We start from the raw sequence: 57,216 nt of genomic DNA, 5'->3' as shown, positions 1-57,216 counted from the left end.
TGAAAATATAAGTCTTTTGCAGCCTTGTTAAAGATACAACACTTTCTCAACTTTGATTACATTGCAGTGGATTTTTTCGGGCCTCTAAATCGTTCTTTTTTCATCCAAACACAAACATATGTAATCAAAATGCTTCTGCAATGTAGCAATTACACTATAATTTCTCTGGCCGGAATTTATGAAATATCAAACCTTAGTAGTTCAGAAGCCAAACACAATCCATTATGATTTAGTGCATTGATTTAAGGAGGCTTTATGAATTCAGTAGTAGATATTGCATGGCTAGAACTCCTGCTTTTCAGTTCAATTCTATTGATTCCACTCGCCATTAACGTTCGCTATAAACTCGGGATTGCGAAAACAACGGCCATCAGTGTGATTCGCATGACCTTACAGCTCGTACTTGTTGGCATGTACTTAGAATATCTATTTCAGCTTAACAGTCTTCTTATTAACACATTATGGCTTGCGGTCATGATCGTGGTCGGTGCAAGCTCAATTATCGACAAAACAAACTTACCCAAATATCCGTTAATGCTTCCTCTAATTACGGCTTTAACGCTAAGTCTTCTGCCACTACTAATGATAACCACCATAGGGTTAATTAGACCTGAGCCCTTTTACAATGCCCAATACATTATCCCCCTTGCAGGCATGCTGCTAGGCAATAGCTTAAGCAGCAATATTGTTGCTCTACAAAACCTCTTCAGTGCTTTTGAACAACGTAAAAGTGAATACGAAGCTGCCATTTCCCTTGGTGCGACACCTAAGTATGCTTCCTTTCCCTTTGTTCAAGAGGCAATAAGAAAGTCTCTTGCACCAATACTCGCCTCCATGGCAACAACGGGCTTAGTCACCCTTCCCGGAATGATGACCGGACAAATTCTTGCTGGATCAAATCCTATGATTGCCATCAAATATCAACTGATCATCATGTTAGCCATTTTCGTCATGCTTTGCGTTTCAGTTGTGATTTGCCTCGAGATGACACTGCATTATGTGCAGACCAAAGAAGGTCGAATAAAAGTGACGTTTATCAACAAAAATTAGCTTCTAAGCTGAACAAGAACTGAACACATAAGTCACTTATTTTATGAAATTTTCTCTGTTGAAAAAGATACTCACGATCTTTGAGACAGGTTATCCACAGAAAATGTGGATAACCATAAGAAGAGAGAGGCAACCAAAATCATAGTGGTTCAATTTGGTGCGTATTTTTTAGACATCAATCCGTCATGAATCGAACATTTACTCGCCATTTTTATGCTCTAGTCTCTATGTTAAGCACATAGGGAGCACTCAGTTATGAATAATATACTTAGCGTAGAAATGAGCTCAAAAGCCTCAGAGAATTCACTATTAGACTGGCGAATACAAGAGCCCGATCAGGTTACTCACCTTTGGATTCCATGAGATGTTGGTGTCAATGAAGAATTGGAGTGACGGAATAAAACAAAGGCAAGCTCATTGGCTTGCCTTTGTTGAAAATTATTTCAGGTATTTGTCTTCATCACGCAGGTAGATCATCCAGTACCACATGCCAACAAAAACACCACCACCGATGATATTACCCAGTGTTACTGGCAACAGGTTATTCAATAGGAAACCTGTCATGTTCAAATCCGCGTAATTCGCAATATCTGCTCCAGTCATTGTCCAGAACGCTTCTGGTGCAAAGTATTTAATACCAATCGCCATCGGAACCTGGAACATGTTCGCAATACAGTGTTCAAAACCTGCTGATACAAACATTGCAACTGGCAGAATCATTACTGCAATCTTGTCGGTTAGCGTACGACCACTGAATGTCATCCAAACGGCAATACAAACCAAAACGTTACACATTATACCCAATGCAACCGCTTGAATAAAACCATGATGCAATTTGTGCTGAGAAATCGCCATTGCATTTAAGCCTACTTGCCCGTTATCGAACATGTATTGCTTGGTTAGCAACATACACACTACAAGTAAAATCGCACCGACCATGTTACCAAAGTAAACAACAAACCAGTTCTTAACCAACGTTTGCCATGAAATTTTGCCACTGGCGCGGGCGACCAGAGTTAAAACTGAACTTGTGAACAGCTCGCCGCCTGTTACAACGACCAGAATAAGACCAAGACTAAAAGCCAGACCACCAATTAGGCGGGTGATGCCCCATGGTAAATCACCGGCTCCTGTTGTTACCGTGGTAAAGAAAATGAAAGCGATACCAATATGGATACCAGCAGAAATAGCCAGCAGAAAAGACTTCATTGGAGCTTTAGTCGCTTTGCCCACCCCCACTTCGGCCGCACGTTCAGCTGCCTGTGGTGGTAATAGAGAATCAAACTGATTGAAGTTCATAAAAGTGTAACATTTCGCAACAATTAACAAGGCGCGGATAATCGCTCCATTTCTAGACTTTTTCAAGGGCTATTTTCATGTTTACGAAAAATGTTGTTGATGTAAGTGCAATAGATAAAACTAAACCATGGGTTATTATCTTAATCATCACCAATATTTAGTTAAAACGTTTACCACCGAATAAAGTTTCTGCTGTCTATGGTGTCGATAGCGCGGTAGTTAACACTTCTCATGCTTTTCTGTTGCTCATCTTTGTTTTTCCGTCTAGCTTGGATAAAAAAGAGCAAAGGAATTACCTATGAAATATTCAGCTGACCACATTACAGAGTTGAACCTACTTCTTCAATTCGACTTAAGCAGTGCAGCAACAGGCATTAAAGTACATAAAGATGCATCTGAAGAAGCGCAGGCGGCTGTCGCACGTCTATACGCTAAACAGTTATGTACGCAACCTGATGGTGGCTACCTTACTGATGAAGGTATCGAAGTCGCGGAACACGCAGACAAAATTATCCGCGTACTCTCGGCATAAACGTTGTCATCTAATCGCTAAAATGCCACCGGATTCGGTGGCATTTTTATTTTCCGCTATCGAATTGTGCGTATATTACGCCATGATCTTTTTCATTTTTCCATATGGTTGGAGCTTGTCATATGCCCAATTAAAGCCTGTTGTATAAAACAAGAAGAAAATCAGGAAGCCTGCTTCCAGCGCCAACGCCTGCAATAGCGTGATTTTCAAGAACCATGCAATCACTGGAATAGTAATGAAGATTAAGCCCCCCTCGAAGCCAATCGTGTGACCAATACGCATCGCCAAGCTTCTTTCTTCACGGTTAGAACCAAACCATTTATCAAAGTACAAATTGTAAATGTAATTCCAAACAACGGTGTATAAACTCAAACCTATACCCACCATCGCCAAATCACTCGATCCTTTCCCTGTAATTAAAGATGTAACCGGAACAATGATCGCCAAAGCAATCAGTTCAAATAATACAGCGTGAAAGATACGTTCGTTACGAGCCATGATGTTTTACCTAAATAGTCCTACTCAATGACGCGTAGCTTATCTACAATTAAGATAAGTAATAGTTAGATACTATCGGTAAAGACGATATGTTTACCATTGAACAACTGCAAGCATTTGTTGCGACCTCTGAAGTAGGCTCTTTTTCTGCAGCGGCACGTAAGCTCGGACGAGCTCAATCTGTCGTGAGCCAACATATTATGAACATGGAACTCGACTGTGGCGTTGATTTATTTGACCGAACAGGGCGCTACCCCAAGCTCACTGCAAAAGGTCATGAACTATTGCCTTACGCATTAGCGACCATTAGCCAACTCGACCGACTGAATAACAAGGCCGCTCAATTGTTTTCACCACAAGCGACTCAGTTCATCCTCGCCGTTGATGAGGGTATCCCGCTCACTAACCTTCCTCAAGCACTCAAAAATTTGGAACAACAATTTCCGTATATCCAAGTTGAATGCTTGACAGGCTCCAGCCCTGACATCATCGAGCTCGTAAAATCTGGCCGTGCAACGACGGGCATCATTCTCAGCGACCTGCAAATGCCACAAAATATTGACTTCTCAAATCTCGGCAATATTGGGTTTGACGTATTTACCTCTACAGAACACCCTTTAGCGACGCAGAAGATTCGCCATATCGACGAGTTAAAGCAGCATAGGCAATTGGTTATTCGTTCAAAAAGTTCTGATACTAGTGGCGTCAATCAGGCGCTGAGCCCCGAAATCTGGTACGCTGATAATTATTACATCTTATTAGAATTGGCAAATAAGGGGTTGGGCTGGTGCTTCCTTCCAAATCATTTGGTATCGCATTCACCCAATACATTAATCAAAATTGGTGAGCAATTCACTAAACTGGCATGGCAAGTCAACATCGATTTGATACAACACCAGAAATGGCACTCCGATCCCCTACACCAACAAGCCAGATTAGAATTACAAACCCTGTTTGAGTCGCAATAAGGGTCAAAAGTAGGAACAACCGATGGCAAATACTTTAATCTTAGGCGCAGGTTGGCTAGGAACGCCAATTGCACAAACATTAGTGGATCAAGGGCATCAAGTTACGGTGACGCGCCGTAGCCAAGCAAAACTGGACGAATTTCCCATTTCTTGCGTCAGCACTGCACTGCTAGATCTCAACGAATCAGATTCGGCACAGCAGCTCTCAGAACTCATCGCGCAATACCAGATCGAGTGCATTGTCGGCACCTTTCCTCCCGGCTTTCGTCAAGGCAATGGGGATGAATACGCTCTACAATGGGAACGCTTGGTTTCGGCAGCAAAAGAAAATGGCGTTGGCAAAGTCTTAATGGTCAGTTCCACCACTGTGTATCCAAATCTTGCCGTCGATATGAAAGAAGAAGACGCGACATTAGCCTTAGCAAAAAACAATGCGCATTTTTCTGACAACGCACGCATCATGCTGCAAGCCGAACAATACGTGATTGATTCCGGTATCGACTATGTCATCGTTCGTTGCAGTGGTCTGATTGGTTCCGATCGCCACCCTTCTCGCTTTGCCATGCGCCTTAAACAAGTCAGCAGCAATGCTCCAGCTAATATGTTGCATCAAGACGACGCAGTGGCAGCAACGGTTTTCGCTCTCAATAACATCGACAATGACGTCGTGAATGCCACGACACCTACTACCGTCAGCAAAGCCGAATTTTACCAAGCGGCAATTTCAAAAAATGATTTAGATATTGCCCTACCGCCAATCACAGACACGCCAGATAAGCGCATTCTCGCAGACAAGCTCATCGAGCTTGGTTACCAATTTCAGTTTAAATCAACATTGGATGCACTATGAAGCTTTATCAACACATCGAAATTTTGTGGGATTACATGCAGCTTAAGCATGACGTAAAACCTGCCGATTGCTTGTTTGTTATGTGTAGCAATGACCTACGCGTTGCTGAGTATGCTGCCAAGCTTTATCAGCAAAACCTTGCGCCATTGATTGTCTTTTCTGGTGGCGAAGGTCGCTTTACCGATGGCTTGTTTGAGAAGAGTGAAGCCGAAACCTTAGCTGAAGTCGCTAAGCTGGCTGGCGTACCAAGTGAAGCGATTTTAGTCGAGACACAATCCAGTAACAGTGGAGAGAACGTCCGCTTCACTGAGCAGCTATTGAAAGAAAAAGGGATTCAATGTGAGTCTCTGATTTTGGTTCAAAAGCCATTTATGGAAAGACGTGCCATCGCAACCTTTGAAAAACAGTGGCAGTCGTCTTACTCACAACTTCAAGTCACTTCCACCGCACATCCTTTCTTTGAGTACATCAATGAAGAGATGCCATTGATGATGGTGCTTGAAGCTTTGATGGAAGATTTTTCTCGCATAAAAACCTACCCAGAAAAAGGTTTTCAAACCGAGCAAGAAATTCCTGATCATGTTGAATACTCTTACCAAGCACTTCGAGAAATGTTTGAGTTTGGGCGAGCGTAATCCTTCGCTCAATCGCCAACAACCAGATAAGAGAAAACCACCGAATTCGGTGGTTTTCTCTTATCTAGATTCGCTTACTTACCAAGCGCTTCTTTGTAGTGCTGGCGACAAACGGATACGTAACGGTCGTTACCACCGATTGCGACTTGATCACCTTCTTTAATAGCAACGCCGTGTTCATCAGTACGGATAACCATGTTCGCTTTGCGGCCGCAGTGACAGATGGTTTTTAGCTCAACCAACTTGTCAGCCCAAGACAGCAGGTACTTACTGCCTTCAAAAAGTTCACCAAGAAAATCGGTACGAAGACCATAGCAAAGTACAGGGATATGCAGTTTATCAACCACTTCTGTTAGCTGGTAAACCTGCTCTTTCGATAAGAACTGACACTCATCAATAAGAATACAGTGACGCTTTTCGACTCCGTGTAACTTAGCAATCTCTTGATACAAGTTAGTATCTGGACGAAACAAATGCGCGTCTGATTGCAAACCGATACGAGAGCTCACTTTTCCTATACCGTAGCGATCGTCTAGTGCAGCAGTAAAAATCACTGGCGTCATACCGCGTTCTTGATAGTTAAAAGAAGATTGAAGAAGAGTTGTCGATTTACCCGCGTTCATTGCCGAGTAATAGAAATACATCTGAGCCACAGAGCACTACCTTCGTTAAAGTTTAGAATTTATAAAAGCTTGTAAAGAAAAGGGCTGAATCATCAGCCCCTTTTTAAGATTGAATCGTTATTTACGACGCCACGTTGTGCCTTCCGCCCCGTCTTCTAGAACGATGCCCATTTCAGTCAGTTTATCACGCGCCATGTCTGCGTTTGCCCAATCTTTTGATGCACGAGAATCGTTACGTAGTTTGATTAGCGCTTCGATTTCAGCCACTTCATCGTCGTTACCTGCGTCGCCTTTTAGGAACGCTTCTGGATCTTGATGAAGAATACCGATCACTTCAGCCAATTCACGCATCAGCGCACCTAGTTCGCTTGCTTTCTCTACGTTTTCTGTCTTCAGACGGTTTACTTCACGTGCCATGTCGAACAGTACTGAGTACGCTTCTGGCGTATTGAAGTCGTCGTTCATCGCGGCAGTAAAACGAGTCACGTATTCTTCACCACCCGCTGGTGCTGCGTTTAAATCGAGACCACGTAGAGACGTGTACAGACGCTCCAGAGCAGCGCGAGCTTGATGTAGGTTATCTTCGCTGTAATTCAGCTGGCTACGGTAGTGACCAGACATTAGGAAGTAGCGAACTGTCTCAGCATCGTAGTGACCAAGAACGTCACGGATAGTGAAGAAGTTACCTAGAGACTTAGACATTTTCTCACGGTCTACCATCACCATGCCGCTGTGCATCCATGTGTTCACGTATTGCGTGTCGTGTGCACAGCATGATTGCGCAATTTCGTTCTCGTGGTGTGGGAACTGAAGATCTGAGCCGCCGCCGTGAATATCGAAGTGGTTACCTAGAATTGAAGAGTTCATTGCAGAACACTCAATATGCCAACCTGGACGACCTGCTCCCCATGGCGATTCCCACGTTGGTTCACCTGGCTTAGACATCTTCCAAAGTACGAAATCTAGAGGGCTGCGTTTTGCTGTTTCGATATCAACACGTGCACCCGCTTGAAGTTGCTCTAGGTCTTGCTTAGAAAGCTTACCGTACTCATCAAATTTGCCTACTTCAAACATTACATCGCCGTTATCTGCAACGTAGGCAAAACCGCGTTCAATTAGCTTCTCAACCAACTCGATGATTTCAGCGATAAACTGAGTAGCACGAGGCTCAACGTCAGGACGCTTCATGTTTAGCGCATCAAAGTCAGCGTGCATTTCGCCAATCAGACGCTCAGTCAGTGAATCGCAAGACTCTCCGTTTTCTGCTGCACGCTTGATGATTTTGTCATCAATGTCGGTAATGTTACGTACAAACGTTAGATCATAACCTAGGTAACGTAGGTAGCGAGAAACGACGTCAAAAGAAACAAACGTACGACCGTGACCGATATGACAGAGATCGTAGATGGTAACTCCACACACATACATGCCAACTTTGCCAGCTGTAATTGGTTTGAATTCCTCTTTCTGTCTTGTGAGTGTGTTATATATCTTTAACATGATCTCTATCTATGATTGTGAATGAATGACAATTAAGCCGAGTATATCAACTCCAACCTTATTAGGTAATAGCAATTCACGGATAAAACGATAATCGGCTAAACTTCAAGCACAAAACGTTTATTTTCATGATCCTGAGTTTTGCATGCGTTATAACTTAGGCTAGAATCCCAACTTCAATACAACACAGTAAAGGAAAATAGCATGATCACCCTTCACACTAATTTTGGTGACATCAAGATTCAACTAAACGACGAGAAAGCGCCAGAGACAAGCGCAAACTTCCTTCAGTACTGCCGCGACGGTTTCTACGACAACACTCTTTTCCACCGTGTTATTGACGGCTTCATGATCCAAGGTGGTGGTATGGAGTCTGGTCTACGTGAAAAAACTTCTCGTGCACCAATCAAGAACGAAGCAAACAATGGCCTAAGCAATAAAGTGGGTACACTTGCTATGGCACGTACTATGGAACCGCACTCCGCGAGCTCTCAGTTCTTCATCAACGTGAACAACAACACTTTCCTAGACTTCCGCAGTGAAAGCCTAGACGGTTGGGGTTACTGTGTATTCGGTGAAGTTGTTGAAGGCATGGACATCGTAAACAAGATCAAAGGCGTTAGCACTGGCTCTTACGGCATGCACCAAGACGTACCACTAGAAGATGTGGTAATCACTGGTACAACAATCGAAGAGTAATTCGCTCGGATTCGAACTAACAAATAAGTTTGTGGGGAGGCATCGCCTCCCCTTATTTTTATGACGACATTATTTATATCAGATCTACACCTCACGCCTGCTCGTCCGGACATTACGGAGTGCTTCGTCACGTTTATGAGATCGGAAGCGATCCATGCTGACGCACTGTATGTATTAGGCGATTTATTCGAATTTTGGGTTGGCGACGATGATAGAACGTCTTTTGCCGACCAAATCCGCTCTGAATTCAAAGCATTAACCCGTTCTGGTGTTTCCGTTTTTTTCATCCAAGGCAATCGTGATTTTCTGTTAGGCAAACGTTTTTGTGAAGAAACGGGTATCACCTTGTTAAGTGACGTTTGTACGATTGATCTCTATGGACGAAAGGTGGTAATCCTTCATGGGGATACGCTTTGTATCGACGACGTAAAATATCAAGAGTTTCGTAAAACCGTTCATAAGCCATGGCTACAATGGCTGTTTAATCGTATTCCTTGGTTCGTTAAGAAAAGAATTGTCGCTAAGGTTCAATCAGACATTCGAGACGACAAAAAAACCAAGTCTCTCGACATCATGGACGTTAACCAAGACGAAGTGGAGCGCGTTATGTCTCAAAACGGCGTCAACCTGATGATTCACGGTCATACTCACCGCCCGAATAGACATTATTTTGACAAAAATGGTGTTGAATATACGAGAATTGTTTTGGGTGACTGGTACACGCAGGGCTCTGTACTAAAAGCCCATGCCAATGAATTTGACCTTCAAACGCGACCTTTTAAGAAAGATTCAAACTAGAGCAAGTGTACAATTAACAGAATACCGTATAGGGCATAGATATTTTGCCAAAAATCGTTATTATCATATAACTTAGTTAAGTCAGAACATATCACCGCATTGAAGTATTCATACGTAGCTCGCCAACCGATACTGGATAGAGAAAAGCGTACCATCGGGTATGAGCTTCTCTTCCGTGATGGTCCGAAAAATACCTTTCCAGAAGTAGAACCTGAGCTAGCGACTAGTCGACTTCTTTCTGACCATTTCCTAACCACGCACTATAGTACTCTGGGTGATAAGCTCGGCTTTGTAAACTTCCCTTATCAAAGCTTGGTTAACCTAGTCCCTACTCTGTTTCCTAATGAATCCCTCGTGGTTGAAGTGTTGGAAGATTGCGAGCCAACAGATGAGTTACTTCATGCAATCAAACATCTACATGCTTCTGGCTATCGCGTTGCGTTAGATGACTTTGTTCCGACTAAAGCTTGGAAGCGTTTTTTACCTTATGTTGCGATCATCAAGTTCGATATTCGCTTAGTCCCTATCGAGAAGGCAGCGATTTACATTCAATCACTTGGCCACTTTGACATCAAGTTTTTAGCCGAGAAGGTTGAAACCTATGAAGAGTTTGAACAAGCGATGGACGCTGGCTTTAACTTCTTCCAAGGTTACTTCTTCAGTAAGCCTGAGATGATTCAGAAGAAGCGCCTTAGCCCGGCGTTTTTGACGGTTATTCAGCTGTGTAAAGAGATTGCAGACAAACCCATCAATTTTAATGAAGTCGAACGCCTGTTTTCTATCGATGTGACCTTGTCTTATAAGCTAATGACTTATGTAAACTCGGGTTACACGCTCACCACTAAGATTAAGTCTTTCCGTCAGGCGCTGGTTTATCTTGGTGAAGAACGTTTAAGACGCTTTATTTCTCTTGTCGCGATAGCTTCAGTGCACGAAGACAAACCGGACTTTTTGTACTCTTTGGCGATTCAGCGCGCGCGTATGTGTGAAATTTTGCTCAGCCAGATGAGCACTAAGCACGACCCAGGCCAAGCGTTTTTAACGGGAATGTTCTCACTATTAGATTCACTATTAGACCAACCGCTTTGCGATGTGATAAGTGACATTCCGGTTGATGAGGAAATCAAGCAAGCGCTCACAAGTCGCAAAGGCGTATTAGGCTATCTGCTCTCGATGATCATCGCCTATGAGAAAGCCGATTGGGAAACAACGGTAAAGTACTGTAGTGCTCTCAAACTGACTGAGCCGCAATTAGCCAAAGCGTTTAGCCAGTCCACTGCGTGGTCTCAAGAACTGCTTTCTCAACCAACTTAAGACGCTATAATAGCCCCTCAAATACCCGCCAACCTCACTTTTGTGAGGTTGCTTATTTTTACTGTTTAATTAAACGAGTTTCCCTTTATGGCTTCTTCTTGTCCTTGCGGCTCAAACCGCACCTACAAACAGTGTTGTGAAATTGCTCACAGCCACCACGCCGATGTCACGACACCAGAGCAATTAATGCGCTCACGTTACAGCGCGCATGTGTTAGGTTTGGTGGATTATGTCGTGAACACGTATCACCCAAGCTGCAACGCAGAAGAACAGCGTGAAGGCATTGCCCAGTCTATCGACAGCAACTGGTGCAAGCTTGAAGTGATAAAAACAGAAACCGGCAGTAATGAAAATGAAGGGTTTGTTGAGTTCAACGCTTATTTTAATGAAGACGGCAAACGCTACTGCATGACAGAGCGCTCACGCTTTGTGAAAGAAGACGGGCTTTGGTACTACATTGATGGCACATTCCCAAAAGAAGAGCCGGAACAAGATCCGCGTCTGAGCCAACCAGTGAGCAGCTTAAAAGTAGGTCGTAACGATCCATGTATCTGCGGAAGCGGTAAGAAATTTAAGAAGTGTTGTGGGTGATCGAAAGGTCCTAGATTCAAAAGACAGGCCCTAGGATCCTAGGGCCTAAAACCTCGTATTACGCGCAAACGTTGTCTTTGAGTTATAAGGAAAATACTTGTCATTCTGAACAGTGAGGAACGAACGTGATTCAGAATCTACTGTCCGAGTTTGACATCTCTAAGGCAATATACCGCAACTAAATAGCCCACTAATAGTTAGTAGATTCGGGATGCTCGCTTGAGCTCGTCCGGAATGACGCTATTAGGTTTGGTTAATGTGCTCCTGTAAGCGAAGCGCTCCGTATTCTGTATTCCAATAACTTTCTCAGAAACTAACAAAACAACCTGCACTCACCATATAGGCCCTAGGTGCTAGGACCTTTTTTCTCTTTATTTGTGACGCTCTTTCAGTTTGTTCACTACGTCATTCATCGACAAGCCTTGGTCTTGAAGCAGAACCATTAAGTGGTAAATCAAGTCAGCAGATTCACACACTAGCTCCGCCTTATCGCCCGACGTCGCCGCAAGCGCGACTTCAACGCCTTCTTCGCCCACTTTTTGCGAAATACGCTTGGTGCCACGGGCATAAAGACTGGCAGTATAAGAGGAATCTGGGTCGGCGCTCTTGCGGGCAGCCAGTAGCTGCTCAAGTTGATGAAGCCACACCATTTGTGACTCCTCTTGAGGGGCCACATCCCAGCAAGTAGTGTTGCCCAAGTGACACGTAGGACCAATGGGATTCACTTTCACCAGTAGCGTATCGTTGTCGCAATCGAGCTGCAAGTTCACCAATTGCAGTACATTGCCTGAGGTCTCACCTTTGGTCCAAAGACGCTCTTTGGTGCGAGAGAAAAACGTCACTTGACCTGTTTCGCCCGTTTTTACCAGCGCATCTTGGTTCATGTAACCCATCATCAGCACCTGGCTTGATTGGAAATCTTGTATGATGGCAGGTACTAGGCCATCCACCTTTTCCCAGTTGATTCGCTCAGCTAGCGAACTTACTTCGGCGGCTTTCACATTCATAGTCGTACCTCAATGCCTTGTTGTTTCAAATACTGCTTCAGTTCACCAATATTGATGACTTGTTTGTGGAATACCGATGCGGCAAGCGCACCATCCACGTTTGCTTTTTGGTATGCTTCTGCAAAGTGATCCATCGCACCTGCACCACCCGAGGCAATCAACGGTACGTTACATACCTCACGCACCATATTCAGTTGTTCAATGTCGTAACCGTTACGCACACCATCTTGATTCATCATATTCAATACGATTTCACCAGCACCGCGCTTTTGCACTTCTTGCACCCAGTCACGCGTTTCCCATTGGGTCGCTTTGGTGCGTTCTTCATCACCAGTAAACTGGTAAACCTGATACTTGCCCGTCTCTTTGTCGTAGTATGAATCGATACCAACGACGATACACTGCACACCAAACTTGTCGGCAAGGTCAGTAATCAGCTGTGGGTTCGCCAATGCTGGTGAGTTGATAGACACCTTGTCTGCACCAAACTCAAGAATACGAGCTGCGTCTTCCGCTGATTTAATACCACCAGCAACACAGAACGGAATATCAATCACCTCTGCAACGCGAGCAACCCAACTTTTATCGACGACACGACCATCGCTTGAGGCGGTAATATCGTAGAAAACCAGTTCGTCAGCGCCTTCTTCCGCATAACGCTGTGCTAGAGGAACAATGTCGCCGATGATTTCGTGGTTACGGAATTGAACGCCCTTCACCACTTGCCCATCACGAACATCAAGACATGGAATTATTCGCTTTGCCAACATGCAAATGCCTCCTCTGCTGTGAACTGACCATCTAACAGCGCACGACCGACAATCACACCTTCTACACCGCTGCCTTTTAGCGCTTCGATATCTGCTAACGAGCCGATGCCACCTGAAGATTGGAATTGCACCTGTGGGTATTGTTTACATAGGTCGACGTAAAGCTCAACGTTTGAACCTTCTAGCGTACCGTCACGAGAAATGTCCGTGCAAAGCACGTGCTGTAGACCTACCGTTAGGTAATCATTGATCAGTGCTTCGATAGTCACGCCTGAATCTTCTTGCCAGCCTGAAATCGCCACTTTGCGTGTGCCGCCTTGGTCGATGTTGATGTCTAGCGCTAGAACGATTTTATCCGCACCATACTTTTCAATCCAACCTTTCACAAGTTCTGGCTGTTTGACTGCTGTAGAGCCCACAACTACGCGCTGTGCGCCTGCTTCAAGTAGATCCACAACGTCTTGCTCTGTTCGCACACCGCCACCGATTTGAATGTTCGCCGGTGTGCTCGCCAGTAGTTTTGTAATCAAATCAAGTTGACGCGCCGTTGTATCTTTCGCACCCGTCAGATCCACCAAGTGCAGCCAGTTCGCACCGGCTTGGTGGTACAAGTTGAACTGCTCTGCTGGGTCGACTTTGTATTCGGTTACTTGACCATAATCACCTTGATAAAGGCGAACCACCTGTCCTTCAATTAAATCAAGAGCTGGAATAATCACACTAAATTCCTTTTATAATTCTAAGAAGTTTTGAATAAGCTTCGCACCCGCTTTGGAAGAACGCTCAGGGTGGAATTGCACACCATAATAGTTGCCACTTTGTACTGCTGCGGTGAACGGATTGCCGTATTCACATTCTGCAATGGTGTAATCACCAACTGGCATAGCAAAGCTGTGTACAAAGTAGAAGTACTCACCTTCTTCGATACCATTGAACAGCGGATTACCTGCTTTTGCAGAGACGGTGTTCCACCCCATATGCGGCAGCGGTAAATCACCAGTTTGAAGTAGCTTCACTTCGCTATCGCAAAGTCCAAGGCACTCAACCGACTCGTCCGCATTCTGCCCTTTCTCTTGAGAAACTTTACCCAACAGTTGCATGCCTAAGCAGATGCCTAGCAGCGGCATTTCTACTTGTTTCACCAAGCTGATAAGTTCGCGCTCTTCTAAGTTCTTCATCGCTTCACTGGCGGTTCCCACTCCCGGTAGAAATAGCTTGTCAGCCGACAATACGATTTGCGGATCTTTAGAAATGGTTACGTCATAGCCTAAGCGTTCAATGGCAAACTTCACCGAAGAAACATTGGCACAGCCAGTATCGATAATGACAACTTTCTGTTCTATCACTGTTTTTCTCCTTGCTAACGTTAGCCTTACAGCACGCCTTTGCTGCTTGGTAGCTCGCTACCTTCTACTTTGATCGCTTGACGTAGAGTTCGGCCAAACGCTTTAAATAGGCTCTCAATGATGTGATGATCATTATCGCCAGCCGAAGAAAGGTGCAGCGTACACGCTAGGGTGTCAGTCAAAGAGCGGAAGAAGTGCACAACCATCTCTGTTGATAGACCACCGACCTGCTCACGACTAAACTGTGCATCGAACTTGAGATAAGGGCGACCAGACAGGTCTAGTGCACATTGTGCCAAACACTCATCCATCGGCAGGCTAAAGCCAAAGCGGCCAATACCGCGCTTGTCACCCAGAGCCTCTTTCAACGCTTGACCCAGCGCAAGAGCGGTATCTTCTACCGTGTGGTGATCATCAATGTGTAGGTCACCTTCCACTTTGCACACCATTTGGAATCCGCCGTGCGTGGCAATTTGATCCAGCATGTGGTCGAAGAAGCCAAGGCCGGTAGAGATATCGTTTCCACCTTGCTGATCAAGATTAACCGCAACTTTGATGTCCGTTTCTTTCGTGGTACGAATCACTTCAGCAACGCGCGCTTTAACCGTCAGATCTTTAAGGATCTGCTTCCAGCCCATGGTTTCTGGGTTGTATTGAATACCGCGAATCGCCATATTTTCTGCAAGTTGAAGATCGGTTTGTCGATCGCCAATCACGACTGAGTTTTGGAAATCAACTTTGCCACCTTGAAGGTACTCTTTCACCATACCCAATTTAGGTTTACGGCAAGCGCAGTTCTCTTCTTCAAAGTGAGGGCAAATCAGAATGTCATCAAACTTCACACCTTGAGATTCGAAGATCTCCATCATCATAGTGTGTGGCGCATCAAAGTCTTCTTGTGGGTAGCTATCTGTCCCCAAACCATCTTGGTTCGTTACCATCACTAGACGGTAACCCGCAGCTTGCAACGACAACAGGCTCGGGATAACAAATGGCTCTAGTTTTAGTTTGTCTAGGCGGTCGACTTGAAAATCAATCGGCGGCTCAACAATCAAGGTGCCGTCACGGTCGATAAATAGGATTTTTTGTTGTTTGCTCACTCGAACTTCCTTATTACTATTCTTTTGCGCCTCACTGTTTAGCGAGAGCGATTCATTCTGTCGCTACTTATGAGTAGTAGTTTCTAATAAATCCGAGTGTTTTTTCGCACTCGTCACGGTTACCTACGCTGATACGCACACAGTTTTCGATGGGCGAATTACGCAAGATAATTCCGGTGTCCCAAGCGGCTTTGAAAAGATCATCGCCATTTGGGAATTTCACCAATAGGTAGTTACCCCAGCCTTCAAACACTTCCAAATCTGGAAACATCGATAAACCAACATGCAAGTAAGCACGGTTTGCGTTGAGGTCAAGAACTTGGAATTTCGTTCGGGCTAAGCCCGCTTCTGACAATGCTTGAATCGCAATTTCAGCTACGGGAACTGGTACCGGGTATGGCGCGATAACTTTAAGAAGTACATTGATCAACTCTTCGTTCGCAAGCGTAAATCCACAACGTAAGCCAGCAAGCGCAAACGCTTTCGACAGAGTACGCAGAATCGCTAAGTTCGGGTATTGCGCGAGCAAATCCACCGTTGACGCTTCTGGGCAAAAATCGATGTACGCTTCGTCCATCACCACGATTGCACGATCTTTTGTCATCTCAAGCAGAGACACAATATCTTCACGTTTCACGAGGTTACCCGTTGGGTTGTTTGGCGAACAGACGAAAACCAGTTTGACCTTATCTAGGTTGGCTTCAATACCGACTAGATCCAGTTGCCAATCTGACGTTAGCGGTACGGTTTTACGCTCTACACCAATGGTTTCAGCACTAATTGCATACATGCCGTAAGTCGGTGGGCAGTATAAAATCGCATCTTCCCCTGGCTCACAGAATGCACGAACTAAGAGTTCAATGCCCTCATCCGCACCACGAGAAGTTAGCGTCTGCTCTGGTTTCACACCCGCATACGCTGCGTAAGCGGAAATCAATTCTTTAGGTTGGCATTCGCAGTAACGATTAAGACGAGCAAAATCTGTTTTGTACTCATTGTTGAAAGGTGATTCGTTCGCATTGAGCCATACGTCACCCGTTCCACCAATTCGGCGAGCCGATAAATAAGGCGTTAGCTGTTGGACTTGTTTACGCGCTAGTTTTTCCATCTTATTGTCCTCTTACTTACTTGCCTTATTTACTACGCGGGTTAATTTTTCAGTACGGATAGTCACCGCACGCTTGTGCGCATCAAGACCTTCCGCCTCAGCCATGGTTACCACCGTTGGCGCAAGGTTCTTTAGACCATCAGCAGACAGTTCTTGAACCGTCATACGTTTAGAGAAATCCGCCAAACCTAAGCTTGAGTAGGTACGCGTGTAACCATAAGTAGGAAGCACGTGGTTAGTACCTGACGCGTAATCACCTGCTGATTCAGGAGACCAATCGCCTAGGAAGATTGAACCTGCGTTATCTAATAGAGGTAGAAGCTCGCGAGGGGTCTTGGTCTGAACAATCAAGTGCTCAGGGCCGTAGTAATTTGAGATTGCAACAGCTTGAGTCAGAGACTCCGCAATGATGATTAGGCTGGAAGCCAGCGCCTGCTGTGCGATATCGGCACGAGAGAGTGCTTTAAGTTGGCGTTGAACCGCATCCGTCACTTGATCTGCAATCACTGGTGAAGGCGTCACAAGTACCACTTGGGAATCAGGACCGTGCTCCGCTTGGCTCAGCAGATCCGCGGCAATGAAGTCTGGGTCGGCCGTTTCATCCGCAATCACAAGCACTTCTGATGGACCTGCAGGCATATCAATCGCTGCGCCGCGGAAATCATTACTCACCTGACGTTTTGCTTCTGTCACGTAGGCGTTACCCGGACCAAAGATCTTATCAACTTTCGATACCGTCTCTGTGCCGTAAGCCATCGCCGCCACCGCTTGACCGCCACCGACGTTATACACTTCATCGATGCCACACAGTTTCGCTACATAAAGGATCTCGTCGGCAATTGGTGGTGGAGAGCAAAGCACCACTTTTCGACAACCTGCTATGTTTGCAGGAACACCCAGCATCAAAACCGTCGATGGTAATGGTGCGCTACCGCCAGGAATGTACAAACCCACTTTTTGAATTGGGCGCGTGACCTGCTCACAAAGTACACCTGGTTGAGTTTCTACTTTGATAGGCTGTGGCTTCTGTGCTTTGTGAAACTTCGAGATATTTTCATAGGCTTGCTCAAGCGCATTCTTCATTTTTTCAGGAAGACGCGCTGAAGCTTTATCAATGTCTTGAGCCGATAAACGAATAGACTCCGGCTTAACGCGGTCAAACTTCTCAGTCAACTCTACTAATGCAGCATCACCTTCATTACGAACTTTCGCGATGATTTCAGAAACTGCGGCAGTAATATTTGCGCCCTCTGTAATTGCTGGACGCTCCAGAATCGAATCCTGCTGTGTTTCGCTCAGCGATTGCCATACAACTGTTCTCATCACGATTACTCCATCATTTTTTCAATTGGTAGTACTAGGATTGAGCTCGCACCCAATTCTTTGAGCTGTTCCATCGTTTCCCAGAACAAGTTTTCAGTACTGACCAAGTGAACCGCCACTTTTTGCTTGTCTGCAGAGAGTGGTAAAACAGTCGGATCTTCGGCTCCTGGTAACAGTGTCTTAATTTGGTCTAATTTATCAGCGGGAGCGTGTAGCATGATGTACTTCGACTCCTTCGCTTGCTGTACGCCTTGCATACGAGTCAGTAATTTTTCGATCAGTGCCACTTTATCTGCATCGAATTCGCCAGTACGTTGAATCAGTGTCGCTTTTGATTTGAAGATAATTTCAGCTTCTTTTAAACCGTTTGCTTCAAGCGTTGCACCGGTCGACACTAAATCTGCAATCGCGTCTGCTAGGCCAGCGCGAGGAGCAACTTCCACAGAACCGGTCAACATACATGTTGAGAACGATACACCAACTTCATCCATGTAAGCTTTTAGCAATTGTGGGTAAGTCGTTGCGATACGTTTCCCTGCTAAATCTTGCGGGCCGTTGTATTCCTCATCTTTGTCGATAGCGATAGACAAACGGCAGCCACCAAAATCAAGACGACGAAGTTGCACAAACTCGCTAGGCTCGCCTAATGCTTTACGGTCCAGACGAACTTCTTCAAGTTCATTTTCACCAATGAAGCCTAGGTCAACCACACCATCCATAATTAAACCAGGGATGTCATCATCGCGTACCAAAAGCAAATCAATTGGCATATTTTCTGAATGAACGACCAATCGCTCACCCATGACATTGAATTTAACACCACATTTTTTCAATAGAGCTTGGCTCTCTTTACTAAGGCGGCCTTTTTTCTGAATGGCAATTCTTAAGCGTTGTGTTTGCATTGCTTTATCCCTGTGCAAATTCGATATTTAAAATATTTTATAAATCAGCAAACTAAAAAACCCTCGGGAGAGTTGGGTCTCCCGAGGGTTTGAAATCTGTATGTACTTTGATTTTAACCTCCGGGAGTTTCCTGCCTCCCGGGTATGCGTGCATCTCCCGAAAGACTAGGCTGGGTGATGATGATGATGAATATTCATTGCAAAATTACGCATACTTATTTAAGGCTCGATTGAGTTGCTTCGTTAATGACCACACTAACTAAGCTTGTTAATTTTTTCAATACTGAATTCAAACTTTTCTCAAATAATTTGCTAAACCACTAATTTTACGACCATTGGAGCGACATATTAACCCAGACTCTAAACAACTGAGCGCATTTGCAACGAGAGCATGTTAAAAAAAAACAAATCCATTAATTGATTCTAGAACAACCGGTTAGCGCCCAAGCGTATGTTAACTTGATAAATTCTCAAATATGATACAGCTACTCACTTTTGAGACAACCATTTCGCAACTACGCTTTGATTAGAACCAAAAAAGTGGCTAATCATGAAACTACATAAGAGTCGAACCAAAATAATTACGCAAAACATTGATGCCAATCCATTCACCTTGATTGGAAATAGTGCCTGTATCAACGAGCTAAGTAATATATTAAGGAAGTATGCGCAGTGTGATGCAGAGGTTCTTATCCAAGGTGAGACCGGTGTGGGTAAAGGGCTGTGCGCGAGAATCATCCACCAACTATCAAGTCGACGCTCATCACCTTTTGTGGAGGTAAACTGTGGGTGATACCCAGCGGTCTTATCGCCTCGGAGCTATTTGGGCACGAGAAAGGGGCATTTACAGGTGCCATATCAGAACATGTTGGGTATATTCAAAAGGCGCACAAGGGAACGCTATTTTTAGATGAGATGGAGACATGCCTCCTCAACTTCAAATTCATCTTCTGCACTTTCTTGAGAATAAACTGATCCACAAAGTGGGAGCTGATAAGAATATCCATGTGGATTGCCGAGTGATAGTCGCGAGTCACGTAGACCTGAAAAATGAGGTGGTTCAAGGCCAATTTCGAGAAGACCTATTTTATAGGCTCAATATTTTACCGCTAACAATTCCACCGTTAAGAGAACGCGGCAACGACATTCTGATCTTAGCCGAGTATTTTTTGAAAGACCTATCAAAAGGACAGATCAACAACATGTCCAATGAAGTTAAAGCAAAACTACAAAAACACCGATGGCCTGGTAACGTACGCGAACTCCGTAACGTAATTCAAAGGGCAATCGTGATGTGCGAAGATAATACTCTCCTAGTCACAGACTTAGGACTAGACAGTTGCGAGCGGCAATTACTCCCCTCTGTAGAGCAAGTCGACCTCGAATATTTGCTCCATGTAATAGAGGAAAACAAACACAATATAAGTGCAGCTGCGCGGGATTTAGGGATATCCCGAACAACCTTGTATCGCTTAATCAAAAAATACAATCTCAACGTCTGATCCTTTTAAATCGAGTCTGATTGCTACTGTAATACCCATTCGTCCCGTTCGGATATTATGCATACCGACACGTTTAATGCGATACAAAAGGTGCTTTCAATGGGCTGCACGTATCACTTTCAACCTATCTTGATATTGCATAAAAAAACTCCGCCAATTGAGCGGAGTTTTTATTTTAGTTCGCTATATCAAACAATCTAAGCATTCTGACATGATGTCATTTTTGACTTAGACAGCCAGGATAAAATCACACAAACGATAACGAACGTGATCGATGCTGCAATGAAAGAAATTACGGTAGAAGCCGTCATACCAAGCGTAATAAAGCCTACACAGGCAACAAGAGCAACTGACAGAGCATAAGGTAACTGTGTCGCCACGTGATCAATGTGATTACAACGTGCACCTGTAGAAGACAGAATGGTCGTATCAGAAATTGGCGAACAATGGTCACCAAATACCGCACCAGCGAGTACCGAACTCAACATAGGTAGCATAAGTGCGATGTCAGTCGCGCCCGCCATGTCACCTGCGATAGGCAGCATGATGCCAAAGGTACCCCACGACGTACCTGTAGAGAAAGCCATTAGGCCTGACAGCAAGAACAAGATAACCGGTAGCCAATGAGGATCAATATTACCCTGTGCCATCGTTGACAAGTAAGATCCGGTATTCATATCGCTGATAACCAAGCCGATCGTCCAAGCGAAGATAAGGATGAGAATCGCGCCGAACATTGACTTAGCACCAATCCAAAGCGTACGAGTAATCTCAACCATTGGTAAGCCTTGTTTCAATACAGTAAATAGAGCGACTGCAAGACCAAGTAAACTACCGTAAATAAGAGACATACCTACATCAGTGTTCTCAAACGCACCTAACAGCGCAAATTGTTTTCCATCTGCTGCCAGCGCTTGACCACCGGTGTAAAGCATTGAAGCGATCGTCGCCACAATAAGTGTCACGATAGGAAGTACTAGGTCAGATACCTTACCTCTTTCACTTTCGTGAATATCTAGCTCTTCATTAAGATCGTGCGCTTCTTGAATATCGTTCTCTTTATCTTTATCAAAACCACGACCTTGAGACGCTGCAATTTCATGCTCACGCATTTTGCCGATATCTAGACCAAACCACGCCACTGCAAATACCATGAGCAGTGCAAATACAGCGTAAAAGTTCATTGGGATAAGACGAACGTACGCACCAAGTGCTGAGTACTCCGTTACGCCGTGCGATACTAAAATACCACCGATGATCGTGATGATATAAGCCCCCCAACTTGAAGCTGGCATGATCACACACATAGGTGCAGCCGTTGAGTCTAGGATGTACGCGAGTTTAGCGCGTGAAACATAGAAGCGGTCTGTAACTGGACGAGAGATCGCACCAACAGCGAGACTGTTAAAGTAATCGTCGACAAAAATGAATACGCCTAGAAAGGCAGCAAGAAGTTTAGAGCCACGTTTACTTTTTACTCGAGTTTGCGCCCATTCAGCGAAAGCGCGAGTACCACCAGACAGGGTCAACAACGCCGTTGTCATACCTAACAAGATTAGGAAGCCAACAATACTCATATTCCAAGTATTGATACCACCGTCCTCAATAAAAACAGAAGAAACTTGGGCACTGACGTAGCCAGCGGTAGAGCCGATAGACCAGTCGTTAAGTAGAACCGCACCAAGTACGATACCTACACCGAGAGAAACTAAAACGCGTCGAGTCAAAATTGCCAGCGTCAGTGCAACAACAGGCGGTAATAACGAAACGGGAGAATGTGCAAAATCTATTAAATTCATGATCTTCAAAAACCAAAGTTTGGCTAGAGACCTACTGCAGACAAAACACGTTGTATATGACACGTGCTCATGTTGAACTTAGCGACAGGGAAGCGAACACTTCACCCAACCCTACAGTAGCGCTCCATAGTTTAATGTAAATATACTATGGCAGTGTTGTTCCTTTCAGATACAACCCCAGCAAGCAGTTTTGATAGGCTACTTACTTCGGCAATCTTCGCCTTCCACTATTATTCATTGGCATCACCCCAATAATAGCTACTCTTCGAGACTGCACCTCTACGGCAATAACAGACAGTTAACCATCAATTACACAAATCGACAACAAATTATCTGCAATATTGCATCAGGTAACGTCCATTGTACTCATGAAGCCCTCCAATGCAACACATCAAACTAAATTTAGTGGATAAAAAGTTGTCGTAACCGTTTATAAATCAGGAACCAACAAAGGATCAATGTGCACTGCAAGCACTTCAAGGATGATAATTATGAAACTTGACTACTAACTTTCGTCTGAGTTGCTATGAAGTTAAGCCAAAAATAAAAAACCGATACCATCTAATTAGTTGCCTCCTCACCATCAAAAATATTAATGGTAATTTCAATTCAAGCGACAAATAGAGTATCTACAAACCTAAAAGCTTATCGTATCTATAACAAAAAATCGGACTTCAATCTGTATTAAGATAAGCTTTAGTCTATTTAATTTCTCATCTATAATGAAACGATTAAAAATTTCATCAAAATAATAAATTAATATTTGCACATATTGAAAAGATAAAGTTAAATATAAGAACTCTATGCTATATTTCCAGTTTGGCATTTAATTTATCATTTTGATAACGTATGTCGAACCTCTCAACCTATTAATAGGAATCGTTATGTCAGAGCTGACTAAAACACTTCTAAATATCCGTAGCCTTCGTGCATTTTCTCGTGAGCTGACTCTAGAACAATTGGAAGAAGCTCTAGATAAACTCACTATCGTTGTCCAAGAGCGTCAAGAAGCTGAAGAAGCTGACCGCGCAGCACAAGCTGAGCAAGAAGCAAAAATGGCAGCTATCGCAGAGCAAATCGCGAAAGACGGTATCGATGTTGAAGCACTTATTAGTGCACTAGCGGGTGAGACTAAAACTAAGATGAAAGCTAAGCGTGCTCCACGCCCAGCTAAGTACAAATACACCGATACTAACGGTGAAGAGAAAACTTGGACAGGCCAAGGCCGTACGCCTTCTGCAATTCAAGAGCTACTTGATGCCGGCAAATCTCTAGACGACTTCTTAATCTAACTCAACCTTATTTAGGGCGGGTCAAGTGAATGTTTAAAGGCTTCAAATGGAAGCCTTTTTGTTTGCTTATCACTATAAGCAGATAAAAAAATGGCGCATTCAACATGCGCCATTTTTTTTGATATATGAAGTTCTCACTCTAGGAATCGAATTAACGCTCCCAGTATGCTTCTTCTAAACTATCTTCACGCTCAGGCAAACCACGAGATAGACGTGGGGAATGCTGTACTAACACTTCATAACTTGCACGATTCGCGTATTTACATACTTGAGAGAATGAAGAATAAGTTAAATACTCATTACTGTGCTTGCTTGAGTTAGGCACATTTTCTTTATGATACTTATTTGCAGCCATATCATGCAAAACTGCGGACAGTGCCGCATCACCTGCACCATTGGTATTCTTAATTTTCTCTGGACCACCCATGTAAGGCGAAATGTGTGAATAAACTTTAATTGCATTCTCACACGATTCTTTCTTCGCTGGTCGACTAAATTCGTAACGATTGAACTCTGCGATAGAACCTGGAAGAAGTGGCAGTGAAGTTTCGCGCTTTGCACTATCTTCGGTGTAGCCTGCCATGAACAAGCCAACAGGGCCAGCGGTACAAAGTACCATGTCAGCCCAATCTAACGTCTTGTCAGATGCCGCTAGAGGATCAGACTCACCCGTTAGCGCTTCAGCTTCGTCTTCATTCATCGCGACAACAGAAACATGGTCACGAATAAATGCTTGCCAAAAAATCGGATCATCTTGAATTACAAACTTAGTTCCAAGCGTTAACACCACTGGTACATCGTATTTCTTCGCGTATTCAATCGCACGCATGGTTGCTTCCGGCATTGGATCGCCTTCTTTACAACGAACGAGATACGCCGTCAGGACAAGCGCTGATGCACTTTTGAAGATTTTCTCTGGGATGTTATCTGGATGAAGTTGGTTCATTTGACCTTCGCTGATTGCGAAAGTACGTTCACCGTCTTCAGTAATCAGAGCAAAACAACGACCGATTGCCCCTTGTACCCCTTGTAGATAGTTCAGATCCATACGGCTAGAGGTGTTACATAAGTAACGGTAACCATAGCTGCCGATCTTAATGTCCTGGCTCATTACGCCTAGAAGAGTCGAACGGTCATCCGCAAGCACAGAGTAATTATGTAGTGTGTTGCCAATTGTGCCACCCGCATACTCATTAGTAATGAGGTTCTCTTCTTTTAGCTGTTGGTATAGCGCTTCCGCGGTTGCGTCATCAATAACCAACGAGTGTCCTTTACTCAAACCGTACTTTTCAATCACATCCGTTGTAACTTTAGCTTCAATATCAACCAGAGTCTGATCAATACCGATGATGTGGGTGCGCGTCATCTTCTTGCTTTCTTGTGCTTGGCTCACCAATGGATCACGAGCATGAACAGGAAAATAGTGCTTCGATTTGCGTTGTCCAGGAAATTTCATATTGTTAGTCTGAGTAAGGGGATGAAAAGGAGAACGGATTCTATACCGCTAACAATAAAGCAGCAATAAAAGCAATTATAGCAAACGTTTGCCGCCTATTTTTTTCTTTCTTGAGCGCTATTCGCCTTCCATGAAACTCAGGTCAGGAAGCTGATTAAGATGCTCTGTGTAGCGCTTTAGATTAAATTCACCGTCGTTTTTCATCACGTCAAAAACTTCAATCGACATCGCACACGCCATCATCGCTATCGCGTCCTCCCGGGGCGTACCTGTCATCATTAAGCGCATTAGGGTTTCTTTTACTTTTATTGGGTTACCATCTTCTAGTTGATTTTCGATGATTTCGATCAACTCGCCTTCTTGCATAAACTGGTTTTCTTCGGTCATTTAACTTTTCCTCTTGGATTTTTGGCAACTATGCCATATATAGCACTTCTATACTCGTGAAATTGCGAATTGGTGATGCTGTAGCAGAAAAATGCAGCAAAACGAAGTGTGATTTCGATCTCGGATCTGTCACCGGTCTGTGGATTCTGTTAGAATCTGCGTCCCGTTTATTTAAGTGGTGTTTAGTAATGTCTGATAACAGCCAAAAGAAAGTCATCGTCGGAATGTCCGGCGGCGTTGATTCATCTGTTTCTGCGTATCTTCTGAAGCAACAAGGCTACCAAGTGGAAGGCCTGTTCATGAAGAACTGGGAAGAAGATGACAACGAAGAATATTGCACAGCAGCAGAAGATCTTGCCGATGCTCAAGCAGTATGTGACAAGCTGGGCATCCATCTACACACCATCAACTTTGCTGCAGAATACTGGGACAATGTATTTGAGTACTTCCTTGCTGAATACAAAGCAGGCCGTACACCAAACCCAGATATTCTTTGTAACAAAGAAATTAAATTTAAAGCATTCCTGGAGTTCGCTGATGAAGTTCTGGATGCCGATTACATCGCAATGGGTCACTACGTACGTCGTTCTTTCCCTGAGAACGGTGAAAAGCCTCAGATGCTACGTGGTCTAGACGGCAACAAAGACCAGAGCTACTTCCTGTACACACTAAGTCACGAGCAAGTTGCACGTAGCCTATTCCCTGTCGGTGATTTGGAAAAACCAGAAGTACGACGCATCGCAGAAGAGCAAGACCTGATCACAGCGAAAAAGAAAGACTCAACGGGTATTTGTTTCATCGGTGAGCGTAAGTTCACAGAGTTCCTTGGCAAATACCTTCCAGCGCAACCTGGTAATATTGAAACACCAGAAGGTGAAGTGATCGGTCAGCACCAAGGTTTGATGTACCACACGCTTGGTCAGCGTAAAGGGCTTCACATTGGTGGCCGTAAAGGCGGCGGTGGCAATGAAGACCCATGGTTCGTTGGCGAGAAGGATTTGAAACGTAACGTTTTGATTGCGGTACAAGGTAAAGATCACCCAATGCTGAAGTCAGAAGGTCTACTTGCATCACAACTTCACTGGGTAGATCGTGAGCCAATTCGCGATGTTATGAAGTGCACAGTGAAAACACGTTACCGTCAGGAAGATATTCCTTGTACAATCATCCCTATCGATGATGAGAACATTAAAGTGATCTTTGACGAGCCACAAGTTGCTGTCACTCCAGGTCAATCAGCTGTGTTCTACAAAGATGACGTGTGCCTAGGTGGCGGCATCATCGAGCAACGCATTAAATATTCTCAAGCTTAGGAGTCGCTACGTGGCGAATACACTTTATGACCGTACTATTGCTTTCGCTGGCATCTGCCAAGCAGTTGCATTGGTTCAACAAGTTGCGCGAGACGGACATTGTGATCAAGATGCCTTTGAAACGTCAATCAATGCCATATTAAATACGAGCCCGGCAAACACTGTCGGTGTATTCGGTCGTGAAGCCAACCTCAAACTAGGGCTCGAATGCTTGGTAAAAGGGATTGATAGCACGCCATCGGGAAGTGAAGTCACTCGCTATATTATCAGTCTCATGGCATTAGAGCGTAAGTTAACAGGTCGCAACGACGCCATGTCACAACTTGGCGACCGCATCCAGATGGCTCAGCGTCAAACGGAGCATTTTGACTTACTCGACGACCAGATGATCAGCAACCTAGCAAGCATTTACTTGGATGTGGTGAGCCCTATCGGCCCTCGCATTCAAGTAACTGGTACTCCATCCGTGCTGCAGCAAACCTCTAATCAGCACAAAGTCCGTGCGTTGTTGTTATCAGGTATTCGCAGTGCCGTACTTTGGCGCCAAGTGGGTGGCAAACGTCGCCACTTAATTTTCGGCCGTAAAAAGATGGTCGAGCAGGCTCAGATACTTCTTGCTCGAATGTAAGATGGTTCCGAATAAGCAGCAGCTCGCGATTATCGCGAGCTCACTTTTTTGACTAAAACAAATCTCGCGCAAACGATTGCGCAATATTCGTGACAATTGCCATAGTGTTTGGTATAAAGCTCACGAAATTTAGAAACCCAATTCAGGAGAACATCATGGAACTGTCAGCATTGACTGCTGTTTCACCAGTAGACGGCCGTTACGGAAGCAAGACCATTGCGTTACGCGAAATTTTCAGTGAATACGGTTTATTGAAGTACCGTACTATCGTTGAGATCCGCTGGCTTCAAAAGCTTGCTGCTACTGCTGAAATTGCAGAAGTGCCAGCGTTTAGCGCAGAAGCAAATCAATTCCTAGACGACCTTGCTGCAAACTTCTCTGAAGAAGACGCGCTACGCATCAAAGAGATCGAGCGTACAACAAACCACGATGTTAAAGCGGTTGAGTACTTCTTAAAAGAAAAAGTCGCTGACGTTCCTGAGCTTCACGCAGTAAACGAGTTCTTCCACTTTGCATGTACTTCTGAAGACATCAACAACACTTCACACGCTCTTATGCTGAAAGAAGCGCGTGAGACCGTGATTCTTCCAGAAATTCGCAACTTAATCGACGCGATTAAAGCACTTGCTGTTGAATACCGCGACATCCCTCTTCTATCTCGTACACACGGTCAGCCAGCGTCCCCATCAACAATGGGTAAAGAAATGGCCAATGTGGCGTACCGTATGGAGCGTCAATTCAAGCAAATAGAAAACGTTGAGATCCTAGCGAAAATCAACGGCGCAGTCGGTAACTACAACGCACACCTGTCTGCTTACCCAGAGCTAGATTGGCACAAATTCAGCGAAGATTTCATCACTGAGTCTTTGGGCGTTACTTGGAACCCTTACACAACTCAGATCGAGCCGCACGATTACATCGCTGAACTGTTCGACGCTGTTGCACGTTTCAATACTATCCTGATTGATTTCGACCGTGACGTTTGGGGTTACATTGCTCTAGGCCACTTTAAGCAAAAAACCATTGCGGGTGAGATTGGCTCTTCAACAATGCCACACAAAGTTAACCCAATCGATTTTGAAAACTCTGAAGGTAACCTAGGCCTTGCGAACGCTGTGTTCGGCCACCTAGCCCAGAAACTGCCTATCTCTCGTTGGCAGCGTGACCTAACCGACTCAACGGTTCTACGTAACCTCGGCGTTGGTGTTGGCTACGCTATCATCGCTTACACGTCTACACTTAAAGGCATCAGCAAGCTTGAAGTTAACCGCGAAGCACTTCTTGCTGAACTAGACAAGAACTGGGAAGTACTCGCTGAGCCAGTACAAACGGTTATGCGTCGTTACGGCATCGAGAAGCCTTACGAGAAGCTAAAAGAGCTAACTCGTGGTAAGCGTGTAGACGGCGAAGCAATGCGTAACTTCATCGACAGTCTTGAGCTTCCTGAGCACGAGAAAGCACGTCTGAAAGAGATGACGCCAGCGAACTACATCGGTCAAGCAATCGAGCTGACAGATAAGCTGTAAGAGAATCGTGTATCGGATAATTTTGAGGGTTGACGTGAGAGCGTCAACCCTTTCTTTTTTTGAGCTGGAAGCGGGAACGGGCTTCGCCCTATGGAATGTTTCGCTACGAGATAAGGGATAAGGGATAAGGGATAAGGGTCGACTATATCCTTCTAGGATGGCAAGTCCTGTCGACACATTCTAAATTCAACTTCCCTTCACTAAACTTCTAGCGCCCCCATTTCGATCCCTAAAGCGAAGCGTGGACGATTCCCGACTCTTTTATTGCCTCTGAAAGAAAAGCGTAATCGTCCCTACCTCGACACCAAACTTCTTAATCTTGGTGAGGTTAAACACGTGCATGTCATCTTGGCGGTAAAGCCAGTCATCGAACGATACTGTGATGGTTGAATCATCCATCTTTAACTCGAAATCGTATTGCCATTGCAACGCATTACCCATCTCTTTACCCGTAGCAACGCCAATAATGTCATCCGCTTTGCCTTGATAAGTACCGTCTTCGAGTTGAGTAATTACCCATGTACGCTGGTCGTGCTCTCCATCATCAAAGACAAAGTCTTCCACCAGCGTTAGTTCATTGCCTTCAACCGTCCCAACGATGTCGACTTCAAATCGACGAGTTTGTTTCTCGGTGTAGTCCTGCACCATCCCCCATGCCTTGACGTCACCTTCGAAATAACCAAACAGGTCAAAGGCTGGCGATGCAGCTTGATAGTTATCAATGTCAGCAGAGCATGCGCTAAGTAGCGTAACCGCAGCAATCACTGGAGCTTTGAGCATACGTTTTAATAATTTCACTATCTTACCTGCCCTATCAGTTGTTTACGAAGTTTAGGAAACTCTGTTTTCGGTGATAACCAAATGGAAAGAAACGCATCATTAAGTCGCTCATCCTTCACATATCCGACGATTTGATAAGGCTCGCTCCCCGCTTTTCGATAGATAAGTTGTCCATTTTTACCATCAGTAAGGTAGGTGAGCTCATCCCCCTTCTTAATGTTGGGGAACATAATGTTCAGCTCAGAAATCCACTGTTGGCGGTAAGACTCCGTAAAGCCTAGCTTTTGCCACTGCTCATCAGTCACATCGAGCAGTTGCTCTTTACTAATATCACGCTGATAGTTAATCTCTAGAGCAAAGGGATGGGGGGAAACGTCACTAGACACCAAGTACTGTCCATCGGGCGCTTTAAGGCGAGACTTGTAGATATCAAAAACAAACCAAGTGAGTTGAGCTTCGCCGACCGTTTGCCATTGTTGCCAGTTGCTTGTGGTCATTGTCTCACTTGAACCCACCACATTTTGAGCTTGCAAAGGCACCGCACAGAACAAGGACGCGGCCATTACACTACTGGTCAGCTTTTGTTTCCAATTTTTTTTCAAGCTTTTCATTTCCGTACACCTTGAGTATCAAAAGCATCATTGCACACCATTCGACGAACAAGATCGTGAGGGTGACACCAACGCTAAATCCAAATTCAACGGCTTGGAGTTTGTAGCCAGCAAAGTAGCTCGCTGTTCCTCCGATACCGCCTACTATTGATACGTAGGTTTTTGGGAAACGGTACAAGATTGACTTGAGTTGGTAGGCATACCAAGAAAATAAAACCCACAAGCAAACAAGCCATATCGGCAACCAAGTGGTTGGGAATATAAAGACGGAAAATTGCTTATTGAGGGTATCTAGCACCAAACCAATGGATACAATGAAAGTGATATTTTTGAGCGCAGAAGGATCCACTCTCCAGCAATATACAAGGGTAAGTAACGTGAGAACTAAGGTCAGCCACTGCCATTGATAGGTTCCAAGCACAGCTGCGAACCAGCAGAGTTGGAACCATGTCGATGCAAGAAACACTCTCATAACGAACTACGGACGCTGAAACGTCATGTGTACGGCACTGATCGTGCGAGCTAAGAAGCCACCCTCACAGTAGCTCAAGTAGTAACGCCACATGCGCACAAAGCGATCATCGTAACCGAACGAGCGCACCTCACTCTCAGCTTGATTAAAACGATGATGCCACTCATTAAGCGTTTTAGCGTAATCAAGCCCGATATCAAACAGATCTCGCGTGACCAAGTCACTGTACTTCGTCGTTGCTTGAGTGAGCGATGTAACTGAAGGTAAGAAACCTCCCGGGAAAATATACTTCTGAATAAAGTCGACATTGTTGCTGTAATACTCGTAACGCTGATCCGCAATGGTAATCGCTTGAATCGCCATCAAACCACCGGACTTCAACAAAGACTCACACACCTTAATGTACGAAGGCAGGAATTGTTTGCCCACCGCTTCTATCATCTCAATAGAAACCAGCTTGTCATAGGTTCCCGTTAAATTGCGATAGTCCTCTTTAAGCAAAGTGACTTTATCTTCTAAGCCACGCTCTCTGATCTTCTGTTCAGCGTAAGCGTGCTGCTCTTCTGATATCGTGGTCGTAGTAACATGACAACCGTACTGCTCGGCCATATAAATTGCCATAGCACCCCAGCCGGTGCCAATCTCGATAACGTGATCGCTAGGTTTGAGTTCGAGTTGCTGACACAGACGATCCATTTTGTTAACTTGTGCCTGTTCTAAAGAATCATTCTCTTGGTTATACAGCGCTGATGAATACAACATGTTGGTATCAAGAAATGCTTCATAAAGATTATTTCCTAAATCATAATGGGCATGGATATTCTTACGCGAATTCTCTTGAGAGTTACGATTTCCCCAGTGACTGAACTTATACAATAGCCTCGTCAGCCAACTGCCCTGCTCTTCAAGTTTGTCTAACGCACGTAGATTCAGCGCCATTAACTTCATAAGTGCTGTCAAATCTGGGCTATCCCACCAGCCATCCATGTAAGCTTCACCTGCTGCGATGCTGCCGCCTTGCAAAATACGTGAATAAAAGCCTGGATGCTTCACCTCAATCGTCGCAACGACTGGCTTACCTTTATCATCAACATTTGAAGTGGCAAATCGCTCACTGCGCTCGGTGGTTTCTGTCTTGAAGCTTTCAATTACGGTTAAGCAGCCGATTTCCATTTTCTGTAGACACTGAAAAAGAACTCCACGCGCCGCTTTCTGGGTCGTCGACAATTCACGAGGCATTGCCATTGAAGTAGTGTTTAACATGCTGAGTTCTCCTTGTGTTTATTATTTTTTTTTGTGTTCACTCACGTGCTCAGGTTCGTATTTTTTAGGTTGAGCGTATTTAGGGTGTGAGTAAAACGGCGCACCTTTAATCCAAAGTTTTAGAGCGTGCCAATAAATACCAACCATGACTTTTACCGTTTGGCTCGGTGTGACGATCAAGCATTTAAGTAAGCTTTTGCTGGAAAGCGGCTTGGCTTTCATTGCCATCGTCGCATCGAAATGCTTTTCACCTTTGTGACACTCCAGATGAATATTAAGTTTGTCGGTCAAGGGCTTGATCTTCCAATGGTAGCGCTGGTCAATTGGATTAAATGGCGACACATGAAAAGCTTTATCTTGTTTCCAACCATACTGTTCGTCATTTTCATCCGCCGCGACTGCGTAATAATGGCATTCATTCCAAGGTGTATTACTCACCTCGGCTAATAGATATTGCCATTCGCCTTGCTCATCATAAACGTAGTAGAAATTCACCGGGCTGAAATAGAGCCCGAAATAACGCAAGTGGCAAACGGCCACAACTTTGCCAGAGCAACGGATGCCAGTCAGTTCTTCTACCTTGTTTTGTACCGCTGCTTTAATACTACCTTCACCAATGTAATCACTACGCTTGAAACGCGCCCAGTGCCACCAACGGGAACCAAAACCCCAAACCTTTTTTTCTAAGTCTTCCAGCTCATCAACATCAATCGCTGGCATAAATAGAGAATAGTTCAGCTCATGGTTGACAGGTACAAATCGGCGATGACGAACATTGCCAATAAACAGCCTACTGTTCATCTCGCTATCCATATCACGCCGCACCTTTCTCAAATGGAATCATGTTTTGATCACGATATTTTGCTTCTATACTCTCTACCGCATCAATTGCACTACGCACGCCGTCTTCATGAAATCCGTTGTACCAATAAGCGCCACAAAACCAAGTGTTCTTAACGCCTTGCACTTCGTTTTTTCGTTGTTGGGCCGCAATCGACTCTGTAGTAAACACTGGATGATGGTAAGTGAATGCCCGCAAAACCTTGTTTGGATCTATCTGTTCAGTGCTATTCAAGGTGACACAAAAAGTATGCTCAGATTTAACGTGTTGCAGAATATTCATGTTATAGGTCAAAGAAGGTAATCGCTGCTGCTCGTCCTCACTACCATCTAGCAAATAGTTCCATGACGCCCATGCAGCCCGATGTTTTGGCAACAAATTAGTGTCGGTATGTAAAACCACTTCGTTCGCTTGGTACGTCATATCCCCCAAAATGTCTTGTTCTGCTGAAGAAATGTCATCAAGTATTCGCATTGCTTGGTCACTGTGACAAGCGAAGATAACATCATCAAACCAATGCATTTCACCATGAACCTGAACACCGACGCCGTTTTCACTGCGAACGACTTTATCAACAGGGCTATTCAGATGAATGCTATCGGCAAAACCCGCTGTTAATGGTGATATGTAAGATCGTGAACCACCTTTGATCACATACCACTGTGGGCGGTTAGTGATATCTAACAAACCGTGGTTTAGGAAGAAACGTAAGAAGAACATGAGCGGAAACGCTCGCATATCGGCCAACGTTGAAGACCAAATTGCTGCGCCCATCGGCAGAATGTAGTTATCGGTAAAGAACGCACTAAAGTTGTGCTCGTCAAGAAACTCTCCAAGTGTTTGTAAATTTGTTGATTGCTCGTACGCGAAGCTTTTCGCCAATTTGTTGAAGCGGAGGATCTCGAATATAAAGCGATAGAATTTGGGGTTCAGCCAGTTACGCTTTTGCGCAAATAAAGTTGATAGAGTGTGACCGTTATATTCCAGACCATTACCATTATTTCTGACGCTGAAGCTCATTTGGGTTGGAATACCTTCAACACCGAGTTCGTTCATCATCTTGATGAAGTTTGGATAAGTGCGGTCGTTATAAACGATAAAACCCGTATCAATGGCGTAATCTCTATCATCCAAGCTGACATCGACGGTCGCGGTATGTCCACCGATGTAATCGGTGCATTCAAACAACGTAACGTGATGCTCTTTGTGCAAGTAATAGCCGCAAGTGAGACCAGAGATCCCAGTCCCAATGATGGCGATTTTCTTTCTTCCTACAGTGTTCATGCCTCTTCCTTCTTATGATACGAGTTTTGCTGTGAGCCTAGCTTGCCAGCTATAGGGAAACAACGAGATAAAGCGCAAAATGCCGGTGAATCTCGCTGGAAAATAAATATGACTTTTGCCCGCATCCAGTTGTTTTCGGATAGCGTCAGACGCCCGATTAACCGAAACGATCATAGGCATATCAAACGTATTTTTATCAGTAAGAGGGGTCTCGACGAAGCCGGGAAACACAGTGACAACTTTGATACCTTTCGGCTTCAAATCAACGGCTAGAGTACGCGCGAAATAACTGACAGCCGCTTTTGATGCACCATAGGCTTCTGCTCTTGGTAATGCGACTTCAGAGGCAATGGAGCCCACCATAACGACACGGTGCCCTCGTTCGAACTGCGACTGGCACGCCTCAACACAGTTGGCAACACCTACGACATTAACGCTCATGATACGCGCCATGAGTTTCGCATCTACGACACCGTCGTTCATATACTCACAATCACCTGCGTTGAATATCCAAGTATCTGGAGTAAACGGCAGTGAGCGAAAAGCTAGTTGAGTTTGTTCATAGTCCGTCACATCGAACTTCAGAGTAGCAATGTTTTGAGATGTAGCTTCGAGCTCTGATAGAACTGATTGATTTCTACCGCAAGCAATGACCTGCCACCCAGTCTGGGCATAATCGATAGCAAGTTGCTTGCCAATGCCTGATGTGGCTCCAGTAATCAGTACTGTTCTCGTCATTGCCCCAACCTCTGTTTAATAGTTTTAATTACCGCTCCAAGTAACGGTAAATTTTCATACAACATCTCACCCAAGTCGAAATAATCTCGGTGGTAAATAACCCGCCCTTCACAGAATTTAAGGTGTGAGACGCCATTCACCGAAATAGGCGCACCTTTTTGAAGTTTTGGGTGTTGTAAGTCCATCGTCCATGTGAGGAAACCCGTTTCCCCGACTTGTTGGTGGTCGTGAACAACAAAATCACAACGAATGACATTGGAATACAAAGATTGGAAGTAATCAGATAACGCAGGCCAACCTTCTAATCGATGAGCGGCGTCTTCAAAAACCACGTCCTGGTGGTAAACCCCTTCAAGCAAATACAAATTTGCTTTGCTCAATTTCTGATAAATGTTGCCAACTGACTGAATATCCATTTCATGACTCCCTTTCATCTCAAGAGCTGTACAAAATATAATATGTACAAGGTGGTTGATTAACGCAAAGTTGTACGCTGTTAAATGTCTTGTCGATCAAAAGACAAAAAAAAAGCTTGGTTAAAAACCAAGCCTTTTCAGAAGATTAATAATTAGTACTGTTGGCTGCGTAACGCTGTGATACGTTTATCAAGCGGTGGGTGGCTCATTAGTAATTCAGTAAGAGATTGCTTACCATTAATACCAAACGCCATCATAGAGCCATCTAGCTTCGACTCTTGACTCATTTTCAAACGCTCTAGAGCCGCGATCATTTTCTCTTTACCAACGAGGCTCGCTGCGCCTGCATCTGCGTGAAATTCACGATGACGGCTGTACCACATGGTAATAAAGCTCGCCAAGAAGCCGAATACCAACTCAAGCACCATAGACACACCAAAGTACACCATCATGTTTGTACCTTGACCTTCTTCATCATCATTTGATGCAACAATGTTTGCGATAAAGCGAGATAAAAAGATCACGAAGGTGTTCACAACACCTTGCATCAGAGTCATGGTTACCATATCACCATTCGCAATATGGCTTACCTCATGCGCCAGTACCGCTTCTGCTTCATCACGAGTCATGTTATGTAGAAGACCGGTAGACACTGCAACTAAAGAATCATCACGTTTTGCGCCCGTTGCGAATGCGTTAATGTCTGGCGAATCGTAGATTGCAACAGTTGGCATACCAATACCCGCTTGCTGTGACTGACGGCCAACCGTTTCCAGTAACCAATGCTCCGTCTCATTTCGTGGGCTTTCGATAACCATTCCACCGACGGAACGTAGCGCCATGCCCTTAGACATCATCAATGAAATTAGTGCGCCACCAAAACCAAATACAGCGGCCATGATAAGTAGACCAGACAAGCTGCCCGGCTGCATTCCAGTTACAGCGTAAACAATATTCAGAACAACACTAAGTACTAGCACGACCGCTAGGTTAGTTGCTAGGAATAACATAATTCGCTTCATTACTTTTCTCCAAGGAAGCTTATAGTCGTAAAAGCCAAATCCACTGGGTTTGAGCTTCGTTGCGTTATAGATATAGTCTATCCGCGATAAAAACAAGGTTAAGCAATAAATTGCAACATTTGTTTTCTAGAATGAACTAATCATAAAATTTAATCAGCCTAAAAACAGCGCCTTAACCAAAGTTTAGACTTTAGTCTTATTGTACGTTAGCTCTATCGTGCTAGATTCAGGATAGATGAACGAAACGGAGCCTGCTTTACTGACATTCACGCAGCTCTACACTTCCATGTCTTGAGGGAAAAATCATGGTAGAAACTAACAACTATCAAATGGCTATTGATTTATTGTGCTGTCATCTGGGTATCTCAGAAGATGAGGCTAAACAACAACTTGGCATTTCAACCGATGTGCAAATGACAAATCGTGTTGCGGAAACTCAACAAGCATTAATGGGCCTTAGCCAAGAAAAATAGCCACGTTTTTAGACACAAAGTTTTACATGAAAAAAGGGCTGCATAGTGCAGCCCTTTTGGTTTCGCTTTCTGATTTGGATGAATCGAGTCTCAAACTTACGCGTTAAGCAAAGGTTCAACGTTGATATACTTACCAAGATCTTGGCGCTTTGCACTTGGAATGTATGGGATTTCACCTAGCTTAGGTGCATCCAAACGGTCTTCAAGCATGTCGATGATTTCAGCGTAGTGTTCCGTGCCTGGGTTTACTCGGTTAGCTACCCAGCCAACTAAGTTGAGGCCATCTGCTTTTATAATTTCAGCCGTCAACAGTGCATGGCTCAGACAGCCAAGCTTAATGCCCACAACAAGTACGACTGGCAGTTGCTCTTGTTGTACCCAGGTAGACAAACTGTCTGTGTCCGAGACAGGAACACGCCAGCCACCTGCCCCCTCGACTAACACGATGTCTGATTGTTCTTTGTGTTGAGCAAGCTTTTCACTGAGCACTTGGTATTCAATCACAACATTTTCATGCTTTGCAGCGATGTGCGGAGACGCTGGCAACTCTAAGGCGTAAGGGTTTACATCTTCGTAAGCAATATCTAACGTGGCTGCTTTTTGCAAATGCAGTGCATCTGAATTGCGTAACCCTTGCTCTGTTTTATCGCTTCCTGATGCCACTGGTTTATAACCAATGGTGTTAAGCTCTTTTGCCGCCAATGCTTGCAGAATCGCTTTTGACGCTACCGTTTTGCCTACATCCGTATCCGTACCAGCAATAAAAAATGCATCAATCATATATGTATGACTCCAAAACAAACCTGATAACTTGCAGGTAGAAGACCGTGATCGTTTTTGAATGCTTGGTACGCACGCTCAACTTGCAATAGAGTGCGACGGCTCGTTAGGCCATGTGAGCGACCGCTAACATGATTTGCACCAATACCTTTGAGATCACGCATGACAGAAAATGCCGAATCGTACCAAACTGTGATAGAGGTCAAGTTTAGTTGATGGCTGTGACAACAAGATTGCGCTAACGCAACTTTTACCTGATTGAGGGTAATAAACTGATTCACGTGTTGATATGTGTCAATTTTTGACCACGATTGGCGCAATTCATCAAGTGAGCCATCAACCAAGGTGGAGAAACACCCTTTCCCGCCCGCTTTTACTACACGACGAATTTCGCTTAATGGGTCGCTCAAGTCTGAACACCACTGCAGCGCCAAACTAGAAAAAACATAATCAAAGCTACTATCATCAAAAGGAAGATGCTCTGCATCCGCCAAAACGTAACTCATGCGTTTATCGCCACACCGCTCATGAGCTTTATGCAACATAGCTTGAGAGATATCCGCACAGACGACTTCTGCACCACGCTGCTGAAGTAATTCGGAAAAATAGCCGGTACCACATCCAAGATCCAAAATACGCTTATTCGCAAGATCAAGTGGCAGCTTCTCCAATAAGCGATGGCCTACATCTCGCTGAAATGCAGCGTGCTTATCGTAGGTACTGGCTGCTTTGCCAAAAGATGAAGCAATCGCATCTTTATCTTGAAAAGCACAATCCAATACGATGTTTTCCGCATACTCCATTACTGTGCTCCTAATGCTTGCTTCAATGCCATTGAAAGCGTTTTAACTTGCTCATTGGTGTGATTGGCAGTGAGCGTAATACGAAGACGAGACGTCCCTTTTGGTACGGTTGGTGGACGAATTGCCGTAACCCAAATGCCGTTTTGACGACAATCGCTTGCTACCCGCAAAGCCAACTCTGAACCACCAAGCACAAACGGCTTTATCGAGGTTTGTGTTTCTACGAAACCAGCGAGATTTTTGAGACTATCTCGATAAACTTCACTTAGCTCTGCGAGTTTTTCACGTCGCCAAGATTGCTCTTGTACGATAGAAACCGCATGCGTTAGTGCATAAGCTTGAGCGGGAGGCATCGCCGTCGAGTAGACATGATGTTTTGCAAACTGTGTGAGGTAATCGCCAGTGGCTTGATCACATAAAATAGCGGCACCAGACATGCCAAATGCCTTACCAAAAGTGATCACCAATAACTCCGGTTTAACTTGGCTAAGCTCACAGGCCCCCCCACCAGATTCACCAAGAACACCGATACCATGGGCATCATCGACCGCTAACCAAGCGTGATTAGCTCGGGTTATCGCCTCAATATCTTGAAGCGGTGAACAGTCACCATCCATACTGAACACCCCTTCCGTCACGACAAGATGATTATCTTCTCTATTGATAAGCGATTTCAGGTGTTCGATATCGTTGTGCTTAAAGCGTTTCATTTTGGCTGAGGATAACGCCCCCGCTTCCATCAAAGAAGCATGGTTCAAACGGTCTTGAATTAATACGTCTGATTTTTCTAGCAGGGTGAACAGCAGCGCTTGGTTGGCACTGAACCCAGAGCCAAATAGGATTGCTCTCTCGTAGCCCAACCACTCAGTCAACGCGGCTTCTAAATTACTGTGCGCCGCACTAAAACCCGTGACCATCGGAGACGCACCACTGCCGCTACCGTATACGCTCAAGCCTTGTTGCCACGCACGAACAAGCGCTTGGTCATTGGCCAAACCCAGATAATCGTTACTTGAGAAGTTGATATAACGCTTACCTTCGTGCTCCAATATAGATTGGTTACCGGCAAAAACGACGTTCATTGAGCGATTGAGCCCCTGCTCCTTGCGTTGAGTTAGGGCTAATTTGATACGAGACTTAAACACTGGCATCGTAGAAAAGGTCATCTTTCGTCGGACGAGCTGCAACACGCTCTACCACGCGATCAAGCAGTTCATTTTCTTCGATTTCATCCGGTTTCTGCGACACTTCTTGACGATTAATGCCTAGCTTATTAAACAGCATCATATCTTTGTCTTCAGAAGGGTTTGGTGTGGTTAACAATTTGCAACCGTAGAACACCGAGTTTGCCCCTGCCATAAAGCACAGCGCTTGCATCTGCTCGTTCATGTTTTCACGCCCGGCCGATAAACGAACCGCCGATTGAGGCATCATGATTCGCGCAATCGCAATCAAGCGAATAAAATCGAATGGCTCGACATCATCCACTTCTTCCAGTGGCGTGCCCTTAACCTTGACCAGCATGTTGATTGGCACACTTTCAGGGTGTACTGGTAAGTTAGCCAATTCAACCAACAAACCCGCACGGTCATTGGCGCTTTCACCCATGCCAATGATGCCACCGGAACAGATCTTCATGCCAGCATCACGAACATGAGACAAGGTATCTAAACGGTCTTGGTAAGTACGTGTGGTAATGATATTGCCGTAAAACTCAGGAGAGGTATCAAGGTTATGGTTGTAGTAGTCCAAACCCGCATTCGCCAGTTGCTTTGCTTGCTCAGGTGTCAACATACCCAAAGTCATACACGTTTCTAGCCCCATGCCTTTCACACCTTTGATCATGTCGGTCAAATGAGGCATGTCGCGCTCTTTCGGGTTCTTCCACGCTGCGCCCATGCAGAATCGCGTTGAGCCCGCATTTTTCGCTTTTTGTGCGGCATCGAGTACACGCTCGACTTCCATCAATCGCTCTTTTTCAATGTCCGTAGCATATCTAGCACTTTGAGGACAGTACTTACAATCTTCTGGGCACGCCCCCGTCTTAATTGACAGCAATGTGCTGACCTGAACATGGTTAGTTTGTTGGTATTGACGGTGAACAAGCTGAGCTTCGAAAAGAAGATCCATGAATGGTTTTTCCATGAGGTCGCGCACTTCAGCATGTGTCCAGTTATGACGAACTTCCACGTGTATTCCTTTAATCGCTTTGTTGTTGTGTTGACAGTCTACTGAGTCTCGATAAACTGTCAACACAACATAAAACAACAAAGTTTACATCTGTTTATAATTTAAACTAAACATTATTGGAATTGCACATGGACCTCGCCTTCGACCGCCAGCATATCTGGCATCCTTATACTTCTACACTGACACCTCTGACCTGCTACCCAGTAGCATCAGCAAATGGTGTACACATTAAATTGGAAGATGGGACAGAGCTTGTCGATGGCATGTCTTCTTGGTGGTCGACGATCCACGGCTATAACCACCCGCACTTAAATCAAGCCGCGCACCAGCAAATCGACCAGGTGTCGCATGTAATGTTTGGCGGGATTACCCACCAGCCAGCTATCAGTTTGTGTAAGAAGCTATTAGCCCTTTCACCAAGTAATCTTGAGCATGTCTTTCTTGCTGACTCTGGCTCTGTTGCGGTAGAGGTAAGCTTGAAAATGGCGCTGCAATACTGGCATGCTAAAGGCGAACGCAGGCCGAAGTTTCTGACTTTGCGACACGGTTATCACGGCGATACCTTTGCTGCGATGTCGGTCACCGATCCAGATAACTCGATGCATTCCCTCTACAAGGGCTTTTTGCCAGAGCATATTTTTGCAGAGTCACCAACATGCGGTTATTGGGATGAGTGGAAGCCGGAAGACTTGGCCGATTTTGAACAAAAGATCTCACAGCACCATCAAGAGCTCGCAGCGGTGATCCTTGAGCCTATCGTGCAAGGCGCTGGCGGAATGCGCATCTATCACCCAGAGTTCTTAAAAGGCGTGCGTACACTTTGTGATAAATACAATCTCCTGCTGATTGCTGATGAAATCGCCACTGGGTTTGGCCGTACAGGTCTGTTGTTTGCTTGTGAGCACGCTGACATTCAACCAGACATTCTGTGTGTCGGTAAAGCACTAACAGGCGGCTACATGACCCTCTCTGCTACCCTAACAAGTAAACACGTCGCAGATACCGTTTGCGGTGGCAAGGCTGGTTGCTTCATGCATGGTCCAACCTTTATGGGTAACCCACTCGCTTGCGCCGTAGCGACAGCAAGTTTAGAGCTCATAGAACAAGGCGAATGGAAACACCAAACAAAACAAATTGAAATGCTGTTTTCTGAGTTATTACCGAAGTTAGAACAATACGATTTAGTTAAGAATACGCGCTGGCTCGGTGCAATTGGTGTGGTTGAAACTCATCGCCCAGTGAATATGGAAATAATCCAAGCTCTGTTTGTTGAGCAAGGCGTGTGGATTCGTCCATTTGGCAAGTTGATTTATATGATGCCGCCATTTATTAGCAAGCCAGAAGATATTGAAAAGTTGGTTAAGGCGATTGATGCCGCGCTGCAACGTGAAGATTGCTTCGCTTAACACGTTCTTAGTAAATTCAAGCACTGTTGTAAAAGAGAAAGCAAGAACGGTTTGGGCATGCCACTCAAACCGCTTTTTTTAATAAGCATTGTGCTCACAAGAGCAATGCCAAAGCGAAATAAGATTAACGTAATTGGCTATCTTTACTCGCACGCCGATTGAACAGCGATTGGCGTTGTGACAATAACTCTAGTGTTGATTGACACTCAATACACAAACGAACACCTTTCATTGCAATGCGACGAGCGTCAGGAATCTCATTCCCACACTCATCGCAATAATGTGCGCTTTCACCATGAGTGATATTGCCACGCACTCTCGATATTTCGTCGTCTATTGTGTTTTGAATTTGTTGGCTGACACTGTCGTCATTTGCCCACCCTACGGCCATAAGCCCTCCTCGTTACTTGAATGAGAAAATCTACTTACCGTGGTAAGGTGGATGATTATATCGCTTACAGATGAGTCGATAATCCACACGAATTTAAAAACACTATTACGCCTGGGTAAAAGTTAGAACTTTCACGCCATGGAGATAACAAAAAACCCAGCTTAAAAAGCTGGGTTTTGGTGTTTTAGTGGTTAATGAATTAACCGATGTGCGTTGCGCCGCCCATGTACTTCTGAAGTACTGTAGGGATTGCAATGCGGCCGTCTGCTTCTTGGTTGTTTTCTAGAATAGCAACCATGGTACGACCTACTGCTAGACCAGAACCGTTTAGCGTGTGTACAAGCTCAGGTTTCTTCTCGCCTTTACGACGGAAACGCGCTTGCATGCGACGAGCTTGGAAGTCCCACATGTTAGAACATGAAGAGATTTCGCGGTAAGTTTCTTGAGCAGGAACCCACACTTCTAGGTCGTAAGTTTTACGTGCGCCGAAGCCCATGTCACCTGTACATAGAACCACTTTACGGTAAGGAAGCTCTAGAAGTTGTAGAACTTTCTCAGCGTGACCTGTTAGCTCTTCTAGCGCGTTCATTGAATCTTCTGGCTTAGTGATTTGTACTAGTTCAACTTTGTCGAATTGGTGCATACGAATCAGGCCACGAGTATCACGACCGTAAGAACCAGCTTCTGAACGGAAACATGGTGTGTGAGCAGTCATCTTAAGTGGTAGATCCGCTTCGTCAGAAATCGTGTCACGAACTAGGTTCGTTACTGGCACTTCTGCCGTAGGGATAAGAGACAGTTTACGTGGCTCTTCGTCGTTTACTTTTTCCGCTAGAGGTTCTGTGTGGAAAAGGTCTTTACCGAACTTAGGAAGCTGACCAGTACCGAAAAGGCTGTCAGAGTTGACTAGGTAAGGTACGTACATTTCTGTGTAGCCATGCTCTTCAGTGTGAAGATCCAGCATGAATTGAGCAATTGCACGGTGTAGACGCGCAAATTGGCCTTTCATCACGATGAAACGTGCACCAGTGATCTTCACAGCGCTTGCGAAGTCTAGACCGTCACCCATTTCGCCTAGGTCAACGTGGTCTTTCAGTTCGAAGTCGTAAGATTTAGGTTCACCCCAACGAGAGATTTCTACGTTGTCGTTCTCATCTTTACCATCCGGCACTTCATCCGCTGGAATGTTTGGAACAGAAAGCGTGAAATCGTCTAGTTGAGCCATCACTTGCTCAAGTTCCACTTTCTTCGCATCAAGATCGCTACCTAGCGTACCGATTTGTTTCTTGATCTCTTCTGCGCCTTCTTTGTCGCCAGCCGCCATTTTTTGGCCGATTTGCTTGGAGATGGAGTTACGCGTGGATTGTAAATTTTCTACTTCTACTTGAATGGACTTACGTTGTTCTTCAAGTTTACGAATAGTATCTACGTCTAGCTTAAAGCCGCGACGCGCCAGTTTAGCAGCTGTTTCATCCAGCTCTGTACGAAGTAATTTAGAATCCAGCATTGTTAATCCTATGCTTTTTGTTGTGAAATCACGCGCCGTTTCCGAACAGACACGTTTTAAAATCTATCGAATAAATGTATCCAAAAAAGCCTACTTTTCATAGCGCTTTTGTAGGCTATTTGCGTCTAAAGTAGCCAAGTAATCCAACTTTTCGCCAATTTTGGTCTCTAGACCACGATTTGTCGGCTGATAGTACTTACGATCGCCCATTTCAGGCGGCAGATATTGCTCTCCAGCTGCATACGCACCTGGCTCATCATGTGCATAACGATATTCTGCTCCATAGCCCATATCTTTCATCAAGCTCGTTGGTGCATTTCTCAGGTGATGCGGTACTTCATATTCCGGTAAATTGTGAGCATCAGTGAGCGCTTGTTTCCACGCCACGTACACCGCATTACTCTTAGGTGCGCACGCTAGGTAGACAATCGCTTGAGCAATCGCACGTTCACCCTCTGCTGGGCCAACGCGAGTGAAGCAATCCCAAGCGGATAGCGCCACTTGCATTGCGCGTGGATCTGCATTGCCCACATCTTCCGATGCGATGGCAAGCAAGCGCCTTGCGATGTAAAGCGGGTCACAGCCAGCTGCTATCATGCGTGCAGACCAATACAGTGCCGCATCTGGGTTAGAGCCACGGATCGATTTGTGCACAGCAGAGATTAAGTCGTACCAAATATCACCTTTGTTGTCGAAGCGAGAAACCTTCTCCCCTGCTACTTCTGCAAGCAGCTTGAGAGTGATCGCTTTTTCACCTTGATCGTTATCCTCTGCCATATCGTAGAGTAGCTCAAGGTAGTTAAGTGACATACGTGCATCACCGTTTACCAACTCGGCTAAGCGATCTAATACATTATCGGCAAAGTGTGCGGGCGTTTTACCTAGACCACGGTCTTTGTCGTTGATCGCTTGATTCAAAGCGAGTGAGATTTCACCTTTGTCGAGAGAAGTTAACTTGTACACACGTGCTCGTGACAGCAATGCGTTATTCAACTCAAAAGATGGGTTCTCTGTTGTCGCGCCAATAAAGGTAACCGTACCGTCCTCAATATGCGGTAAGAAAGCGTCTTGCTGAGACTTGTTGAAGCGATGTACCTCATCCACAAACAAGATAGTGCGACGCCCCGCCATTTTATTCTCACGCGCTTTCTCGATAGCGGCACGGATCTCTTTCACCCCCGATGTCACCGCAGAAACACGCTCGACCTCAGCATTGGCATAGTTTGCAGCCACTTCTGCTAACGTCGTTTTCCCGGTACCCGGAGGCCCCCAAAGAATCATTGAGTGAATATGGCCGGCCTCTAGCGCACGGCGCAGTGGCTTCCCAGGACCTAAAATATGCTGCTGACCGATGTACTGATCAATGGTTTCCGGTCTCATACGAGCAGCAAGGGGACGAAAATCTTCGTCCCCCGAGAAATCTAATGTGTAATTGCTCACTACCAATTAATTCCTTTGGTCATCCACTTCCACACCCTCTGGAATCGTGAATGTAAATCTGTTTGCTTTTGGTTTACCCAGCTTCACATTGTTAAACTCAAACAAGCCTTTTTGACCATCTTGCTCAATCACATTAAAGCCTTTTACCACACCTTTAATATCAATATTAATCTGGAATTGGCCCTGAGTAGAGTCGATTGCGGTAGGAATAAGCGTAAACTGATCGCCCTTCTGAAAAATTTTATAATTACCCCAATCACTTGCACGATTACGGGTTAACAGCACAAACGGGGTTTGTTCGGTTGCTTGCTCTTGATCATAAATACTGACTTGCTCAATGAAAGGACTGTAGTACCAAAGCGTTTTACCATCTGAAACCAGCAAGTTCTCATCCGGAAATGTCGTACTCCAACGGAACAGGCTCGGACGAGAAATTTCAACGGTTCCTTCCCCTTCCATTATCGTTTCACCGTCTGGGCTGATCACTTGTTGTGAAAAATCGGCTTTGAACCCTTCATTCATCGCAAGGCGTTTGCTCAATTCGTCTTTTGGAGATGCGGCGTATGCAGTAGTAAAGAGAGAAAAGCTAAAAACAAGTGCTGAGAACATTTTCGCTGAAAGTTGTTTTTTCATTCAGATACCTATCAAATGGGTCAAAGACCTAAAGTGACTCACCTCAATTGGACTGAGGTGAGTAAAACAAGTTCATTAATCTTTTGGTGGCGCCGGTGCTAAGACCTCGCGGTTACCATTGTGACCAGGCGCACTTACAATACCTTGCGCTTCAAGTTGCTCGACAATACGTGCCGCTCGGTTGTAACCAATCTTGAATCGACGTTGTACGCCCGATACCGAACCACGACGAGACTGCACCACATGCTCGACAACTTGATCGAACAGCGGGTCCACTTCTTCGTCTGATTCCATCTGTTCACCAGGGAGCAACGCTTCAGGACCTTGATCGCCGCTGATGATCTCATCGATATAGTTTGGCTTACCACGTGCTTTCCAGTTATTGACCACCGCATGAACATCATCATCTGATGCAAACGCACCATGAACACGTGTGGTATGACTTGAACCCGGTGGCAGATAAAGCATATCACCCATCCCCAATAGCGATTCTGCACCACCTTGGTCAAGGATAGTACGCGAGTCCGTCTTAGTAGAGACGGTGAATGCCACACGTGTTGGGATGTTCGCTTTGATCAAGCCGGTAATAACGTCAACCGATGGGCGCTGCGTCGCAAGGATCAGGTGAATACCTGCCGCACGCGCTTTTTGAGCCAAACGCGCGATCAGTTCTTCAACCTTCTTACCCACGACCATCATTAGGTCAGCAAATTCATCGACAACTACGACAATGTATGGCAGTTTTTCTAGCAACGGGGGCTCAGTGTCCATGCTGTCGCCTTCTTGCCAGAATGGGTCATGGATTGGGTGACCCGCTTCTGCTGCCATTTTCAGTTTCTCGTTGAAGCCTTTCACGTTACGTACGCCAAGTGCCGACATCAGTTTGTAACGACGTTCCATCTCACCCACACACCAGCGTAGAGCATTGGACGCATCTTTCATGTCGGTAACGACTTCAGCCAGAAGATGAGGAATACCTTCGTAAATCGAAAGTTCCAACATTTTCGGGTCAATCATGATAAAACGGAGATCTTCCGGTGATGCCTTATAAAGCATACTCAAGATCATCACGTTTACACCCACAGACTTACCGGAGCCCGTTGTACCGGCCACCAGCACGTGCGGCATTTTAGCAATATCGGCGATCACCGCTTCACCTGCGATGTCTTGACCTAGCACCACTGTCGTAGGTGACGTTGCTTGTTCAAACTGCGGGCTGCTGATTACGTCTGACAGGTAAACCGTTTGACGGCTCATGTTTGGCAACTCTAGGCCAACATAAGGTTTACCGGGAATCACTTCTACAACACGTACTGCCATGGCAGACAACGCACGTGCCAAGTCCATAGACAGGCCAGAAATGCGACTTACTTTTACGCCCGGAGCCAAATCAAGCTCGAATCGAGTGATCACTGGTCCGGGATAGATACCCACCACATCGGCTTTAATTTTGTAATCTGCTAGCTTAGTTTCCACTAAACGAGCGACTTGCTCGAGCGCTTCGCGGTCAATGAAATTCTCACGCTTTTCAGGATGATACAAAAGCTCCAGCGTTGGGAGAGGCTCAGTCGGCACAGGCAAGTTATGTTCTTGCTGCACTAAGAATGGGTTTTGCTGTGCGACCACTTTTGCTTGTGCGCTAGCGACCAAATTCTGGAAAGCCACGGCGTCTTGATCGCCTTCTTCCGCTGCTTCTATTTCCGTATCACTCGCCACCGGTGCCGGTTCAAATGTCGCCGTAACTTGCGATAAAGGAGCAGCCTGTATTGATTCCGCATGCTGATATTGAGGCTGAGGTTCAACTTGAGCCGGTTGAACTTGTTGAACCACTTGTGGCACCACATACTCATCTTCTTCATCCACAACATCAAAATTGGAGATGATTGGCTCAATATGCTGGCTCGGTTCAGTTTGCTCGATGATATTGTATAGCGTATCCGAATCAATCACAGGTTCTTCATGCTGACGTTGTTCCGCATAAATTTGACCAACTTGAGGCTGCTGTGCTTGTTCAGCTTCAAATTGCGAGTACTTAGCGTAGTTCGGTTCGTTATCAAACTGTCCTACCTCCGAATATTCTGGTTGAGCGAACGGCTCTGGTTGAGAGACCGGATCTTGCTGAACAGTTTGCTGCGCTTGCACAGCGTTATCATCTTGAGCTAAAGCAGACGCAACAAATTCTGGTGTTGGGATTTCAACCGGTTTAGCGACGGGCTCTTGAGGCACAGTGACTGGCTGACCATCTTCCGCCCAGTCATCTGCTTGCTGAGCTGCAGCTTCTAGCTCTTCAATCGTAACATTAAGCTGCTTAGTACGTTCGACCATTGGGTCAACGTTCTCGATAGTTACCGCATTGATAGGTTGCGGTGTCACTTGTTCTGCGATCGCTTGAGGCATATAAATTGGGTACTCATGAGTCGGAACCACGTCTTTCTCTTCTTCAACGTCATACGCCGTCAGATGTGGCAAAGTCTCATCTTCAGACGGCTCAGCCACATGCTGAGTTGGGACTTTATCTTCTGCAAATGAGTCCAGTTGAGGCTCAAGTGTCTCTTGCTCTGTACCGCGAACTTTGTTTGCAACCACACCAACTAAAGCCAGTGCACTGTCACCTAACCACTCAACAATGCTCAACCAAGAGATACCTGTAAACAAAGTAAAACCTGCTCCCCATAGGAAAAGAAGCACAAGCGTCGTACCCAGCACATTCAGTGTAGGTAGCGCTAGACTGGTGAGAACGTCACCAACAACGCCACCAGACGAGAAGTACCAAATGTCGTCAAAGTTGATATCAGCAAGACCACAACTGGTAAGAATAAGGATAACTAAACCTAGTAGACGAGTGCCCCACAGCATTAAGTCAATAGGTTCGTCCTCGCCACGCTTACGGCAAATGACCCAAGCCCCTGCGGTTAACAGAAAAGGTAATGGGTATGCGAGTGAACCGAAGGTAAAAAAGAGTGTGTCGGCAAGCCAAGCGCCGAACAGACCACCAGCGTTATCAATTTCACCGCCCCAAGCAGTTTGAGACCAAGACGGATCGGCTGGGCTAAAAGTGAATAGTGCGACGGCAAGCAATACCGAGCTAAGAACGCCAACGATAAAGCAGCACTCTTTTAAACGTTGGAAGCCATTTAAACGTGAAGTCTGAGGCTCTTCACTTGTTTTGATGATGGTTTCGACTTTCTTTTCGTTCTCTTTGAACATAAATCAACTTGAGTATGGAAATGAATTAGGAATAAATAAAAACATGCCGAGCGGCACTAAGCCGCTCGGTAAATTGATTTAACCATATCAAAGAGAAAAACCCAATTACTCTATAGCGAAAGCGGAAGGATATTCCGCTTTCTTTGCAATAAATTAACGAGTTTTGATCACAAGCTGGTTAGATTGCTTCACTTCTTCCATTACTACGTAAGTACGTGTGTCATTAACACCTGGTAAACGCAGCAACGTATCACCTAATAGTCGGCGGTAAGCCCCCATATCTGATACACGGGTTTTAAGAAGATAGTCGAAATCACCTGACACAAGATGACACTCTTGAATGTCGTCTAGTTTTTGAACAGCCGCATTAAACTGTTCGAATACATCTGGCGCACCACGGTTAAGCGTAATCTCTACGAATACTAATAGTGATGCATCAAGAAACTGCGGGTTAAGTAGCGCAGTGTACCCTGTGATATAGCCTTGACGCTCTAAGCGACGCACACGCTCCAAACACGGCGTTGGAGAAAGTCCTACACGCTTAGAAAGCTCAACATTTGAAATACGACCATCTTTCTGCAACTCATTTAAGATATTGCGGTCGATACGGTCTAGTTCCTTGGACGGCTTTTTATAGTTGTCTGCCATTTTTTATTCCACCTTTTTACTTCCTTGCAAATAAATATACTACAACTTTTTAATATTTGGTGCCAAATTTCACAAATCTGCAACTATACTAGTTGTTAATTCGACAATAACACCCTACAAACAGTTAATACAACCATTTTATGAAGAGGATACAGGATGATCATTGGCGTACCAAAGGAAATCAAAAACCACGAATACCGAGTGGGCATGATCCCAGCTAGCGTGAGAGAACTTATCTCACATGGTCACCAAGTTTTTGTTGAGACCAATGCTGGTGCCGGCATCGGTTTTTCAGACGATGATTACATCGCTGTAGGTGCATCCATTCTCCCTACTGCTGCTGACGTCTTCGCGCAAGCAGACATGATCGTAAAAGTAAAAGAACCTCAAGCTGTCGAAAGAGCAATGCTCCGCGAAGGACAGATTTTATTTACTTATTTACACCTTGCACCAGATTTTCCACAAACTGATGAGCTAATCAAGAGCAAAGCTGTCTGTATAGCATATGAGACTGTAACAGATAATATGGGTCGTTTGCCACTGTTGGCACCAATGTCAGAAGTGGCAGGTCGGATGTCTATCCAAGCTGGCGCGCAAACATTAGAAAAATCACACGGTGGCCGTGGTTTACTATTAGGTGGCGTCCCTGGTGTTGAGCCTGCGAAAGTCGTTGTTATTGGCGGAGGCGTCGTTGGCGCGAACGCCGCTCGTATGGCAGTCGGCCTTCGTGCAGATGTTACCATCCTAGACCGAAACGTTGATACGCTACGTAAACTTGACGAGGAATTCCAAGGCCGAGCTAAAGTGGTTTATTCTACTGAAGACGCGATCGAGAAGCACGTTCTGGAAGCCGATCTCGTGATTGGCGCAGTCCTTATCCCTGGCGCCGCAGCACCTAAACTGGTAACAAAAGCGCACATCGCGAAAATGAAGCCAGGCGCAGCAGTGGTTGACGTCGCAATCGACCAAGGTGGTTGTTTCGAAACGTCACATGCAACCACTCACGCAGAACCAACTTACGTGGTTGACGAAGTAGTACACTACTGTGTGGCGAACATGCCAGGTGCGGTTGCTCGCACTTCAACATTCGCCCTGAATAATGCAACACTGCCTTACATCGTGAAGCTAGCGAATAAGGGTTACCGTGAAGCCCTCCTTGACGACAAAGGCTTCTTGGAAGGTTTAAACGTTATCCACGGTAAAGTGACTTGTAAAGAAGTGGCTGAGAGCTTCGATCTAGAATACGTTGAGCCTGCACTAGGGATTGCAATGTTCAACTAATGACAAAATAGCTCATAAAATGTCACGTTTTGTTTACAAAAGCCCATCTTAGGATGGGTTTTTTATATAGAGCATTTAGCTATTAGTTATGCCAAAACCTTATAAGATGAAATTAAAATATTTCGAGGCGTGATCGATTTAGCGCAAAATTCTGCCAACCTGACACGATAACCACGTTCTTCAAGATAAAGTGCTTTGTCCAAAGCAAGCCAAACTTCTAGCGGTCGTTGAAACACTAACTGAACCAAACTCATTCGCTCCATCTGCCAGAAGCGTTTTTCAGCTAGCTTTTCAACCTCCTCAAAATCGATTGCTTGATTGAACTCGATCCCTTTTTGCTTCGCAGCCCAACGACATAAAGATTCGAAACCATCACTTAACTGAGACTTACGAATACTCGGCACTGGTTGGTAGCCCTCTAAGCCAAGCCATTGACGAGTAATTAAATCAAAACCAAGTCTAAACACCATTTCCTGCTGGCGATGACGACGCACGCGTTCACCACCCGTTACTGTTTGTTGCAAAGGAATACGTAGTTCTTGCTTAGAAAGCGTAAGTGAAGATGCTTTACCCAGCTCTGATAACGGCTGGTATTGCGCTTCTTGAATCAGATGATAGCAACACGGTGAAATCGTCATTGCTGCCACACCGCGTTCGCAGCCGTATTGCATTAAACGGACATGAAGATCACCACAGGCATGCAAAGCGACTGCGTGTTGGGTGGGCTTGAACACTGCTTTTGCTTTGGCATCAAACGCATCACCTTGAATAAAGGTCATCTTCCATTGCTGCTCATCGGCGGCTTGCTGCCCAGATTCACAGAGCGCTTGTTGAAACTCAAAACTTGTCACCGGCTGGTTAGTTTGTGTTGTTAAGATTCGGCCTAAATAGCCTTTACCGGAGCACCATTCCAACCACTCTTCACCGTGATGGTGTTGAATCGCCGCCTCACCCATCGCGCTGATTTGCTCCAACTTACGGCCTGGGATCCCACTCTCTAGCCCCCGCTGAAGTTCGAGCCCGTTTAAAGACATCACTTCAAGATTGGCGTATTTAGAAAGCGACTGGATACCGGGCAGAAACGCACTGATCTCAGCGAAAACCTGTTCTGGTTCAGCTTTAAGCTGTTCAATTTGAGAAGGGGAAAGACAGTCCAACCATTGGCAAAGCTCTGGGTGCTTTTCTTGCCAAGGTAATGATGAACGCAAACTACATTTAAACGGCTCAAATCGCCATAACGATTGGTTTTCGATTAAGCAGTCATTAATGAATTGAAATTGCGTTTTCATAGTTCCCCCTACACTGAGAACCGGATTGTAGAGGGAATCAATACATGAATGAAGCGTTATCTGACTGGCAGCTCGATGTCTTTAAACATCTCTTCAATTTCAGAGTTGGACTTTAACGAGATCGCTTGCTCTACCACAGGGCGAGTTAGGTGCGGCGCAAAACGTTCCATAAAATCGAACATGTAAGAGCGAAGGAAAGTGCCTCGGCGGAAGCCAATACTGGTTGTACTTGCACCGAACAAGTGGCTTGCATCGATTGCAACCAAATCGCTATCTTGCTCTTCATCGACCGCCATGCTCGCAATCACGCCAACACCAATACCCATACGAACGTATGTTTTTATCACATCAGCATCGGTCGCCGTGAATACCACGCGTGGTGTTAGCCCTTCACGATTAAACGCCGTATCTAGCTCAGATCGGCCAGTAAAACCGAAGACATATGTCACTAACGAATAGCCCGCCAAATCATGAATCGTTATCGTATCCTTTTTCGCTAACGGATGATCTTTTGGTACCACGATGGAACGATTCCAGTGATAACAAGGCAGCATGATTGCATCTTGATAAAGGTGGAGAGCTTCTGTCGCAATGGCAAAATTGGCCGTGCCCTTTGCAATCGCTTCAGACATTTGTGATGGTGTACCTTGATGCATATGCAGAGACACTTTCGGGTAACGCGCTGTAAAACCCTTAATCACATCTGGCAGAGCATAACGCGCTTGAGTATGCGTGGTAGAAATATTCAGCGTCCCCATCTCTGGATGAGTATGCTCTCCCGCTACTGCTTTAATGCTTTCCACTCGTGCCAGGACCTCTTGAGAGATTCGGATAATCTCTTCACCTGCAGGCGTTACCTGAGTTAAGTGCTTGCCACTTCGCTCAAAAACTTGAATGCCTAACTCATCTTCTAGCAAGCGAACTTGCTTACTGATCCCTGGTTGGGACGTATAAAGACTTTCTGCCGTGGCCGATACATTCAAGTTATGATTTACAACCTCAACGATATACTTCAGTTGTTGCAGCTTCATCGTAATCCCTTACTCATGTTGTCGAGATAAAACGTCATATTTACCGTGAAGTTAGGTGTACAACAACACACATCAAAACACTCACCGATATAATGATAAGTTATAACGTTTTCGAAACTAAATGAACAGTAATTTCTAACTTATAGCTCAATGCTATTGGACGAGCTCATTAACCACATACGCGCCTTTTGGTCATCCGTTTGCATCAATCTGGTGACCTTTTTTCGCTCTTTGCGCAACAAAATGTGTTTAAGACTAAATAATCAAATAAATATGGTGCCGAGCATGATAAGAATCATGTATTCTTCAACACTAGCCGTAAAGTAACAAGCAGACACAAAGATATGAATATTGGTTTAATAATCGCTTTGGTAGCCATCCTATTGGTTTTGATCCTTGGCTATAATATTATGTTGCAGCACAAGGTAAAAGTAGAGACCGCGAAACGACAGGAATCCGCTCGCTATGTAGCACTGATTGACGGTACTGAAGAACTTATTAGTCACGCCCACCATATTCCTTTTAGCAAGGAGCTACTGCTGTGTCTCAATAACCGCATTTTAGACGCGCTAGAAAACATGCGAGATCTCGACCCAAGGAATAAACAATTGGTTCAGCGCGTGAGCAATATGAAACAACAAATTGAGCAACTTCAGGATAATGACCAAGGCGGAGAAAGTACCACTTTCAAATTACCAAGTAGTGATAAACAAGCCATCGTAATGCTTAAGTTGGTTAAGCGCTTGCGAGACACTATCCGTAATGAACACAATAAAGGTCGCCTTGATACGCAGACTTACGTTACTGAAAATGCACGCCTAGAAACCATACAAATTCGCATCAACATTGAGAACGTGATTAAGCGGGCTAATGACTCAATCGCTCGCGGCCAACCTGGTACGGCTCTGCAATTGCTCCGAAAAGGGATTGATGCGCTAAGCACCAAGAGTGACGCTTACTCAATTAAAGCAAAACAAAAGCTTGAAGAACTGCTAGGCGATTTAGACAAAAAACGCCAAGATAAAAGCAACGCGGAAAAGCAGCAGATTGTCGATAAAGAACGTGACAATGATATGGATGTGCTCTTCGGCGAAAAGAAAAAGTGGTAATATCCTCCACTAGTTTCCGATGAAAAGGCTGCTTTTGCAGCCTTTTTTCTATCCTACTTTTCTTTCAGTCTAAGACCTGAGTTGGATAAACCCATTTATAATGTAAAGTACCAGAAATAAAAATGATTAATCTCGATGCCTATCAGGATCTTCTTGCTCCAATTAACCGATTTTTGCAATGCAGCACCCCAGATGAATGGGTTGAGGAAGCAAAGAAGCCTGAAAACCTTCAAACCATTTTATTAGACCACCTACTGTGTGAACTCAAAGCGGGCCAGTCCGCCATGTTCTTAATCCGTAAGTACGCAGTCGACAAAGCCAGCTCACACACCCTACTCGATTGGTTCAAACCATACGAAGACTTTGCTTACCGTAAAACAGGATCGCTAGAGACATTAAAAGGTAAGAGCAATATTTCCAAGGCCATCATCGCCAAATCAGATTCACCATACAGCCAAGATCTGATTGATAAAATGGTATTGCTGATAAAAGAAGAGTTGCACCATTTTTACCAAGTATTAGAAATCATGGATAGTCGCGGCGTAGAATACAAAAACATCCCAGCAAGTCGCTATGCGAAGGGATTAATCTCGCACATGAAAACCCATGAGCCAGACACCTTAATCGATAAGCTCATCATCGGTGCGTATATTGAAGCGCGTTCTTGTGAGCGCTTTGCGAAGCTTGCACCACATATGGATGAAGACATCGCCAAGTTCTATGTTTCGTTGCTGCGTTCAGAAGCCCGTCACTACCAAGACTACTTGATTCTGGCAGAGCAAATCGCAGGGAAAGACATCAGCGAACGGGTGGCTTATTTTGGCCGCATAGAGGCGGATCTGATCGCCACGCCAGACCATGATTTCAAATTCCATAGCGGCATTCCGATTTAAGGGAACTATCGAAAATAACGGTGATTTAGGTTAGATTTCGTCCAAAACTCACTAACAGTCTGTATTTTAATGTTTAAAGGCTGCCATTTTCCCTCTGAAGCTATTCGTTACTATCTCGCTTACAAGCTCAGATATCGAGAGATTGAAGAGATACAACTTGAGCACGGAGTGATGGTGGGCCATACCACCATTCACTGGTGGGTTACTAAATTAATGGGCGTATCTAGTGTGCCAACGGTGATGTTCAACAGAGAACATTATGTTTCTGGCGGACATCCAGTAGAAGGTTACCAACTGATCTTAACTGATTTAATGGCTCAGGCGAATGAAGACTAGTAGGTTTTGGCTTTTGTTCTAATCATGTAACGGTTTCACACTATTTATCACAAGTAAACTGGATAAGCGGCTTGAACGCATGACCAAGAGCGATGCCAAATTCAATGCCGAGATGCCTTGGTTAAGCTTGTTCAAAGCACCTTTAAATTGTGCAAAACCCTTCTTCTCTCTCAGTGAAAAAGTATTTGATTACAAAGCTAGGTTACTAAAAGCATACTGGTTGCAACTTGTTTTTTAGTATCCTATCTTTTTTCTAATCAGTTGTGACTTCAATCCTAGGAGCCGAGATGACATACTCACAAAAACTCAAAGCGGGTGACACGTTCCCTACATTAGAGGCAACAAAGCTGGATGGAACCAAAGTCAAGCTAGGCCAGCCTCAAGGTGATGCAACATGGCAAGCGGTGTTTGTCTATCGTGGTAAGCATTGCCCACTCTGCACTAAATACCTGAATGAAGTTGAGAACTATAAACAAGCATTTAGTGACTCAGGCGTTGATATTTTGGCGGTCTCTGGCGATTCAAAACAGCAATTAGAGCAGCATCTGGAAAAACTCGATATCAGCTTTCCAATCGCCTATGGTCTTACTGAGCAACAAATGAAGACGTTAGGGCTTTATATTTCTCTACCACGCTCTGAAGCCGAAACCGACCATAACTTTGCAGAGCCGGGGTTGTTTGTCGTCAATGAGCACGGCAACTTACACGTGGTTGATCTATCCAATAACCCATTTGTAAGACCAGAACTCGGTGCACTGACCCGAGGTTTGGCATGGATTCGTAACCCAGAGAACCACTACCCTATCCGTGGCACGCTAGACTACTGAACCTCCAGTTCGAAAGACAACAAGGCAACCGTTTTGGTTGCCTTGTTACGTTACAGAGGGGAATTGATGGATGTTGCTCACACTATTTAAGCTGGACATTGTTGCTTTCAGACCATTTTCTCAACTCATCAAGAATCGTTAACGCACTGTGCCCAAACTCGGTGAGGTCGTTACTGACTACCAGTGGTTTTCCATTGAGCACACAATGTATTACCATTTTTTCACTTTCTAGTTCTTTTAAACGCTGGTCGCCATCTTCTTGCTTGCACCGCCCAACATTCTTGAAAGGTCATTGAATCTCACTGGACCATCTTTCAGATGATAGATAATTGAGCCCTTCCATTTTGAACCCAAAATCCGCATACCTTTTTCTATCGCACAAGGCTCGGTACAGGCATCAACTACGCTCTTGCGCCCTTTTACGTCAACTTCAATTTTTGCTTTCATACAACCTCGCCAATTAGGAAACTAGGTCGCTTCGGTTTCATTTAGTGTCATTGAACCACCGCTATTAAATTTACGCTCTACGTCATCCTAGCTTACATGGGTTCATGTTGAACTTGCTAGGTGGCTTAATCGCTTATTGTTTAAATCCAGAAAAATCATGCCTTCTAGCTAAAGATTCGAACACTTAACCTTGATCTTAAGATACTGTAACCCTCCCTGGATTAGTGGCACTCTAACTTAGAGTTTTTCCTATTCTCACACCTTGCTAAATACTCCCAGGGA

56 protein-coding genes, 4 pseudogenes, 1 riboswitch and 1 other annotated feature are annotated in these 57,216 nt (G+C 44.9%); of the genes and pseudogenes, 23 read left to right on the top strand and 37 right to left on the bottom strand.

The window, feature by feature from the left end:
• Positions 1-255: 255 nt before the first annotated feature.
• Positions 256-1,050, top strand: a complete 795-nt coding sequence (locus ACVA54_RS05915) for an ABC transporter permease (protein WP_099080575.1) — start codon at positions 256-258, stop codon at positions 1,048-1,050.
• Positions 1,051-1,488: 438 nt separating this feature from the next.
• Here ACVA54_RS05915 and focA read toward each other — a convergent pair whose 3' ends face one another.
• The gene (focA, locus tag ACVA54_RS05910) at positions 1,489-2,349 is read right to left on the bottom strand and encodes a formate transporter FocA (RefSeq protein WP_446580148.1); all 861 of its coding nucleotides are present in this window, start codon (positions 2,347-2,349) and stop codon (positions 1,489-1,491) included.
• 298 nt (positions 2,350-2,647) lie between these two features.
• On the opposite strand from focA, the gene ACVA54_RS05905 reads away from it, so the two are divergent.
• Positions 2,648-2,881 carry a TIGR02647 family protein gene (locus ACVA54_RS05905; protein WP_099080573.1) on the top strand — a complete coding sequence of 78 codons (234 nt, stop codon included), beginning with the start codon at positions 2,648-2,650 and terminating at the stop codon, positions 2,879-2,881.
• Positions 2,882-2,956: 75 nt separating this feature from the next.
• On the opposite strand, the gene ACVA54_RS05900 is transcribed toward ACVA54_RS05905, so the two are convergent.
• A complete protein-coding gene (locus ACVA54_RS05900) occupies positions 2,957-3,379 on the bottom strand; it encodes a PACE efflux transporter (RefSeq protein WP_119463356.1) in 423 nt (140 codons plus the stop codon).
• 89 nt (positions 3,380-3,468) lie between these two features.
• On the opposite strand from ACVA54_RS05900, the gene ACVA54_RS05895 reads away from it, so the two are divergent.
• Genes ACVA54_RS05895 through ACVA54_RS05885 form a run of 3 tightly spaced genes read left to right on the top strand, consistent with a single transcriptional unit; the run spans position 3,469 to position 5,832 of the window.
• On the top strand, positions 3,469-4,347 hold the full coding sequence (locus tag ACVA54_RS05895; protein ID WP_446649457.1) for a LysR family transcriptional regulator: 879 nt from the start codon (positions 3,469-3,471) through the stop codon (positions 4,345-4,347).
• Positions 4,348-4,369: 22 nt separating this feature from the next.
• Entirely contained in the window at positions 4,370-5,197 is an 828-nt protein-coding gene (locus ACVA54_RS05890) for an NAD(P)H-binding protein (protein WP_099080570.1), read from the top strand.
• Positions 5,194-5,832, top strand: a complete 639-nt coding sequence (locus ACVA54_RS05885; protein WP_119463357.1) for a YdcF family protein — start codon at positions 5,194-5,196, stop codon at positions 5,830-5,832. The genes ACVA54_RS05890 and ACVA54_RS05885 overlap by 4 nt, the downstream gene beginning before the upstream one ends.
• Before the next feature lie 74 nt (positions 5,833-5,906).
• On the opposite strand, the gene ACVA54_RS05880 is transcribed toward ACVA54_RS05885, so the two are convergent.
• Entirely contained in the window at positions 5,907-6,485 is a 579-nt protein-coding gene (locus ACVA54_RS05880) for a thymidine kinase (RefSeq protein ID WP_119463358.1), read from the bottom strand.
• A gap of 87 nt (positions 6,486-6,572) precedes the next feature.
• Positions 6,573-7,955, bottom strand: a complete 1,383-nt coding sequence (cysS, locus tag ACVA54_RS05875; protein WP_099080567.1) for a cysteine--tRNA ligase — start codon at positions 7,953-7,955, stop codon at positions 6,573-6,575.
• A 204-nt stretch (positions 7,956-8,159) separates the two neighbouring features.
• Here cysS and ACVA54_RS05870 point away from each other — a divergent pair, with 204 nt between their 5' ends.
• The 4 genes from ACVA54_RS05870 to ACVA54_RS05855 all read left to right on the top strand — a co-directional run bounded on the left by ACVA54_RS05870 (position 8,160) and on the right by ACVA54_RS05855 (position 11,357).
• Positions 8,160-8,654, top strand: a complete 495-nt coding sequence (locus ACVA54_RS05870; protein ID WP_099080566.1) for a peptidylprolyl isomerase — start codon at positions 8,160-8,162, stop codon at positions 8,652-8,654.
• A 60-nt stretch (positions 8,655-8,714) separates the two neighbouring features.
• Entirely contained in the window at positions 8,715-9,452 is a 738-nt protein-coding gene (lpxH, locus tag ACVA54_RS05865) for a UDP-2,3-diacylglucosamine diphosphatase (protein ID WP_099080565.1), read from the top strand.
• Positions 9,453-9,551: 99 nt separating this feature from the next.
• Positions 9,552-10,766, top strand: a complete 1,215-nt coding sequence (locus tag ACVA54_RS05860; protein ID WP_099080564.1) for an EAL and HDOD domain-containing protein — start codon at positions 9,552-9,554, stop codon at positions 10,764-10,766.
• 87 nt (positions 10,767-10,853) lie between these two features.
• Positions 10,854-11,357, top strand: coding sequence for a YchJ family protein (locus ACVA54_RS05855; RefSeq protein ID WP_099080563.1), 504 nt, complete (start codon positions 10,854-10,856; stop codon positions 11,355-11,357).
• A 371-nt stretch (positions 11,358-11,728) separates the two neighbouring features.
• Here the strand turns inward: ACVA54_RS05855 and hisIE are convergent, their stop codons facing one another.
• From hisIE to hisG, 8 genes are all read right to left on the bottom strand, one after another.
• Positions 11,729-12,364, bottom strand: coding sequence for a bifunctional phosphoribosyl-AMP cyclohydrolase/phosphoribosyl-ATP diphosphatase HisIE (gene hisIE, locus ACVA54_RS05850; RefSeq protein WP_099080562.1), 636 nt, complete (start codon positions 12,362-12,364; stop codon positions 11,729-11,731).
• Complete coding sequence (hisF, locus tag ACVA54_RS05845; protein ID WP_099080561.1) at positions 12,361-13,134, bottom strand: imidazole glycerol phosphate synthase subunit HisF; 774 nt, start codon at positions 13,132-13,134, stop codon at positions 12,361-12,363. The genes hisIE and hisF overlap by 4 nt, the downstream gene beginning before the upstream one ends.
• Complete coding sequence (gene hisA / locus ACVA54_RS05840; protein WP_099080560.1) at positions 13,116-13,853, bottom strand: 1-(5-phosphoribosyl)-5-[(5-phosphoribosylamino)methylideneamino]imidazole-4-carboxamide isomerase; 738 nt, start codon at positions 13,851-13,853, stop codon at positions 13,116-13,118. The genes hisF and hisA overlap by 19 nt, the downstream gene beginning before the upstream one ends.
• A gap of 12 nt (positions 13,854-13,865) precedes the next feature.
• A complete protein-coding gene (gene hisH / locus ACVA54_RS05835; RefSeq protein ID WP_099080559.1) occupies positions 13,866-14,480 on the bottom strand; it encodes an imidazole glycerol phosphate synthase subunit HisH in 615 nt (204 codons plus the stop codon).
• 26 nt (positions 14,481-14,506) lie between these two features.
• Positions 14,507-15,580, bottom strand: a complete 1,074-nt coding sequence (hisB, locus tag ACVA54_RS05830) for a bifunctional histidinol-phosphatase/imidazoleglycerol-phosphate dehydratase HisB (RefSeq protein ID WP_099080558.1) — start codon at positions 15,578-15,580, stop codon at positions 14,507-14,509.
• 67 nt (positions 15,581-15,647) lie between these two features.
• On the bottom strand, positions 15,648-16,688 hold the full coding sequence (gene hisC / locus ACVA54_RS05825; protein ID WP_099080557.1) for a histidinol-phosphate transaminase: 1,041 nt from the start codon (positions 16,686-16,688) through the stop codon (positions 15,648-15,650).
• Positions 16,689-16,700: 12 nt separating this feature from the next.
• Positions 16,701-18,011, bottom strand: a complete 1,311-nt coding sequence (gene hisD, locus ACVA54_RS05820; RefSeq protein ID WP_119463362.1) for a histidinol dehydrogenase — start codon at positions 18,009-18,011, stop codon at positions 16,701-16,703.
• A 5-nt stretch (positions 18,012-18,016) separates the two neighbouring features.
• Complete coding sequence (gene hisG / locus ACVA54_RS05815) at positions 18,017-18,913, bottom strand: ATP phosphoribosyltransferase (protein WP_099080555.1); 897 nt, start codon at positions 18,911-18,913, stop codon at positions 18,017-18,019.
• 51 nt (positions 18,914-18,964) lie between these two features.
• Positions 18,965-19,103, bottom strand: a sequence feature (His leader region).
• 360 nt (positions 19,104-19,463) lie between these two features.
• Here hisG and ACVA54_RS05810 point away from each other — a divergent pair.
• A pseudogene (locus ACVA54_RS05810) lies at positions 19,464-20,184 on the top strand (sigma 54-interacting transcriptional regulator); the annotation flags it as partial.
• 21 nt (positions 20,185-20,205) lie between these two features.
• Complete coding sequence (locus ACVA54_RS05805; RefSeq protein ID WP_446649479.1) at positions 20,206-20,415, top strand: helix-turn-helix domain-containing protein; 210 nt, start codon at positions 20,206-20,208, stop codon at positions 20,413-20,415.
• 197 nt (positions 20,416-20,612) lie between these two features.
• Here the strand turns inward: ACVA54_RS05805 and tet(35) are convergent, their stop codons facing one another.
• Positions 20,613-22,214, bottom strand: a complete 1,602-nt coding sequence (tet(35), locus tag ACVA54_RS05800; RefSeq protein ID WP_099080553.1) for a tetracycline efflux Na+/H+ antiporter family transporter Tet(35) — start codon at positions 22,212-22,214, stop codon at positions 20,613-20,615.
• 109 nt (positions 22,215-22,323) lie between these two features.
• Positions 22,324-22,504: riboswitch (Lysine riboswitch) on the bottom strand.
• Between the two features lie 594 nt (positions 22,505-23,098).
• Here tet(35) and ACVA54_RS05795 point away from each other — a divergent pair.
• Complete coding sequence (locus ACVA54_RS05795; protein ID WP_099080551.1) at positions 23,099-23,506, top strand: H-NS family histone-like protein; 408 nt, start codon at positions 23,099-23,101, stop codon at positions 23,504-23,506.
• A gap of 151 nt (positions 23,507-23,657) precedes the next feature.
• On the opposite strand, the gene ACVA54_RS05790 is transcribed toward ACVA54_RS05795, so the two are convergent.
• Entirely contained in the window at positions 23,658-24,962 is a 1,305-nt protein-coding gene (locus tag ACVA54_RS05790; RefSeq protein WP_099080550.1) for an inosine/guanosine kinase, read from the bottom strand.
• Between the two features lie 117 nt (positions 24,963-25,079).
• Positions 25,080-25,349, bottom strand: coding sequence for a hypothetical protein (locus ACVA54_RS05785; protein ID WP_099080549.1), 270 nt, complete (start codon positions 25,347-25,349; stop codon positions 25,080-25,082).
• Between the two features lie 188 nt (positions 25,350-25,537).
• Between ACVA54_RS05785 and mnmA the strand changes: the two genes are divergently transcribed.
• From mnmA to purB, 3 genes are all read left to right on the top strand, one after another.
• Positions 25,538-26,662 (top strand): tRNA 2-thiouridine(34) synthase MnmA, encoded by a 1,125-nt coding sequence (gene mnmA / locus ACVA54_RS05780; RefSeq protein ID WP_099080548.1) that lies wholly within the window; start codon positions 25,538-25,540, stop codon positions 26,660-26,662.
• Positions 26,663-26,672: 10 nt separating this feature from the next.
• The gene (gene hflD / locus ACVA54_RS05775; protein WP_099080547.1) at positions 26,673-27,290 is read left to right on the top strand and encodes a high frequency lysogenization protein HflD; all 618 of its coding nucleotides are present in this window, start codon (positions 26,673-26,675) and stop codon (positions 27,288-27,290) included.
• Positions 27,291-27,445: 155 nt separating this feature from the next.
• Positions 27,446-28,816, top strand: a complete 1,371-nt coding sequence (gene purB, locus ACVA54_RS05770) for an adenylosuccinate lyase (RefSeq protein WP_099080546.1) — start codon at positions 27,446-27,448, stop codon at positions 28,814-28,816.
• Positions 28,817-29,077: 261 nt separating this feature from the next.
• Here the strand turns inward: purB and ACVA54_RS05765 are convergent, their stop codons facing one another.
• The 9 genes and pseudogenes from ACVA54_RS05765 to htpX all read right to left on the bottom strand — a co-directional run bounded on the left by ACVA54_RS05765 (position 29,078) and on the right by htpX (position 36,243).
• On the bottom strand, positions 29,078-29,596 hold the full coding sequence (locus tag ACVA54_RS05765) for a DUF3833 domain-containing protein (RefSeq protein ID WP_119463548.1): 519 nt from the start codon (positions 29,594-29,596) through the stop codon (positions 29,078-29,080).
• 17 nt (positions 29,597-29,613) lie between these two features.
• Positions 29,614-30,207 carry a chalcone isomerase family protein gene (locus tag ACVA54_RS05760; protein ID WP_446580169.1) on the bottom strand — a complete coding sequence of 198 codons (594 nt, stop codon included), beginning with the start codon at positions 30,205-30,207 and terminating at the stop codon, positions 29,614-29,616.
• Positions 30,164-30,679 carry a DUF2878 domain-containing protein gene (locus ACVA54_RS05755; RefSeq protein ID WP_446644099.1) on the bottom strand — a complete coding sequence of 172 codons (516 nt, stop codon included), beginning with the start codon at positions 30,677-30,679 and terminating at the stop codon, positions 30,164-30,166. The genes ACVA54_RS05760 and ACVA54_RS05755 overlap by 44 nt, the downstream gene beginning before the upstream one ends.
• A gap of 6 nt (positions 30,680-30,685) precedes the next feature.
• Complete coding sequence (locus tag ACVA54_RS05750; RefSeq protein ID WP_099080544.1) at positions 30,686-31,942, bottom strand: SAM-dependent methyltransferase; 1,257 nt, start codon at positions 31,940-31,942, stop codon at positions 30,686-30,688.
• Positions 31,936-32,755, bottom strand: a pseudogene (locus ACVA54_RS05745) (DUF1365 domain-containing protein). The gene ACVA54_RS05750 and the pseudogene ACVA54_RS05745 overlap by 7 nt, the downstream one beginning before the upstream one ends.
• A 1-nt stretch (position 32,756) precedes the next feature.
• Entirely contained in the window at positions 32,757-34,067 is a 1,311-nt protein-coding gene (locus ACVA54_RS05740) for an NAD(P)/FAD-dependent oxidoreductase (RefSeq protein WP_446649456.1), read from the bottom strand.
• A gap of 12 nt (positions 34,068-34,079) precedes the next feature.
• Positions 34,080-34,805, bottom strand: coding sequence for an SDR family oxidoreductase (locus ACVA54_RS05735; RefSeq protein ID WP_099080541.1), 726 nt, complete (start codon positions 34,803-34,805; stop codon positions 34,080-34,082).
• Positions 34,802-35,221 carry a nuclear transport factor 2 family protein gene (locus ACVA54_RS05730; protein ID WP_099080540.1) on the bottom strand — a complete coding sequence of 140 codons (420 nt, stop codon included), beginning with the start codon at positions 35,219-35,221 and terminating at the stop codon, positions 34,802-34,804. Before ACVA54_RS05730 ends, ACVA54_RS05735 begins: the two co-directional genes overlap by 4 nt.
• 152 nt (positions 35,222-35,373) lie before the next feature.
• On the bottom strand, positions 35,374-36,243 hold the full coding sequence (gene htpX / locus ACVA54_RS05725) for a protease HtpX (RefSeq protein WP_099080539.1): 870 nt from the start codon (positions 36,241-36,243) through the stop codon (positions 35,374-35,376).
• 305 nt (positions 36,244-36,548) lie between these two features.
• Between htpX and ACVA54_RS05720 the strand changes: the two genes are divergently transcribed.
• Entirely contained in the window at positions 36,549-36,716 is a 168-nt protein-coding gene (locus ACVA54_RS05720; RefSeq protein WP_119463369.1) for a hypothetical protein, read from the top strand.
• A 96-nt stretch (positions 36,717-36,812) separates the two neighbouring features.
• Here the strand turns inward: ACVA54_RS05720 and bioD are convergent, their stop codons facing one another.
• Genes bioD through bioB form a run of 4 tightly spaced genes read right to left on the bottom strand, consistent with a single transcriptional unit; the run spans position 36,813 to position 40,489 of the window.
• Complete coding sequence (bioD, locus tag ACVA54_RS05715) at positions 36,813-37,496, bottom strand: dethiobiotin synthase (RefSeq protein ID WP_172438173.1); 684 nt, start codon at positions 37,494-37,496, stop codon at positions 36,813-36,815.
• Positions 37,493-38,299: a malonyl-ACP O-methyltransferase BioC gene (gene bioC / locus ACVA54_RS05710; protein ID WP_099080536.1), complete on the bottom strand. Its 807-nt coding sequence runs from the start codon at positions 38,297-38,299 to the stop codon at positions 37,493-37,495. Before bioC ends, bioD begins: the two co-directional genes overlap by 4 nt.
• Positions 38,299-39,450, bottom strand: coding sequence for an 8-amino-7-oxononanoate synthase (gene bioF, locus ACVA54_RS05705; protein ID WP_446596269.1), 1,152 nt, complete (start codon positions 39,448-39,450; stop codon positions 38,299-38,301). The genes bioC and bioF overlap by 1 nt, the downstream gene beginning before the upstream one ends.
• Positions 39,437-40,489 carry a biotin synthase BioB gene (gene bioB / locus ACVA54_RS05700; RefSeq protein WP_446596228.1) on the bottom strand — a complete coding sequence of 351 codons (1,053 nt, stop codon included), beginning with the start codon at positions 40,487-40,489 and terminating at the stop codon, positions 39,437-39,439. Before bioB ends, bioF begins: the two co-directional genes overlap by 14 nt.
• Positions 40,490-40,617: 128 nt before the next feature.
• On the opposite strand from bioB, the gene bioA reads away from it, so the two are divergent.
• Entirely contained in the window at positions 40,618-41,895 is a 1,278-nt protein-coding gene (bioA, locus tag ACVA54_RS05695) for an adenosylmethionine--8-amino-7-oxononanoate transaminase (RefSeq protein ID WP_446580182.1), read from the top strand.
• 124 nt (positions 41,896-42,019) lie between these two features.
• Here the strand turns inward: bioA and ACVA54_RS05690 are convergent, their stop codons facing one another.
• The 6 genes from ACVA54_RS05690 to lrp form a co-directional block, all read right to left on the bottom strand.
• On the bottom strand, positions 42,020-42,286 hold the full coding sequence (locus ACVA54_RS05690; protein WP_099080532.1) for a DksA/TraR family C4-type zinc finger protein: 267 nt from the start codon (positions 42,284-42,286) through the stop codon (positions 42,020-42,022).
• A 199-nt stretch (positions 42,287-42,485) separates the two neighbouring features.
• Complete coding sequence (serS, locus tag ACVA54_RS05685; RefSeq protein ID WP_099080531.1) at positions 42,486-43,793, bottom strand: serine--tRNA ligase; 1,308 nt, start codon at positions 43,791-43,793, stop codon at positions 42,486-42,488.
• 90 nt (positions 43,794-43,883) lie between these two features.
• Positions 43,884-45,239, bottom strand: coding sequence for a replication-associated recombination protein A (locus ACVA54_RS05680; protein ID WP_301182230.1), 1,356 nt, complete (start codon positions 45,237-45,239; stop codon positions 43,884-43,886).
• Positions 45,240-45,866, bottom strand: a complete 627-nt coding sequence (lolA, locus tag ACVA54_RS05675) for an outer membrane lipoprotein chaperone LolA (RefSeq protein ID WP_099080530.1) — start codon at positions 45,864-45,866, stop codon at positions 45,240-45,242.
• A gap of 75 nt (positions 45,867-45,941) precedes the next feature.
• The gene (locus tag ACVA54_RS05670) at positions 45,942-49,073 is read right to left on the bottom strand and encodes a DNA translocase FtsK 4TM domain-containing protein (RefSeq protein WP_446649455.1); all 3,132 of its coding nucleotides are present in this window, start codon (positions 49,071-49,073) and stop codon (positions 45,942-45,944) included.
• 153 nt (positions 49,074-49,226) lie between these two features.
• Positions 49,227-49,721: a leucine-responsive transcriptional regulator Lrp gene (gene lrp, locus ACVA54_RS05665; RefSeq protein WP_099080528.1), complete on the bottom strand. Its 495-nt coding sequence runs from the start codon at positions 49,719-49,721 to the stop codon at positions 49,227-49,229.
• Positions 49,722-49,877: 156 nt separating this feature from the next.
• Here lrp and ald point away from each other — a divergent pair, with 156 nt between their 5' ends.
• Positions 49,878-51,002, top strand: coding sequence for an alanine dehydrogenase (gene ald / locus ACVA54_RS05660; protein ID WP_099080527.1), 1,125 nt, complete (start codon positions 49,878-49,880; stop codon positions 51,000-51,002).
• An 86-nt stretch (positions 51,003-51,088) separates the two neighbouring features.
• On the opposite strand, the gene ACVA54_RS05655 is transcribed toward ald, so the two are convergent.
• On the bottom strand, positions 51,089-52,291 hold the full coding sequence (locus tag ACVA54_RS05655) for a methyltransferase (RefSeq protein ID WP_446649454.1): 1,203 nt from the start codon (positions 52,289-52,291) through the stop codon (positions 51,089-51,091).
• Between the two features lie 56 nt (positions 52,292-52,347).
• The gene (cysB, locus tag ACVA54_RS05650) at positions 52,348-53,322 is read right to left on the bottom strand and encodes an HTH-type transcriptional regulator CysB (RefSeq protein WP_099080525.1); all 975 of its coding nucleotides are present in this window, start codon (positions 53,320-53,322) and stop codon (positions 52,348-52,350) included.
• Between the two features lie 344 nt (positions 53,323-53,666).
• Here cysB and ACVA54_RS05645 point away from each other — a divergent pair, with 344 nt between their 5' ends.
• The 4 genes from ACVA54_RS05645 (at position 53,667) to ACVA54_RS05630 (ending at position 56,487) form a co-directional block, all read left to right on the top strand.
• Entirely contained in the window at positions 53,667-54,431 is a 765-nt protein-coding gene (locus ACVA54_RS05645) for a DNA repair protein (RefSeq protein WP_099080524.1), read from the top strand.
• Between the two features lie 122 nt (positions 54,432-54,553).
• Positions 54,554-55,324 carry a tRNA isopentenyl-2-thiomethyl-A-37 hydroxylase MiaE gene (gene miaE, locus ACVA54_RS05640; RefSeq protein WP_099080523.1) on the top strand — a complete coding sequence of 257 codons (771 nt, stop codon included), beginning with the start codon at positions 54,554-54,556 and terminating at the stop codon, positions 55,322-55,324.
• A gap of 69 nt (positions 55,325-55,393) precedes the next feature.
• Positions 55,394-55,660 (top strand): hypothetical protein, encoded by a 267-nt coding sequence (locus tag ACVA54_RS05635; protein ID WP_446596222.1) that lies wholly within the window; start codon positions 55,394-55,396, stop codon positions 55,658-55,660.
• 287 nt (positions 55,661-55,947) lie between these two features.
• Entirely contained in the window at positions 55,948-56,487 is a 540-nt protein-coding gene (locus ACVA54_RS05630; protein WP_099080521.1) for a redoxin domain-containing protein, read from the top strand.
• A gap of 82 nt (positions 56,488-56,569) precedes the next feature.
• On the opposite strand, the pseudogene ACVA54_RS05625 reads toward ACVA54_RS05630, so the two are convergent.
• Positions 56,570-56,934 (bottom strand): annotated as a pseudogene (locus ACVA54_RS05625) (winged helix-turn-helix transcriptional regulator).
• A gap of 80 nt (positions 56,935-57,014) precedes the next feature.
• On the opposite strand from ACVA54_RS05625, the pseudogene ACVA54_RS05620 reads away from it, so the two are divergent.
• A pseudogene (locus tag ACVA54_RS05620) lies at positions 57,015-57,122 on the top strand (IS982 family transposase); the annotation flags it as partial.
• Between the last annotated feature and the right edge of the window lie 94 nt (positions 57,123-57,216).

Source organism: Vibrio sp. PNB23_22_6, from assembly GCF_052877535.1.
The sequence above is the reverse complement of the archived record's forward strand: the minus strand, read 5'-3'. Positions and strand labels throughout refer to the sequence as shown.

Bases quoted from the DNA above. Each gene is read 5' to 3' on its own strand.
- ACVA54_RS05855 (WP_099080563.1), top strand. From the start codon at position 10,854: ATGGCTTCTTCTTGTCCTTGCGGCTCAAACCGCACCTACAAACAGTGT.
- ald (WP_099080527.1), top strand. From the start codon at position 49,878: ATGATCATTGGCGTACCAAAGGAAATCAAAAACCACGAATACCGAGTG.
- lrp (WP_099080528.1), bottom strand. From the start codon at position 49,721: ATGGCAGACAACTATAAAAAGCCGTCCAAGGAACTAGACCGTATCGAC.
- hisD (WP_119463362.1), bottom strand. From the start codon at position 18,011: ATGAGAACAGTTGTATGGCAATCGCTGAGCGAAACACAGCAGGATTCG.
- ACVA54_RS05765 (WP_119463548.1), bottom strand. From the start codon at position 29,596: ATGCTCAAAGCTCCAGTGATTGCTGCGGTTACGCTACTTAGCGCATGC.
- ACVA54_RS05670 (WP_446649455.1), bottom strand. From the start codon at position 49,073: ATGTTCAAAGAGAACGAAAAGAAAGTCGAAACCATCATCAAAACAAGT.
- ACVA54_RS05885 (WP_119463357.1), top strand. From the start codon at position 5,194: ATGAAGCTTTATCAACACATCGAAATTTTGTGGGATTACATGCAGCTT.
- bioD (WP_172438173.1), bottom strand. From the start codon at position 37,496: ATGATTGATGCATTTTTTATTGCTGGTACGGATACGGATGTAGGCAAA.
- ACVA54_RS05730 (WP_099080540.1), bottom strand. From the start codon at position 35,221: ATGGATATTCAGTCAGTTGGCAACATTTATCAGAAATTGAGCAAAGCA.
- ACVA54_RS05630 (WP_099080521.1), top strand. From the start codon at position 55,948: ATGACATACTCACAAAAACTCAAAGCGGGTGACACGTTCCCTACATTA.
- ACVA54_RS05915 (WP_099080575.1), top strand. From the start codon at position 256: ATGAATTCAGTAGTAGATATTGCATGGCTAGAACTCCTGCTTTTCAGT.
- ACVA54_RS05805 (WP_446649479.1), top strand. From the start codon at position 20,206: ATGTGCGAAGATAATACTCTCCTAGTCACAGACTTAGGACTAGACAGT.
- ACVA54_RS05890 (WP_099080570.1), top strand. From the start codon at position 4,370: ATGGCAAATACTTTAATCTTAGGCGCAGGTTGGCTAGGAACGCCAATT.
- bioC (WP_099080536.1), bottom strand. From the start codon at position 38,299: ATGGAGTATGCGGAAAACATCGTATTGGATTGTGCTTTTCAAGATAAA.
- ACVA54_RS05760 (WP_446580169.1), bottom strand. From the start codon at position 30,207: ATGAAAAGCTTGAAAAAAAATTGGAAACAAAAGCTGACCAGTAGTGTA.
- ACVA54_RS05740 (WP_446649456.1), bottom strand. From the start codon at position 34,067: ATGAACACTGTAGGAAGAAAGAAAATCGCCATCATTGGGACTGGGATC.
- ACVA54_RS05690 (WP_099080532.1), bottom strand. From the start codon at position 42,286: ATGGCCGTAGGGTGGGCAAATGACGACAGTGTCAGCCAACAAATTCAA.
- hisG (WP_099080555.1), bottom strand. From the start codon at position 18,913: ATGCAAACACAACGCTTAAGAATTGCCATTCAGAAAAAAGGCCGCCTT.
- miaE (WP_099080523.1), top strand. From the start codon at position 54,554: ATGATTAATCTCGATGCCTATCAGGATCTTCTTGCTCCAATTAACCGA.
- ACVA54_RS05870 (WP_099080566.1), top strand. From the start codon at position 8,160: ATGATCACCCTTCACACTAATTTTGGTGACATCAAGATTCAACTAAAC.
- ACVA54_RS05790 (WP_099080550.1), bottom strand. From the start codon at position 24,962: ATGAAATTTCCTGGACAACGCAAATCGAAGCACTATTTTCCTGTTCAT.
- hisF (WP_099080561.1), bottom strand. From the start codon at position 13,134: ATGTTGGCAAAGCGAATAATTCCATGTCTTGATGTTCGTGATGGGCAA.
- ACVA54_RS05785 (WP_099080549.1), bottom strand. From the start codon at position 25,349: ATGACCGAAGAAAACCAGTTTATGCAAGAAGGCGAGTTGATCGAAATC.
- ACVA54_RS05895 (WP_446649457.1), top strand. From the start codon at position 3,469: ATGTTTACCATTGAACAACTGCAAGCATTTGTTGCGACCTCTGAAGTA.
- ACVA54_RS05645 (WP_099080524.1), top strand. From the start codon at position 53,667: ATGAATATTGGTTTAATAATCGCTTTGGTAGCCATCCTATTGGTTTTG.
- ACVA54_RS05720 (WP_119463369.1), top strand. From the start codon at position 36,549: ATGGTAGAAACTAACAACTATCAAATGGCTATTGATTTATTGTGCTGT.
- ACVA54_RS05655 (WP_446649454.1), bottom strand. From the start codon at position 52,291: ATGAAAACGCAATTTCAATTCATTAATGACTGCTTAATCGAAAACCAA.
- lolA (WP_099080530.1), bottom strand. From the start codon at position 45,866: ATGAAAAAACAACTTTCAGCGAAAATGTTCTCAGCACTTGTTTTTAGC.
- htpX (WP_099080539.1), bottom strand. From the start codon at position 36,243: ATGAAGCGAATTATGTTATTCCTAGCAACTAACCTAGCGGTCGTGCTA.
- bioA (WP_446580182.1), top strand. From the start codon at position 40,618: ATGGACCTCGCCTTCGACCGCCAGCATATCTGGCATCCTTATACTTCT.
- hisIE (WP_099080562.1), bottom strand. From the start codon at position 12,364: ATGAATGTGAAAGCCGCCGAAGTAAGTTCGCTAGCTGAGCGAATCAAC.
- lpxH (WP_099080565.1), top strand. From the start codon at position 8,715: ATGACGACATTATTTATATCAGATCTACACCTCACGCCTGCTCGTCCG.
- bioF (WP_446596269.1), bottom strand. From the start codon at position 39,450: ATGCCAGTGTTTAAGTCTCGTATCAAATTAGCCCTAACTCAACGCAAG.
- ACVA54_RS05795 (WP_099080551.1), top strand. From the start codon at position 23,099: ATGTCAGAGCTGACTAAAACACTTCTAAATATCCGTAGCCTTCGTGCA.
- ACVA54_RS05635 (WP_446596222.1), top strand. From the start codon at position 55,394: ATGTTTAAAGGCTGCCATTTTCCCTCTGAAGCTATTCGTTACTATCTC.
- cysB (WP_099080525.1), bottom strand. From the start codon at position 53,322: ATGAAGCTGCAACAACTGAAGTATATCGTTGAGGTTGTAAATCATAAC.
- cysS (WP_099080567.1), bottom strand. From the start codon at position 7,955: ATGTTAAAGATATATAACACACTCACAAGACAGAAAGAGGAATTCAAA.
- focA (WP_446580148.1), bottom strand. From the start codon at position 2,349: ATGAACTTCAATCAGTTTGATTCTCTATTACCACCACAGGCAGCTGAA.
- ACVA54_RS05900 (WP_119463356.1), bottom strand. From the start codon at position 3,379: ATGGCTCGTAACGAACGTATCTTTCACGCTGTATTATTTGAACTGATT.
- purB (WP_099080546.1), top strand. From the start codon at position 27,446: ATGGAACTGTCAGCATTGACTGCTGTTTCACCAGTAGACGGCCGTTAC.
- serS (WP_099080531.1), bottom strand. From the start codon at position 43,793: ATGCTGGATTCTAAATTACTTCGTACAGAGCTGGATGAAACAGCTGCT.
- hisC (WP_099080557.1), bottom strand. From the start codon at position 16,688: ATGGAAAAACTAGCGCGTAAACAAGTCCAACAGCTAACGCCTTATTTA.
- mnmA (WP_099080548.1), top strand. From the start codon at position 25,538: ATGTCTGATAACAGCCAAAAGAAAGTCATCGTCGGAATGTCCGGCGGC.
- ACVA54_RS05750 (WP_099080544.1), bottom strand. From the start codon at position 31,942: ATGTTAAACACTACTTCAATGGCAATGCCTCGTGAATTGTCGACGACC.
- ACVA54_RS05735 (WP_099080541.1), bottom strand. From the start codon at position 34,805: ATGACGAGAACAGTACTGATTACTGGAGCCACATCAGGCATTGGCAAG.
- ACVA54_RS05905 (WP_099080573.1), top strand. From the start codon at position 2,648: ATGAAATATTCAGCTGACCACATTACAGAGTTGAACCTACTTCTTCAA.
- ACVA54_RS05755 (WP_446644099.1), bottom strand. From the start codon at position 30,679: ATGAGAGTGTTTCTTGCATCGACATGGTTCCAACTCTGCTGGTTCGCA.